The 57,671-nt window shown below is 39.4% G+C and carries 46 protein-coding genes (2 of these 46 only partly in view); 18 read left to right on the forward strand and 28 right to left on the reverse strand.

Features of this window, described 5'->3' with window-relative positions; translation table 11 throughout:
- The 6 genes from L2567_RS12185 to L2567_RS12210 form a co-directional block, all read left to right on the forward strand.
- Window positions 1–136, forward strand: the final stretch of a protein-coding gene (locus tag L2567_RS12185) for a hypothetical protein (RefSeq protein WP_235298056.1). Its footprint begins 872 nt before the window's first position; the window shows 136 of its 1,008 coding nt (coding positions 873–1,008); its start codon lies beyond the left edge, outside the window; it ends in the stop codon at window positions 134–136.
- A 206-nt stretch (window positions 137–342) separates the two neighbouring features.
- Window positions 343–3,123 carry a sensor histidine kinase gene (locus tag L2567_RS12190; RefSeq protein WP_235298057.1) on the forward strand — a complete coding sequence of 927 codons (2,781 nt, stop codon included), beginning with the start codon at window positions 343–345 and terminating at the stop codon, window positions 3,121–3,123.
- Between the two features lie 25 nt (window positions 3,124–3,148).
- A complete protein-coding gene (locus L2567_RS12195; protein WP_235298058.1) occupies window positions 3,149–3,892 on the forward strand; it encodes a LytR/AlgR family response regulator transcription factor in 744 nt (247 codons plus the stop codon).
- Between the two features lies 1 nt (window position 3,893).
- Window positions 3,894–4,232, forward strand: a complete 339-nt coding sequence (locus L2567_RS12200) for a hypothetical protein (RefSeq protein WP_235298059.1) — start codon at window positions 3,894–3,896, stop codon at window positions 4,230–4,232.
- On the forward strand, window positions 4,229–4,786 hold the full coding sequence (locus L2567_RS12205; protein WP_235298060.1) for a GNAT family N-acetyltransferase: 558 nt from the start codon (window positions 4,229–4,231) through the stop codon (window positions 4,784–4,786). The genes L2567_RS12200 and L2567_RS12205 overlap by 4 nt, the downstream gene beginning before the upstream one ends.
- A 165-nt stretch (window positions 4,787–4,951) precedes the next feature.
- A complete protein-coding gene (locus L2567_RS12210; protein WP_235298061.1) occupies window positions 4,952–6,340 on the forward strand; it encodes a Gfo/Idh/MocA family protein in 1,389 nt (462 codons plus the stop codon).
- Window positions 6,341–6,347: 7 nt separating this feature from the next.
- Here L2567_RS12210 and aspS read toward each other — a convergent pair whose 3' ends face one another.
- The 8 genes from aspS to ileS form a co-directional block, all read right to left on the reverse strand.
- Window positions 6,348–8,117: an aspartate--tRNA ligase gene (gene aspS / locus L2567_RS12215; RefSeq protein WP_235298062.1), complete on the reverse strand. Its 1,770-nt coding sequence runs from the start codon at window positions 8,115–8,117 to the stop codon at window positions 6,348–6,350.
- A 63-nt stretch (window positions 8,118–8,180) separates the two neighbouring features.
- Entirely contained in the window at window positions 8,181–8,969 is a 789-nt protein-coding gene (locus L2567_RS12220) for a hypothetical protein (RefSeq protein ID WP_235298063.1), read from the reverse strand.
- A gap of 174 nt (window positions 8,970–9,143) precedes the next feature.
- A complete protein-coding gene (locus L2567_RS12225) occupies window positions 9,144–10,694 on the reverse strand; it encodes a caspase family protein (RefSeq protein WP_235298064.1) in 1,551 nt (516 codons plus the stop codon).
- Window positions 10,695–10,908: 214 nt separating this feature from the next.
- Window positions 10,909–12,954, reverse strand: coding sequence for a M12 family metallo-peptidase (locus tag L2567_RS12230; protein WP_235298065.1), 2,046 nt, complete (start codon window positions 12,952–12,954; stop codon window positions 10,909–10,911).
- A gap of 256 nt (window positions 12,955–13,210) precedes the next feature.
- Complete coding sequence (locus L2567_RS12235) at window positions 13,211–16,159, reverse strand: tetratricopeptide repeat protein (RefSeq protein WP_235298066.1); 2,949 nt, start codon at window positions 16,157–16,159, stop codon at window positions 13,211–13,213.
- A gap of 223 nt (window positions 16,160–16,382) precedes the next feature.
- Complete coding sequence (locus L2567_RS12240) at window positions 16,383–17,480, reverse strand: AAA family ATPase (RefSeq protein WP_235298067.1); 1,098 nt, start codon at window positions 17,478–17,480, stop codon at window positions 16,383–16,385.
- Between the two features lie 44 nt (window positions 17,481–17,524).
- A complete protein-coding gene (locus tag L2567_RS12245; RefSeq protein WP_235298068.1) occupies window positions 17,525–18,991 on the reverse strand; it encodes a carboxylesterase family protein in 1,467 nt (488 codons plus the stop codon).
- A gap of 337 nt (window positions 18,992–19,328) precedes the next feature.
- The gene (gene ileS / locus L2567_RS12250; protein ID WP_235298069.1) at window positions 19,329–22,601 is read right to left on the reverse strand and encodes an isoleucine--tRNA ligase; all 3,273 of its coding nucleotides are present in this window, start codon (window positions 22,599–22,601) and stop codon (window positions 19,329–19,331) included.
- 160 nt (window positions 22,602–22,761) lie between these two features.
- On the opposite strand from ileS, the gene L2567_RS12255 reads away from it, so the two are divergent.
- From L2567_RS12255 to L2567_RS12265, 3 genes are read left to right on the forward strand one after another with little or no spacing between them, the layout of a single operon-like run.
- Window positions 22,762–23,664 (forward strand): ROK family protein, encoded by a 903-nt coding sequence (locus L2567_RS12255; RefSeq protein ID WP_235298070.1) that lies wholly within the window; start codon window positions 22,762–22,764, stop codon window positions 23,662–23,664.
- Window positions 23,665–23,674: 10 nt separating this feature from the next.
- Window positions 23,675–24,304 (forward strand): ABC transporter ATP-binding protein, encoded by a 630-nt coding sequence (locus L2567_RS12260; protein ID WP_235298071.1) that lies wholly within the window; start codon window positions 23,675–23,677, stop codon window positions 24,302–24,304.
- Window positions 24,301–25,536: an ABC transporter permease gene (locus L2567_RS12265; RefSeq protein ID WP_235298072.1), complete on the forward strand. Its 1,236-nt coding sequence runs from the start codon at window positions 24,301–24,303 to the stop codon at window positions 25,534–25,536. Before L2567_RS12260 ends, L2567_RS12265 begins: the two co-directional genes overlap by 4 nt.
- Before the next feature lie 71 nt (window positions 25,537–25,607).
- Here L2567_RS12265 and kbl read toward each other — a convergent pair whose 3' ends face one another.
- Together kbl and L2567_RS12275 are read right to left on the reverse strand one after the other, a co-directional pair.
- On the reverse strand, window positions 25,608–26,792 hold the full coding sequence (gene kbl, locus L2567_RS12270) for a glycine C-acetyltransferase (protein ID WP_235298073.1): 1,185 nt from the start codon (window positions 26,790–26,792) through the stop codon (window positions 25,608–25,610).
- Window positions 26,793–26,866: 74 nt separating this feature from the next.
- Entirely contained in the window at window positions 26,867–27,799 is a 933-nt protein-coding gene (locus tag L2567_RS12275; RefSeq protein WP_235298074.1) for an NAD-dependent epimerase/dehydratase family protein, read from the reverse strand.
- Window positions 27,800–27,858: 59 nt separating this feature from the next.
- Between L2567_RS12275 and L2567_RS12280 the strand changes: the two genes are divergently transcribed.
- The 3 genes from L2567_RS12280 to L2567_RS12290 all read left to right on the forward strand — a co-directional run bounded on the left by L2567_RS12280 (window position 27,859) and on the right by L2567_RS12290 (window position 30,980).
- A complete protein-coding gene (locus tag L2567_RS12280; protein WP_235298075.1) occupies window positions 27,859–28,236 on the forward strand; it encodes a VOC family protein in 378 nt (125 codons plus the stop codon).
- Window positions 28,237–29,158: 922 nt separating this feature from the next.
- Window positions 29,159–29,839 (forward strand): ATP-binding cassette domain-containing protein, encoded by a 681-nt coding sequence (locus L2567_RS12285; RefSeq protein WP_235298076.1) that lies wholly within the window; start codon window positions 29,159–29,161, stop codon window positions 29,837–29,839.
- 37 nt (window positions 29,840–29,876) lie between these two features.
- Complete coding sequence (locus tag L2567_RS12290; RefSeq protein WP_235298077.1) at window positions 29,877–30,980, forward strand: Gfo/Idh/MocA family protein; 1,104 nt, start codon at window positions 29,877–29,879, stop codon at window positions 30,978–30,980.
- 98 nt (window positions 30,981–31,078) lie between these two features.
- Here L2567_RS12290 and L2567_RS12295 read toward each other — a convergent pair whose 3' ends face one another.
- The 9 genes from L2567_RS12295 to L2567_RS12335 form a co-directional block, all read right to left on the reverse strand.
- Window positions 31,079–31,831, reverse strand: coding sequence for a zinc ribbon domain-containing protein (locus L2567_RS12295; RefSeq protein WP_235298078.1), 753 nt, complete (start codon window positions 31,829–31,831; stop codon window positions 31,079–31,081).
- Window positions 31,832–31,840: 9 nt separating this feature from the next.
- Window positions 31,841–32,635 carry a Nif3-like dinuclear metal center hexameric protein gene (locus L2567_RS12300; RefSeq protein ID WP_235298079.1) on the reverse strand — a complete coding sequence of 265 codons (795 nt, stop codon included), beginning with the start codon at window positions 32,633–32,635 and terminating at the stop codon, window positions 31,841–31,843.
- Window positions 32,632–33,126 (reverse strand): D-glycero-beta-D-manno-heptose 1-phosphate adenylyltransferase, encoded by a 495-nt coding sequence (gene rfaE2 / locus L2567_RS12305; protein ID WP_235298080.1) that lies wholly within the window; start codon window positions 33,124–33,126, stop codon window positions 32,632–32,634. The genes L2567_RS12300 and rfaE2 overlap by 4 nt, the downstream gene beginning before the upstream one ends.
- Window positions 33,098–34,168: a lysylphosphatidylglycerol synthase transmembrane domain-containing protein gene (locus L2567_RS12310; protein ID WP_235298081.1), complete on the reverse strand. Its 1,071-nt coding sequence runs from the start codon at window positions 34,166–34,168 to the stop codon at window positions 33,098–33,100. Before L2567_RS12310 ends, rfaE2 begins: the two co-directional genes overlap by 29 nt.
- 7 nt (window positions 34,169–34,175) lie before the next feature.
- Window positions 34,176–34,523, reverse strand: a complete 348-nt coding sequence (panD, locus tag L2567_RS12315; RefSeq protein WP_235298082.1) for an aspartate 1-decarboxylase — start codon at window positions 34,521–34,523, stop codon at window positions 34,176–34,178.
- A gap of 110 nt (window positions 34,524–34,633) precedes the next feature.
- The gene (panC, locus tag L2567_RS12320; protein ID WP_235298083.1) at window positions 34,634–35,488 is read right to left on the reverse strand and encodes a pantoate--beta-alanine ligase; all 855 of its coding nucleotides are present in this window, start codon (window positions 35,486–35,488) and stop codon (window positions 34,634–34,636) included.
- Between the two features lie 3 nt (window positions 35,489–35,491).
- The gene (locus tag L2567_RS12325; protein WP_235298084.1) at window positions 35,492–36,517 is read right to left on the reverse strand and encodes a glycoside hydrolase family 113; all 1,026 of its coding nucleotides are present in this window, start codon (window positions 36,515–36,517) and stop codon (window positions 35,492–35,494) included.
- Between the two features lie 939 nt (window positions 36,518–37,456).
- Window positions 37,457–37,885, reverse strand: coding sequence for a hypothetical protein (locus L2567_RS12330; protein WP_235298085.1), 429 nt, complete (start codon window positions 37,883–37,885; stop codon window positions 37,457–37,459).
- A 133-nt stretch (window positions 37,886–38,018) separates the two neighbouring features.
- Complete coding sequence (locus tag L2567_RS12335; RefSeq protein WP_235298086.1) at window positions 38,019–38,501, reverse strand: YybH family protein; 483 nt, start codon at window positions 38,499–38,501, stop codon at window positions 38,019–38,021.
- 141 nt (window positions 38,502–38,642) lie between these two features.
- Here L2567_RS12335 and L2567_RS12340 point away from each other — a divergent pair, with 141 nt between their 5' ends.
- From L2567_RS12340 to L2567_RS12350, 3 genes are all read left to right on the forward strand, one after another.
- A complete protein-coding gene (locus L2567_RS12340; protein ID WP_235298087.1) occupies window positions 38,643–39,176 on the forward strand; it encodes a DUF2911 domain-containing protein in 534 nt (177 codons plus the stop codon).
- A 93-nt stretch (window positions 39,177–39,269) separates the two neighbouring features.
- Entirely contained in the window at window positions 39,270–39,695 is a 426-nt protein-coding gene (gene arfB, locus L2567_RS12345) for an alternative ribosome rescue aminoacyl-tRNA hydrolase ArfB (protein ID WP_235298088.1), read from the forward strand.
- A gap of 699 nt (window positions 39,696–40,394) precedes the next feature.
- Window positions 40,395–41,054 carry an alpha/beta hydrolase gene (locus tag L2567_RS12350; RefSeq protein ID WP_235298089.1) on the forward strand — a complete coding sequence of 220 codons (660 nt, stop codon included), beginning with the start codon at window positions 40,395–40,397 and terminating at the stop codon, window positions 41,052–41,054.
- A 16-nt stretch (window positions 41,055–41,070) separates the two neighbouring features.
- On the opposite strand, the gene L2567_RS12355 is transcribed toward L2567_RS12350, so the two are convergent.
- From L2567_RS12355 to L2567_RS12370, 4 genes are all read right to left on the reverse strand, one after another.
- Window positions 41,071–42,072, reverse strand: a complete 1,002-nt coding sequence (locus L2567_RS12355; RefSeq protein ID WP_235298090.1) for an alpha/beta fold hydrolase — start codon at window positions 42,070–42,072, stop codon at window positions 41,071–41,073.
- A complete protein-coding gene (locus L2567_RS12360; RefSeq protein ID WP_235298091.1) occupies window positions 42,069–42,557 on the reverse strand; it encodes a hypothetical protein in 489 nt (162 codons plus the stop codon). The genes L2567_RS12355 and L2567_RS12360 overlap by 4 nt, the downstream gene beginning before the upstream one ends.
- Before the next feature lie 288 nt (window positions 42,558–42,845).
- On the reverse strand, window positions 42,846–44,441 hold the full coding sequence (locus L2567_RS12365; RefSeq protein WP_235298092.1) for a T9SS type A sorting domain-containing protein: 1,596 nt from the start codon (window positions 44,439–44,441) through the stop codon (window positions 42,846–42,848).
- A 14-nt stretch (window positions 44,442–44,455) separates the two neighbouring features.
- A complete protein-coding gene (locus L2567_RS12370) occupies window positions 44,456–46,822 on the reverse strand; it encodes a zinc-dependent metalloprotease (RefSeq protein WP_235298093.1) in 2,367 nt (788 codons plus the stop codon).
- Window positions 46,823–46,945: 123 nt separating this feature from the next.
- Here L2567_RS12370 and L2567_RS12375 point away from each other — a divergent pair, with 123 nt between their 5' ends.
- Window positions 46,946–48,145 carry a GAF domain-containing sensor histidine kinase gene (locus L2567_RS12375; RefSeq protein ID WP_235298094.1) on the forward strand — a complete coding sequence of 400 codons (1,200 nt, stop codon included), beginning with the start codon at window positions 46,946–46,948 and terminating at the stop codon, window positions 48,143–48,145.
- 8 nt (window positions 48,146–48,153) lie between these two features.
- Here L2567_RS12375 and L2567_RS12380 read toward each other — a convergent pair whose 3' ends face one another.
- A complete protein-coding gene (locus L2567_RS12380; RefSeq protein WP_235298095.1) occupies window positions 48,154–51,297 on the reverse strand; it encodes an ATP-dependent helicase in 3,144 nt (1,047 codons plus the stop codon).
- Window positions 51,298–51,351: 54 nt separating this feature from the next.
- Window positions 51,352–51,777: a sulfatase/phosphatase domain-containing protein gene (locus tag L2567_RS12385; RefSeq protein ID WP_235298096.1), complete on the reverse strand. Its 426-nt coding sequence runs from the start codon at window positions 51,775–51,777 to the stop codon at window positions 51,352–51,354.
- Window positions 51,778–52,077: 300 nt separating this feature from the next.
- Between L2567_RS12385 and L2567_RS12390 the strand changes: the two genes are divergently transcribed.
- Together L2567_RS12390 and L2567_RS12395 are read left to right on the forward strand one after the other, a co-directional pair.
- Window positions 52,078–52,797: a hypothetical protein gene (locus tag L2567_RS12390; protein WP_235298097.1), complete on the forward strand. Its 720-nt coding sequence runs from the start codon at window positions 52,078–52,080 to the stop codon at window positions 52,795–52,797.
- A 127-nt stretch (window positions 52,798–52,924) separates the two neighbouring features.
- Window positions 52,925–55,450 (forward strand): CHAT domain-containing protein, encoded by a 2,526-nt coding sequence (locus tag L2567_RS12395; protein ID WP_235298098.1) that lies wholly within the window; start codon window positions 52,925–52,927, stop codon window positions 55,448–55,450.
- On the opposite strand, the gene L2567_RS12400 is transcribed toward L2567_RS12395, so the two are convergent.
- The 3 genes from L2567_RS12400 to L2567_RS12410 all read right to left on the reverse strand — a co-directional run.
- On the reverse strand, window positions 55,400–55,987 hold the full coding sequence (locus L2567_RS12400) for a hypothetical protein (protein ID WP_235298099.1): 588 nt from the start codon (window positions 55,985–55,987) through the stop codon (window positions 55,400–55,402). The two genes, L2567_RS12395 and L2567_RS12400, sit on opposite strands and share 51 nt — an antisense overlap.
- Window positions 55,980–56,579, reverse strand: a complete 600-nt coding sequence (locus L2567_RS12405) for a sigma-70 RNA polymerase sigma factor region 4 domain-containing protein (RefSeq protein ID WP_235298100.1) — start codon at window positions 56,577–56,579, stop codon at window positions 55,980–55,982. The genes L2567_RS12400 and L2567_RS12405 overlap by 8 nt, the downstream gene beginning before the upstream one ends.
- Window positions 56,580–56,718: 139 nt before the next feature.
- Window positions 56,719–57,671, reverse strand: partial view of a serine hydrolase gene (locus tag L2567_RS12410; RefSeq protein ID WP_235298101.1) — the 3' portion only. 259 nt of this gene lie beyond the right edge of the window; only the last 953 of its 1,212 coding nucleotides appear in the window; its start codon lies beyond the right edge, outside the window; the stop codon is at window positions 56,719–56,721.

Below are 57,671 nucleotides of genomic sequence, written 5' to 3' on the forward strand. Positions count from 1 at the left end.
TGAGTTATTAGACCTCATCGATAAAATCGGAATACCTTTTGACTATTTTAGATGGATTATAAAACCTAAGCAAGATGCTGTAAAGGTGTTTGGAAAGGTGACCGTTTTTTGTGTAATGGAAGAAATAAAGGTTTGAGTGGTTTTAGGTCAATGGCATCTTGGTACATGAATAGCATATGAAAATACGATGATATGAAGTTATTATATGATCAGATAGTGAATTAGATGTCTGAAGCAAAATCATTTGAACTGAAAAGATTTTATTGTCATATTATATTATCGACGCTGATTTTATGGGTCTGTGGGCTTCATGCACAAAACTATAATTTCAAGACTTACGACATGGAAAGTCAGCTGTATCTTACTTCTTTCCAGTCTATGCTTCCAAGTAGCAAAGGTTATCTATACATAGCGGGAGGCGAGCGCGTATATTTATTTGACGGTAAGAATGCTGATCCGCTCATTCAAGACTTTACACTGCCTTTTACTACATTAAATAATCTTTCAGAGTGGAATAACAGCCTATATTTGATCAGCAATGAAAAGCTATTGGAATATGGGGAAACGCAAGCTATGATAGACGATCAAATTAACACGTTCCAATTCACAGATCAAGAAATTTATTACGGCACCGATCAAGGCATCAAGGTTTACCGAAAAAACTCCAATCTAATAGATCGTCCTGATGCCTTGTCCGTACTACAAGGGCTAAAGATTAACGATTTGATGGCATTCAGCGAAAGTTTATTGATAGCCACAGATCAAGGTTTGTTTCAGTATGACCTCCGTAGAGATCGTCTACACAATATCGGTTCCACCAAATCTGCTATCATTCTGGAAATAGCTGCCCATAAAGAGCATGGCATATGGTGTTTTGATGATGGCGGAACCATTTATCACATTGACCTGAAAACAAAAGAAGCGAAAAGCTATCTAAATAAGGATTACGAATTCACCTCTGTTAGTTTAGACTCTACCGGAAATGTATGGTTTGGAAGTTCTAATCGAGGCATACTGCAATTTAATCATGAAAAAAAGACTTGGAAAACGATCAATAGCCGTTCAGGTCTACCGGATGATCGAGTCTTAAAAATCATTACGGATTCATGGGGTGCAGTCTGGATTGCTACGGCAGACATGACTCTTTCAAAGTTCATAGACAGAGACTACGATTTGATCAATGTCTATGATGGTTTGCCCAGCGATGATGTAACGGCGATTTATGCTGCTGATGATCTTCTATTAGCTACGGGTACGAGTGGAGTTTATGCTTACGGCGATCAAAAATTTACCAACATTCAAAAACTACAGGTCCGATGTGAAGCCATATATGCCGATTCCAGTGAAATCTGGATCGCCACGAACGGCAATGGATTAATACATTATAAAGACAATGAGTCTACGGTCTTTAGTATAAATGCTGGTTTGCCCAGCAACTGGATTCAAAATATCAGTAAAGATCAGGATGGCTCCATTTGGCTGGCAACACCCTCTAATGGATTGGCACGGTTGAATAAAAGAGACAGTTTGGGCTACACAGTTACTGTGTACGATGCTAAAAATGAAGTGCAGGATCCTTATATTTCAGCAATGCTTAGCATTGGTGCCGGCCAATTATTGTACGGTACAATTACAGGCAAGCTGGGAATAATCGAAAATGGTAAACACCGTTATTTAAATGAGTTGCAGGATATAAATTCTGAAATCACAGACCTTGCACAAGATCCCGAAGGAAATATCATCGTGTCGACCTTTGCCAATGGTCTGATCAGAATCAGCGCAGCTTTTACTACCATTCAGAAGCTTGAAGATTTTCCAATGAGTATTAAAGCCATAACTTTCAGAAACGGGCAATTGTATGCAGCGAACGATCGGGGAGTTTATACCACTGAAGCTTCATTTACTGTTGTAGATGGTTTCCCTTCAAACCATATCGTTAAGTCGGGAATGACGGTATATGAAAATCGAATTTATGTGGCTTCCAATGATGGATTAATCAGCATTGGCACCCTTAAGAAGGACCAAATCAAATACGTGCCTAAAGTGTTTTTTCAAGATGTTCAGGTCAATTTTACTTCGGTAGTAACCGACGAGGGCTCAATAAATCCAACTTTAAAGATAAATTATAATGAGAGTCCTGTCAGTTTTGACTTTGAAGGGGTGAACATTCATTCCGGCAAAGACATCACTTACAGTTATTATTTGGAAGGAAGAGATAAATCCTGGTCGCCCTGGACAAGAAATGACAATCCCAGTTTTGTCGACCTGAAAGCAGGAAATTACAGTTTTAAGGTCAAAGCAAGGTCAGAAATAAATGCGGAAAGTGATCCAATCAGCATAGATTTTAAGATCGAAGGACCCTTCTGGAACAAGTGGTGGTTCATTCCTGTAATAGTTATACTATTATTCTTGATAGTTTGGCTATTATTCAAATATCGAATCAGGCAAATCAATCAAAAGAATCGGAAAGAAAAAGAACAGCTAAAATTGCGAAACAGACTGCTGGAATTAGAGCAGAAAGCCAACCAGTTGCAGATGAATCCCCATTTCATTTTCAATGCTTTAAATAGCATACAAGCAACCGTCGCGAAAGAAAACTACGAAGATGCTCGCAAGGAAATTACAGATTTTGCATCGCTAATGAGATCTATACTGTCTAACTCTAAAGCCAAAACTATCAGTCTGGAAGATGAACTTAAACTGTTGACCAAATACATCTACGTAGAAAAAAAGTGCAGAGATATGGATTTCAAGGTTCAGATTGATATCTCAGAAAAAATCGATTCAGAAGAGGTCATGGTGCCACCTATGATGATACAGCCATTCGTGGAAAATGCCATCGTGCACGGTTTGAGGGATATCACCTCAGGTCAACTCAAACTCTCCTTCCTTCTCCTGAACGATGAGGTCATGGAAGTGCAAGTCGTAGATAATGGAATTGGATATGATAAAGCAAGGCAGCTCACTGAATCCAAACATCAGTCGGTAGCCATTGAAGTCACCAAAGAAAGATTGGAGGCCTTACTTGGAAAAGAGTATCAACCAGTATTGCACATCGAGCAAATCAATGACGATGGAGGAACCCGAGTCCGCTTAAAGATACCGGTTGATTATCATTACTAATTGAAAAATCATGCAAACCAAAAATATGAAAGCGATCATAATAGAAGATATGCCGGCAGCGATGGAATTATTGAAGAAAGACCTTAAGGATCATTGTCCTGAAGTCAAAATCATCGGCACTGCAGCTAGTGTGGTAGAAGGCGCAAAATTATTGAGAGAAATCCAACCAGATCTTGTTTTTCTAGACATCATGTTGGGTGATGGTACGGGATTTGATTTGCTGCAGATTCTTCCTAAAGTCAATTTCAAATTGATTTTTATCACTGCCTCAGACGAATTTGCCATAAGAGCATTTAAATATGCAGCCATTGATTACTTACTAAAGCCTGTTGACCAAGAAGAATTAAAAAAAGCGGTGGCGAGAGCGCAGGACCAATTGAACTTTCAATCTGCTGAGAGTTTGAAGCTACTGAATGAAACCATATCAAAACCTGAAGAACTTCCTAAGAGAATTTCACTGCATACCTTAGAAAAAATCATGGTAGTGGAGATTAAAAATATCATCCATTGCAAAGCTGAGGCGAATAATACGATTTTCTATATCAAAGACAGGCCGAAGGTGTTTGTCACGAAAACGCTAAAAAACTATGATAAGATGTTGAGTCCGCATGGATTTGTCAGAGTTCATCAATCACATTTAATCAACACAGCATACATTCACGCATATATTAAGAAAGATGGTGGTTACCTTAAAATGAAAAATGGTGATGAAGTAGCCGTTTCAGTGCGAAAGAAGGCCGAAGTAATGGAAATGTTAAGTAACTTGTAGGATGATGAACTACGACGGGAAAAAATTCAGATCTTTCAGTAGCTCTGAGAATGCTGAAGTTTCAGATGAAGTGATTTTTGAATACCATCAAAATGGAAATGTTTTAACTTGTCAATACCAGGGCGGGGCGATCAAAAAGGGACAACTTTTGGGAATTGTCAGTAAAAATGGGGCAATAGATATGAGATATCATCAGATTTTAAAAAATGGTTCTCTTCAAACAGGAGTTTGTCAATCAACACCGGAATTCCGTGATGATGGACGAATCAGATTACATGAAAAATGGAAGTGGACCAGTGGAGACTTTTCCGAGGGAAACTCTATCTTAGAGGAACTATGAATACAGATATTGATATCATCCTGGAAAATGAGAGGGTTAAATTGGAACCCCTGGATCTCAGTAAATTAGATGTGCTCAACCCCATTTCGACCAGCCATCCAGATTTATTGAAGTATTCTCCTTCCGCATTTGGTACAGAAGAAAAGTTGAAAGAGTACGTTAAGAAGGCATTGCGTGACCGGTGGAAAAGTGAACGATACCCTTTCGTTATCTATGACAAGCAATCTCAACGATATGTAGGGAGTACCAGCTTTGGGAACATATCACCTTCGAATAAAAGAATTGAAATCGGTTGGACCTGGTTAGATCCGGAAGTTCAAGGGACTGGTATCAATCAGGCTTGCAAGAAACTATTACTGGATTATGCATTTGATGAATTAGAGTGTGAGCGGGTAGAATTTAAGACAGATGCGTTAAATGCTCAATCGCGAAAAGCCCTGGAAAAAATTGGAGCAAAGTTTGAAGGATTGCTTAGAAGCCATACTGTGCTTGCCAATGGAAGGAGAAGAGATACGGTCTATTATAGTATCCTGAGAGAAGAATGGGTAAAGTAAATGGATTACTATTTAAGGTCTTAGAATGGGAAACAAATAGAAACCACAGCGTTTTGCCATTCATTTTTTCGAGGCGCTTGAGTGATATATAACAACTTTAGTGATTACTTAGCCGAGGTAGCATTCGATGGTAAATTGTCAAACTTTTTTTTTAAGTTTGATTCTATGAAGAATATATCACGCAGAAAGTTTTTGATCAACACATCTTTAGCAGGAACAGCTATTTCTATCGCCCCATCAGTAAAAGGAAGCTCGCTTTTTACAGCATCTCCGGGTACTTACATGGGAGGCTTTGCTGCTCCTAAACTGGAAAACATTAGGGCCGCTTTTATTGGAGTTGGAGCCAGAGGTCCAGGGCATGTCAAGTTCTTTTCCAGCTTGCCGGGAACTGAAGTTGTTGCCATCAGCGACTTGTATGAAGATTTAGCTGAGCGATCTGCCGATATAGCTCGCAAAGAAGGTGGAGAAGGTCGACATACGAACATCAAATTATACCATGGAAGTGAAGACAGATGGAAGGTGATGCTCAAAGAGGTTAAGCCGGATGTGGTTTTTATTTGTACCAATTGGAAAAATCATGCTCCTATGGCGATAGAAAGCATGAATAGTGGCGCTCATGCATTTGTGGAGGTACCCATTGCACTCACCTTAGAGGAAATGTGGAATATTGTCGATACTTCAGAAAGTACTCAAAAGCACTGTATGATGATGGAAAATGTCAATTATAGTCGTGATGAATTGATGTTTTTGAATATGGTTCGACAGGGATTAATCGGTGAAATTCTTCACGGTGAAGCGGCTTATATTCATGAATTACGTTTCCAGATGGAAGAGCAAGATAGAGGAACAGGTTCATGGAGAACACCACACTATGCACATCGAAACGGAAATCTATACCCAACGCATGGCTTAGGTCCTGTGGCTCAATACATGAATCTTGCCAGAGGTGACGATAATTTTAAGAAATTGGTTTCCTATTCTTCACCTGCGAAAGGTCGCACGCTTTATGCTGAAAATAATTATCCATCGGATCATAAATGGAATGAATTAGATTACAAAGGAGGAGACATTAATACTTCGATCATTAAAACCAATTTAGGCCGAACGGTTATGGTTCAATGGGACGAGACCAGCCCAAGACCATACTCAAGACATAACTTAATACAAGGTACTAAGGGAACATTGGCCGGCTTTCCAACCAGAATTGCACTAGAAGGAGGTGTGGAAGGGGTGACCAAAAATCACCATTCATGGGCTCAGGGTGAGGACCTGAAATCATTATATGAAAAATATGATCATCCATTGTATACCCGATTAAATGAAAAAACTAAGAATACCGGTCATGGTGGTATGGATGGTATTATGATGTACCGCATTGTAGAATGCTTGCAAAAAGGATTGCCTCTCGATCAGAACGTTTACGAAGGTTGTTTCTGGAGTGCGGTTGCACCTTTAAGTGAAGCATCCGTTAAATTGGATGGCATGCCACAGGAATTCCCGGATTTTACACGAGGTCAATGGAAGAAAACAGAGCCCTTAGCAATTGTAGGCTAAGGACACGCTACTTATTCTCCAGATCAAGATCTAAATGTAATTCTTTCAACTGTTCCTGGTCAACCGGTGCCGGGGCATCAATCATGATGTCCCTACCCTGATTGTTTTTAGGGAAAGCGATAAAATCCCGAATGGAGTTCTGTCCATTTAAGACTGCACACAATCGATCAAATCCAAATGCAATGCCTCCATGAGGAGGAGCACCATATTCAAAAGCACCTAAAAGAAAACCAAATTGAGCCTCAGCTTCCTCCTTGGTGAATCCCAGTAAGTCAAAATTCTTGGATTGGAGGTCACGATCATGTATCCTAATCGATCCTCCTCCTATTTCAACACCATTGATGACTAAATCGTAAGCATCTGCTCGAAGAGACTTCATGGTTTCATGGTCACCTGTCAACATTCGCTGTTCGTCCTCTTTCTTTGGTGCGGTAAAGGGATGATGCATGGCGTGAAAACGCTCAGATTCCTCATCCCACTCTAGCAATGGAAAATCAACGACCCACAGTGGATTAAACACTTTAGGATCCATCAGTCCCAGTCGACGGCCCATTTCCAATCGTAATTCATTGAGCTGCTTTCTGGTCTTCTCAGCCTCACCTGAGAGTGCAAAAATAATGTCACCTGGAGTGGCACCCATTCTATTTCCCCAATTGACCAGAGCTTCATCATCGAAGAATTTTCCCACTGTTGATTTGATAGATCCATCTTCATTAAATTTAACATATACCAAACCTTTCGCTCCGATTTGAGGACGCTGCATCCACTCGGTCAATTCCTTCAAGTTCTTGTTCGAGTACTCTGAAGCAATACCCTTGGCCACGATGCCTACTACCAATTCTGAATTATCAAATACTCCGAACCCCTGGCCTTTTGCAAAGTCATTCATTTCTACGAATTCCATTCCAAATCTGGTATCCGGTTTATCAGATCCGTATCTGGTCATCGCTTCATCATAGGAGATTTTAGGAAAATCAGGCAATTCGATTCCCAACGTTTCCTTAAAAAGATGCTTTGTCAGACCTTCGAAGGTATCGAGGACTTCATCACGAGTCACGAATGCCATTTCGCAATCTATCTGTGTAAATTCTGGCTGTCTGTCAGCTCTTAAATCCTCATCTCTGAAGCACTTGACAATCTGAAAATAGCGGTCCATGCCAGCCACCATTAGTAGTTGCTTAAAGGTCTGAGGTGATTGAGGTAAGGCGTAAAATTGACCTGGATTCATTCTAGACGGCACGACAAAATCACGCGCGCCCTCAGGAGTGCTTTTGATGAGATTCGGAGTCTCCACCTCTACAAAATCGTTATCAGAAAGATATTTGCGCGTCTCAATAGCAAGCTTAGACCTGAAAATTAAATTTTCACGAACCGGAGCTCGGCGAATATCGAGGTATCGGTATTTCATTCTGAGGTCATCTCCACCATCCGTTTCATCTTCGATCGTAAATGGAGGAGTTTTCGATCCATTTAAGATGTCCATTGACCTCACTTCTATTTCAATGTCCCCTGTCGGTCTATTGGGATTTTTATTCGAACGTTCACGCACAACACCTTCGACCCTCAAGACATATTCCCGGCCTAATTTCTGCGCCTTTTCAGCCAACTCCTTGTTGTCATCGATGTTAAATACCAATTGAGTGATTCCGTACCGATCTCTAAGGTCTACAAAGGTCATTCCTCCGAAATCTCTACTCGCTTGATTCCATCCGCTTAAAACTACTTCTTGACCAACATCAGAAATTCTGAGTGCTCCACAATTATGGGTTCTGTACATGTCTTTACTTTTACAAAAATGCAAAGATAGCAGTTTTGTCAAGCTAGAGAAAAAAACGTCATATCAATAGTTTCTGGCTACCATAATACCTCCATTAGCCTGTTTTCGGGTGGACTCCATCATAAAGCCAGTGTTCATAGAATAAGCATCGAATGCATCAACCTGTGAGGAAGTCCAGGTTTTATCTCCAGTAATTGCACCAAATTGTAATACAACTGCAATTCTATTTAATTCATCTCTGGATGGAAGAAACCAATCATTATATCCATCATTCACAAAATTTCCTGCTAGTCTGGCCGCAATATTCATTTCGTTACAAGCTCCAATAATTGCTGCAGTATTCTGTGGTCCGGTACCGATTGCCGTTCCAGTGGCACCTGGTATATTTTGTCCCTGACAACCCCAACTGATTGTATTATTATTCTGACTGTATGCAAATTGTGCCACCATTCCACTGCCATCTTGATTTTGTATTACAATGGTTCCTCCACCATATTGCTTACCTGGAAAGGAAGTCGGGCTCACACCTCGCTCAATAAGATCGATCGGGTCATAACCAATTTTTAAGAGATTTTGTATGCCATCATCACCCATCTGAATTCCAAATCCTATCAATAGATCATCCATGTATGCCTTAGTAACGACATGCTGATCCTGAGTCGGTAATTCAAGTTGCGTAACTCTGCCAGTCACCTGTAAATCTCCCTGCACCTCTGCTTTAGGATTGACCTGACCGTAGAGTTGAAATTGAAAACTTAAAGAAACAAGTAAAATTGTTACAATTATCAATTGCTTAAGGAGAAGAAACTTTCTTGCAAACGCCTTCTCCTTTATGCATTTCGAATCCTTCATAATTAGACTGATTAGATTTGAAATCAATCTACTAAGGATGGCTTAAATAGATTAGCACAAATCTCACAAATACTCCAACATATGTAACATTCCACGTTAACATATACCGTTTTTCGATAGTAAATGAGTAGTACCCCTAAAATATTTTGGGGGCACTGCCTATTCAACTGTTTTTTAGCGGACGATGGATACTGGCATGTCCTGATCATAAGTACCGGCGATGACTGGTGTTTGTCTATTCGAAGTATAGCGACGAACATTTTTATTGACAAACTCAAACAACTCAGAAATAGTAACAATTTTATTGCCATTCTTGTCTGCTTCACCTCTAAGTCCTCGTATCAGGTAGTGACTATAGATTCCTTGTCGTAAACCCGAAGTTTCCATCGAGATTTCCTCGCTCTTAGACGATGTAAACAAAGCCGTTCCAGCTGCAGCATTCTCATACCCATTCAACAAAGATTGCATTCTGGTAGCATCAAATGGAGCTTTCATGGCCAACATTGAACCTGAATGGCATGCATCCGCAAATACAATTTTATGCTTCGCCTGACTTTTATCCAGAATCGACTTGATCTCATGATGTTGCAAAACATTGTTGTAACCGTCAAAGTCAATGGGCAAAAATGATCCTGGTAAACCGTGCCCCGAGTAATAAAGCATGATGACATCATTTTCATCAGCTTTGGAAAAGGTGGCTTCCATTTCCGATAAGATTCTATTTCGCGATGCAGACTCATCGATCAATAATGCAATCCTCTCGTCCGGTATCGCACCACCTTCCGGGCTTTTAAGAAAGGCATAGACCTGGTAAGCATCATCATCCGTATACTTCAAAGTTGGCATGTGATTATAGCTTGCTATTCCAACAATCACTGCCCAAATCTTTACTTCTTTTGACTTTTCAATTTGTGCTACTTCGGTTTGCTTTTTTGCAGAAGGCTTCGCACTGGCATGAATTTTTTTCACAGGGTAACCGGCATTCCATATCGCACCATAAACTGTTCCACTTGCAAAATGCATGACCCCTTCTCCTTCGGGTGCATTATTTTTCCAACCACCCTCATATCGATCTCCATTAGAATAATAGCATATGCCCTGACCTTGTGGAAGTCCATTCACAAATTGGCCTTCGTAGTAAGAACCGTCTCGATAGGTGTATCTTCCAGTACCATTTCCACAATTGTATTTATTACAGTTTTGAACGGCTGTGCTGTTGTTATTTACAGGCTTCTTATTGGGTTTAGGAGCAGGATTAGCTGCAATGGTGGTATGCTCTGCTGGTTCACCACCTTGAATCACACCATTGACCCAGCGAACCATTCTTTTACTGCCGTCAGCATACTCAATGAAACCTTGCCCTTCAAGCGCATCATTGACCCATTGTCCGTCATAGACATCTCCATTGGCCAACTTTAATTTGCCTCTTCCATGTCTCACGTTCATATTAAAGTCTCCTGAGTAAATACTTCCATCCAGAAACTTTAGTACTCCTTTTCCGTGTCGCCTTTGATTGGACCATTGACCTTTATAGATTTTCCCATCACTGAAGAAAAGTGTGCCATAGTGGTGAATCTTTCCATTTTTGAACTCACCACTATATTTTGAACCACTTTTAAAGATGTAGGTACCTTTACCGTTGTTACAATTTCCTTTAACACACTGACCTGAAAGAAGAGAAGCACATAGCAAGACTAATGCTGAAATTAAATACACTCTGTTCATTGATAAGATTTAAACTGTTAATTAGAGTGTATAATAAAACTATGCGGTCTAAGATTTGATTAGTTACTGAACTTGAAAAGCTTTGGAATTATTGTCAATAGCTAGGTAATAAGATTAATATGTTTATGGTGTGGAACATAGCCGTCTTAACCAAAAAACAAATGAGCTTCAGTCTCACTGAAGCTCATTCCTAATTTAATTGATAACTTAATAGTTACTTGATGACAACTTTCACAAGATGCTTAGATGACTCGGATCTAACCGAGATAAAATATAATCCGGCATCGAAACTTCCTACATTAAGCTGCACAGCACTGTTTTTAGCATTAATCACATCACTGTAAATCCTTTGTCCAAAAGTATTGATAACGTCTAAATTATATATGTCTGAAGCAGCGTTATTTAGTTGTATCTGTAACCTGTCAGTCGCAGGATTAGGACTCACTAAAATTGATTCTTCATCATTTAAAGAAAGTGAGGCGCTTTCAGAACCTACACCACATGTGACATCGGCTCCTCTGACTACAAATGTAAAAGTACATCCTACATAATTACTTACTGCTCCATTACAATTGGATCTAACTTCCCAGTCATAAGTGACGTCTGAACCATAACCAACCAGATCGATAAATGATTCTGTAGCGTTAAAAGTTGACCAAGATGTGGTTCCTGCCACTCTGATTCTCACATCATAGGTATTAGCATCAGCAACATCTGACCAATCTAACCGCGCTGAATTGTCTCCACGATTTTTAACCATATTCAATACTGCAAGGTTAGCAGGATCTTCGCAATTAACTTCAGGACAAACATCAGGGCAGCTGCCCCCGCAATCTACTCCTGTCTCATCACCATTCATGATACCATCATCACAAGTAGGGCAAGCGACACAACTTCCACCACAATCTACACCTGTCTCATCACCATTCATGATACCATCAAAGCATGAATTACTTCCAGTTCCTCCTCCCAGACAGCTGGCTTGAGCTACTTTATTCTGCATGACTGCAGCAGGTTGAGGGTGAAAGCCCTCATTAAAATCAAGACCATAATTATTATAGCAATAACTCATAATGGTTCCAGTTCCATTCGTAGCTGGAGGTGGAAGTGGACAAGTCCCTTCAGTAGAACCCGAACATCCATCAATCGCTGTATTATTACCGTTCCAAACACATGCATGAGTATGTCGCGATCCGAATAAGTGCCCTAATTCATGTGCGAAGATTTGCAAATTGAAAAAGTAATCATTCACAAATCCGCTCATACACATACTGTTTGAGGGATCTGAGTTGCAGAGACCAGAAAATCCAGCTGCCACCCCACCAACGTTGTTGTAAACAACGAGTTGAGCCAAATCACCATTGAAAGATGATGCCTTTGCTGATTGGAACAGATTTAAATATGAGCTCGAACTTGAAGGCTTGATTTGCCTTTTACCTCTAGTTGTAAAGTAAGTCAGGCTGGTATTGACTTGCAATTCTGAAATGACTTTATTTACACCATCTCCAGCATAAATTGCAGCAGATTCATTAAATAGATCTGTAATGTACGTAATCGTCTGACTTACCCCTCCCTGCCAATCAACAACATCACTTTCTACTTCAATATATATTTTTACCTCGTCACCGGGACCTCTTAAACTAGATTTAGGAGCTTTTAACATTTCTTTTGAATAGCCTTGGCCATCATCTTTTGTATCACAGGTCAAGTCTTGATGGTTGAGTGAGTTGAGATCAACCAGCACATTTTGTCCTACTTCATTTTTTTCTAATCCCAGATCATGGCTTTCAGAGCTTATAAACCCATGGACTAGTCCATCTCGTAAACTAAGGGCTACCAAAGAATGAGGTTCACCTTCAACGATTCCGCGATAAAACACCATTTCATCCCTATTGAGAGGAAAAACACTTTGAGTCATTCCATCATTTAATGTAATCTGAAATCCAGGTGCAAAAATATTGGATTTAACGAGTGACAAATTAATTTCTTCACCATTAAGACCGATTACTGTTGTCTCCAGATAATTTTTCTTCTCAACAATTACCTTTCTTAATAATTCTTGATCAAATTTTAAAACTGCCTGATCGGATTCGCGATGATTAAATGAAGATTTGTCAGCATTGAGAAAAAGTTTTACGTTTTCAGTCAAACCCCTATCAGCTTTTGCCTTTAAAACATCCTGATAAATAATGTTCTGCTGAGCATTTATTATGCTCGTAGCGAAAAAGAAACAAAAGAAAATGGTAGATAATAATTTCATATACTATTTTTTAAAATTAAAAATATTGTTCTGCGACATGAAATAAGAAGGGTGTAAACTGATTTCGATGGGAAAATAGTAAAAGAAATGCATGTTATAAGTCAATAGGGCCAGAATATTATTTTTTTAACTTTTTCTGGCCGTAACTATGCATAGATTACCGAGGACTTTCACAACTTCCATGAATTCAGCATTAGGATCAGCATTTACGCTTCTTTGTATCCTCATAAAGAATGCATCCAAACATTTATTTCTCTTAATCAACAAAATTTAAGTATTGAGAAGGCGGTTGTCCATACTTTTCTTTAAAACATTTTCCGAAGTATGAGATATTATTGAAACCACATTGATAGGCCACTTCCGATACTTGATAATTTCCACTTGCTAACAGATCTGCCGCCCGTTTCAATCGAAAATTTCTGATGAACTCACTTGCAGATTGATTGGTAAGCGCCTTCAATTTTCGATGTAATTGCATTCTGCTCATTGCAGCATCCTTGGTAAATTTTTCCACAGAGTATTCCGGCTCATCAATGTGCGCCTCAATGATGGATACGATTTTTTCTAAGAACAGCTTGTCCGGATCGGTAATTACAACTTGAGTCGGTTCAATTAGAAAAGTTTCACTATACTTCTCTTTGAGTGCCTGACGCTGATTGATCAGATTCCTTGCCCGCAGCAGAAGTTCTTGATTATCAAATGGCTTGTTTAAATAGTTGTCAGCTCCTTGCGTCAACCCTTCTAGTTTACTATCTTGGTCCGCTCTGGCCGTCAGAATAATGATAGGTATGTGGCTGGTCAATTGATCCTTTTTTAGCCTTCCGCACATTTTCTCTCCACTCATCTCTGGCATCATCCAGTCGGAAATGATAAGGTCAGGAATATATTCTTTAGCTTTTTCCAGTCCTTCTTTACCATCCTTAGCCAGAATGACCTGGTAATCATTGATCAGTAGGTTGCTCAGAAAGATTCTTAATTCAGCGTTATCTTCTACAATTAGGACAATAGGTCGCTCGTCGTTCTCAATTTGACCATGCTCTTCATGTCCATTCTGTAAATGTAGAGGCGTAAGCAAAGTATTTTCTGTTTCTTCATTAGCCATTTCATCATTGCTGAAGTGTTTTTGATCAATAGGAATCCAAAAATTAAAGTTTGAGCCGTGATCTTTTTCGCTGCTAAAGCTGATCTTCCCCCTATGCAATTCAACCAGCTCTTTCGTTAAGGTCAAACCTATTCCAGTGCCATTTCCAGCGTGTACCTTGTCGCTTTGGAAATATCTATCAAAAATTCTGGACAGCTCTTGTTCCGAAATACCCTTTCCGGAATCAATAATTTCGACATATAGCTTTTTATCTTCAAGATTAGCATTAAAGATCACCTTTCCCCTTGCCGGAGTATACTTTAATGCGTTGCTTATAAGATTCGTCAAAATTTTACTGAGCTTATCGGCATCAAAAAACACCAATTGATCTACATTAAAAAAGTTGGTTTGAAAATCAATATCAAGTGTCTGTGCATATGATCTGAAAGAATCTGAAATAATTTTTAAAAAACTGGCCAGATGCTGTTGACTTACTTCCAAATTCAACTTTCCGGCTTCCAACTTACTTAGATCGAGCATTTGGTTGGTGAGTTCCAACAGTCGGGAAGCATTTCTATGAGCCAATTCCACTTCCTGGTGCACCTCTCTTCCATTTTCTGATTCCAGAATTTGAGATAAGGGGTTTAAAATTAAGGTCAACGGCGTTCTAAATTCATGTGAAATATCAGTGTAAAATCTATTCTTAATATCATCTAACTCTTGCAAATGCTTATTGGCTTCCACCTTATTACGATATTGCGCAATTACGATCCCCGTTATGATGATCAAGGAAAGGGCTAGGATGGTAAGCAGCAGATTAAAACTTTTTTGTTTAGAAATTCTCAGATTGGCCACTTCGTTTTGTGCGTTCAGAAGTTCAATCTCTTGCTCCTTTCTTTCTGTTTGAAATCTGGTTTCTAATTCTGCAATCTTTTCCTCACTCCCCATGTTTTGTAGGCTATCGCTCAGCATCTTATGGAGTGTAAGATATTGATAGGCTTCATCGAAATTACCTCGCTGTGCATAAATTTTACTCTTCAGATTTGCTGCATCTGATTTTGTGGGTAGAAGCCCAAGTGAGTCGGAGCATATTTCTACCTGGTCTAAGTAGCTTATAGCCTCGTTATACTTGGTCTGTTTTTCCAAAGCATTCGCTAAAAACATCAAATTGTAGCAAGCACCTGAAGAATAACCGATCCTCCTTTGTATTTCCAGGCTACTTTGATATTTTTCAATGGCCTCGGCGTAGTCCTTTAGTTCGAAATATACATTTCCAAGATTCTGAATGATTTCACTGGCGAGATAATCATCAGATATACTTACGTAGTGTTCTAAAGCTTCTTCATAATATTGAATAGCCAGATCGTAGTTTCCTGACTTTTTCTCCAGCAACCCCAGATTTTTATGGATAAAGGCGACATGACCTTTTTTATCTAATGCTTCAGCGATTTGAATACTTTCTTTAAAGTACTTTCTTGCCCTTTCCGTATGACCCATTTGATTATGGACCACTGCCATATTGATCATTGCAATCTCACGAATATATTGATCGCCTAATTCAACACCTTTTTGGTATGCGGTCAAAGCTTGCTCAAACTTTGACTGGCTCAAATACGCATTGCCAATATTGTTATTTGCGCTCGCTATCTGGATCGAGTCACCTTCTTCACGCGCCAAAGTAATTACCTTATTGAAAATCTCTATGGATTCGGTCCATTTACTTTGTTGATTGTAAACATTACCCAAACCGATGTAGGCATCTGTCAGACCTTTGTAGTAATCACCTGTACCAGCAAGATCAATCGCTAAATTGTAATGATACAGTGCCGAATCTGGTTCACTCTTCGTTCTGAAAATATAACCAAGGTTGTTACGGCCCTGGATTTCTTTTTCTATATCACTAATTTTCCTGCTCAGGTCAATGGCTCTGTAGGTGTAATCGATCACCGCTGCAGGATCACTATAAAATAAATCTGTCTGAAAAAAAGCCAGGTAAGCGTTAATAGTGATCGAATCGTGCTGAGATAGTTTGATAACCCTTTTCAAAGAATCGATCTGGGATTGACCACAGATGACTCCAGGAAGGCATGAAATGTAGATTAGAATGATGATCAATCGGTTCATTACTTTAATTTACATAATAATTGATTTTCTATAAGTTCCTATCTTAAAATTAAGCAAGTATTTGTCTGATACAGATCTTCACAAATTTGAATTAAAAAAATTTAAGGAAATTTTAAGACTTTGGGCAGCACATTTATGTAACCGGCGTTTATTAAGGGCGAGACACATCTAAAAGGCAGCTCCTTCGGAACTCTCACTATTAATTTTTACGAAGAGCTGCCTTTTAATTTTTCAACAAGTTATCCAGGTCAACATTCTCTTCTATCAATTCAATTGCTCTTTTGACTTTCCACGGTGTATTTCGATTGATCTTGACCTCTATCCGGCTTATTTTTAATACCGATCCGTAGGTGTCCAACATGGTCTTAACCAAAGGGATCTTGTATTTATCGACATATTCAAATGCTTCTTCGTTGATTTCCTCTTTTCCTGTGGCAACGATTCCTGCCAGTGGAGATTCATGTTCACCTTCTATATCCTGGGTCAATAACTTTATTTTTCTAATGGCGTTATGCAAATTCTCTGCACCCACCACCAATAGTAAATTCTTAGAATCCTTGAGCTCCTCATATCTTACGAGGGATCCGGCAATGATGTCTTCAACTTCATTATTCAGATTTTCCGCATGCGATAAAACAGTTCCATTAATAGCTATACAAACGGTTTTCATAATGGGATGAGCCAGATGTTTATCATAAGGTATGATGCCTAGCAATTCTAATTCATTACTTTCAAACCATTTCCCGAGATAGTGCTTGATCTTAGGAATCTTATCCGGCAGGACCTTATTAACGATGACACCCAGCACGGGTACATTTTCTTCTCTGAATAGTGAGAGACACATATTTAATTTATCAATCGTTGAACCTATTCCGCCTGGGATTACCATAATAACGTGAGCATCAACCAGTTTAGCGACTTTAGCATTGGATACTCCAGCAATAGAACCTACACCAGTATGCCCGGTCCCTTCATAAACAACCAATTCATGATTTTTCTCCAACTCTTTTTTGGCATCTTTTAACTCCTGAATAATCTGATCTTTAAGCTCTGGATTATCTATGATCGTTTCCGTTGCACCCTTCCCCAAAATAATCGGGCTGTGAATTTCAGGAATCATATTAAAGTTGATCAGATCCGCAAACAACAAGGTGTCTTTGTCAACCCTCAGCTTCTCTATATCAAGAAATTTTTGACCTACTGGCTTACAATATCCCACATTTAATCCCTTCTTCAAAAAGTTGGCGATCAGTCCCAGCGTAGTTGTGGTTTTACCGACATGTTGTCCACTGGCTGCGACATATATACTTTTGTATTTCATATCCTCAGGTTATGCAAAGTGGAATGTAGTAAGAAAAATCGGAATTAATTGCCAGAAATTCTAAGTTCTGAACTTCCCGGAATTTGAACCCTGGTATTTGGGTTTAAGGTCAATGTCTTAATGTTGATGATTTCGTTTTGAGGAACTGTAATGTTTACATCTACCGGAAATATGACTTCCTGGCAACTTAAAGGTGGATGATGATTACTCCATTGCCCTGGATCCATCCAATCTCCATCACCACCTATCCATTCATTTATTTCACCATCTGCTAGTTCAATAGCAATAGTTTGAGTGGCGCCCTGAGTTCCATTAGACAAATAAGGAGTTACTGTCAATTTGTTTTCAGGAGCGTCCGGATTCCAAGTAACTTCCACTTCATGACTGCTATTATCTCCAATCAATTCGCCACCTTCTAACTGCCAATCAAAGAAAACAAAATTATCTGCATTCAAACTGTATCCTACGCTGGGGTTTTCACTACAATACTTCGTTTGCCCCTGCAATGTAGCGGTTACGGGCTCCAGGTATTGACCAAAAAACCAAGACGTAATTTCAGGTATGATATCCTCGTGGAGGACTATGGTTCCATTTTCATGCACACCATGTCCTCGATTGGCATATGAATTAAACATGACAGGAAGACCAAGATCCTGACATCGTTGTGAAATAGGCAAACTGCCATAAACGATCGGGAGATCTGATCCAACAATCAAACCACTGATGTCAGAAAAAGGCTCTCCAATATTATAGGGCACTGTTCCATCATCCTGACTATGAAAAAGAATGGGTGGTGGTTCTTGATTACTTTCTATGAATTGGAGGTCACCCACTGCTCCAGCCAGACTAAACAGTCCATTGGCTTTGCCATCATATCCTAAGTTATCGCCAACACAATCGAGACATCCCTGATCAGGACAATCATTCATTGCATTCTGAGTCCAAATTCTAGTTGATAAGGGTCTTTCCGTATCTTTGTCCATGTACACATTATGAAGTGCTATAAAAGCACCCGCACTATGTCCCCCGATAAATATCTTATCGGTATCAATCTTATATTGCGCTGCATTAGCCCTAAAAAATCGAATGGCTGATCTGCTATCCTGAATGCCTCGGTAAACAGCCCTTGCCCCGAGATCCTTGTCGAAAAGATTCATGCCCAGGCGATAATCTATGGTTGCAGTAACATATCCTCTTCTGGCAAGCCCTTCAGCTAAAAGCCTGATGCTCCAGTAATCTCTTGAGCCCTGAACAAATCCTCCTCCGAAACAAATAATAATCAATGGTCTTTCTGTAATCTGATCATCGGTAGGTTCGAAAATATCCATCCTAAGGGTCACATTTTGAAGATCGTACTCTTTCACCGCGACGGGCAATCCGGTGATAATTGAATATAAGTTGAGATTGTTGTTCCTGGGCTGTGGGACATTCGTACTGAAAACAACGTCATTGGTCTCAGTAATTTCAGTAAAGACTTCATCGATATATCGGCCAGGAATCTGAGTTTTCACCATTAAGGGAAACGCGAGGCATAAAATAATTAGAAGTGAAAAGGATGATTTCAAGGGTTTGGGTGATTATTTGTGTGAAAGATACTTAAAATCCCAATTACATTGTGCTTATCCTGATCTTTGTTAGCTGCTGAGAATTTCTGTGAATCTTAATGATTGCTTTATTCTATCTTGCGCCAGCTTTGACCAGTGAAAGGCATTATCTGACAGCACAGAAGAAGTTACATGGCTATGGTTAAGACCAAGATTCGGGATCAATACAAATAATTTCCTATGGAGTCCGGACAGTGTTTCAATGCGGCAAAAATACTATGAGCATTTGCATAGAGAACGCTCGCTATACTTTTTCCACCTGAATTTTCGTACTCACACCATCATTTAGTTCTTCCGTTTCTGCAGTCAATGTACCATGTTGATCAATGGTGTTTGCCAAAGTTTCCGTCTTGATGTACGCTCCATGCGCTTCGATGACCTGGCCGATGATCGGTTCATCTCCCACGCTGATTGCAATTTTATCTGTAACATTGAAATCTGCAGACTTTCTTAAGTTCTGTACCCTATTGACAATTTCCCGCGCCAGCCCTTCCAACTGGAGCGCTTCTGTCACTGTGACATCCAGTGCCACGGTTAGATCTTTATCATTTGCCACTTGCCAGCCGGGGATATCTTCGCTCACTATTTCAAAATCCTCGAGGGTCAGATCATATTGATCATCTCCCACAACCAGTTGATATGAATTGGTCGCTTCTATGTCAGCAATATCTTTTTGACCTAAAGCAGTGATGATGGCACTTCCTGCTTTCATATTCTTACCCAGCAAACGACCAAGCGTCTTGAAATTGGGTTTAATTTTTTTCTTAATGACACCATCTGTATCTGTAATGTATTCGATCTCTTTCACATTGACCTCAGCAAGGATAAGATCTTTTACCGCATCCACTTGATGCTGAAAATTATCATCCAGCACTGGAAGAAGGATCTTATGAAGCGGTTGCCTCACTCTAATTCGCTCTTTCTTGCGCAATGACAGAACAAGAGAAGATATACGCTGCGCATAATCCATGCGCTGTTCAAGTGCTTTGTCAATCAACTCTTCCTTTACTTCTGGAAAGTCAGCCAAATGAACGGAAGGATGGTCCTCTAATGATGTTACTTCATTCAGATTTCGATACAGCCAATCGGCAAAAAACGGAGAAATCGGTGCCATCAACTTGGCAACTGTAAGCAAACACTCGTATAAGGTCTGATAAGCTGAAATTTTATCTTGCCCGTACTCTCCTTTCCAATACCTCCTTCTGCACAGTCTTACATACCAATTGCTCAGGTGGTTTTCTACAAAATCCTGTACCGCTCTACCTGCTTTGGTCGGCTCATAATCGGCGTAAGATTCGTCAACAAATTTGATCGTAGAATTTAATTTCGAAATAACCCATCGATCGATTTCTGTCCTTTCATCCATGGGAACAGCATCTTCAGCAAATTTAAATCCATCAATATTGGCATAAAGCGTGAAGAAACTGTAAGTGTTATAAAGTGTACCAAAAAATTTACGCTTGACCTCCTCGATACCTGCTATGTCAAACTTTAGATTATCCCATGGATTAGCATTCGTCATCATATACCATCTGGGCGCATCTGCTCCGTGCTGCTCCAGAGTCTCGAAAGGATCCACAGAATTCCCCAGTCGCTTAGACATTTTCTGCCCATTTTTGTCCAATACCAATCCTGTTGAGACCACATTTTTAAAGGCATAACTGTCCATGATCATGGTGCCAATAGCATGTAGAGAATAAAACCATCCTCTCGTCTGATCTACCCCTTCAGAGATAAAATCAGCAGGGAAATTAGCCTTAAATGTTTCTTCATTTTCAAATGGATAGTGCCATTGAGCATACGGCATCGAACCACTGTCAAACCATACATCTATCAGGTCCAGCTCTCGAACCATCTTCTGGCCATCTTCTGACACCAATACTACGTCATCGATGTACGGTCGGTGAAGATCTGTAGGTGCTGTTTGATTCAAGCCAAGAGTAGCATTGGCCTTCTTAATCTCCTGCTCCAACTGCTCTATTGAGCCCACCATTTTTTCTTGTTCTCCGTCTTCTGTCCTCCATATAGGAAGCGGAATGCCCCAAAACCTGGATCTGGATAAGTTCCAATCCTGTAAATTCTCGAGCCATGATTGGAAACGTCCTGTTCCGGTATGCTCAGGTTTCCAGTTGATCTGTTTATTCAATTCTGCCATCCTGTCTTTAGCAGCAGTAGCTTTGACAAACCAGGAGTCCAGTGGGTAATATAGTATGGGCTTATCTGTTCTCCAACAATGGGGGTAGTTGTGCTCGTACTTATTGACATTGAACGCCTTATTCTCCTTTTTTAGAAGAATGGAGATATCCACATCCACATTTTCATAATCCGGATCGTCTTTGTAGTTTTTGACATACCTTCCTGAGAAAGGACCTACTGAATCAATGAATTTTCCCTGCTTGTCCACCAGTGTCAATGTACCCAATCCATTTTTGATACCGACCTGTCTATCATCTGCCCCAAAAGATGGAGCAGTATGTACGATACCCGTACCATCTTCAGTAGTTACGAAATTTCCAAGAATGACCTTAAAGGCATCTGTCTGATCGTACAATGGTTCAATTTCGTTACCAAAATCCAATAATTGCTCGTAACGAATGCCCTCTAATTCTGAACCTTTAAAGGAAGTGGATTGCTCAATGATGGCAGGTTGATTGTTTCCACCAAACCATTTACCTACAAGATCTTTAGCAAGAATGACACTCACAGGCAAATCGGTATAAGGGCTTAGCGTCTTGACCTTGACATAATCTATTTTTGGTCCCACGGTCAGGCCTGTGTTAGAAGGTAATGTCCAAGGTGTAGTGGTCCAGGCAATGATTCTGACATCTTCATCCTCTGTTTCGAAAAGAGACTGAGAAGTTTCATTTTTAATGACCTTAAACATTGCAACTGCTGAAGTGTCTTTTACATTCTTGTAGCAGCCAGGCAAATTCAATTCATGTGTGCTCAGGCCTGTTCCCGCGGCTGGAGAATAAGGTTGGATAGTATATCCCTTGTAAAGCAAGTCTTTATTGTAAAGCTGCTGAAGCAAATTCCAAACGGATTCGATATAGTCATTTTCAAATGTGATATAAGGCTTGTCCAGATCTACCCAGTAGCCCATTTTTACGGTTAGATCATCCCAAAGATCCTTGAACTGCATGACGGTCTCCCGGCAAAGCCTGTTGTATTCTTCTACACTAATTTTAGTGCCAATGTCTTCCTTGGTAATTCCTAAATTACTCTCCACTTTTAACTCTACAGGAAGTCCATGAGTATCCCAGCCGCCTTTTCGGTCAACCCTTTTACCCTTCATGGTATGGAATCGACAGAATAAATCCTTTACAGCTCTGGCCATGACATGGTGAATGCCCGGTTTCCCATTAGCCGAAGGAGGACCCTCGTAAAATACGAAGGTATTGTTTTCATCTTTCTCTTCGATACTTCTTCTAAAAATTTCCTCTTCTTCCCAAAACTTGAGTATATCCTGGTCTATTTGCGGTAAATCGAGCCCCTTAAATTCTCTATATAATCCCATGTCCAAATCAATTTGAGGCGCAAAGATAACAAAATGGGTAGTAGCATAGGCAATCACATTGATGCATTATTTATGCACTTCAAATTTATTTTGTAAAATTAGATCGATGACTTAAAGGTTAAATTGATTTTCAGTATTCTTGTAAGCTAAAGATTGGATTATGGCTTATTTGCTAGGAATAGATCTTGGAGGCACCAAGATTGAAGGGGTAGTCATCAATGAAGGAAATGTGCTGGATGTCATTGCGAGAAAAAGAGTTCCCACTGAAAAAGAGAAAGGATACGAACATATTAAAAATAATATCGCAGGTTTGGTGTCTGATCTTGAGGAGGAAGTGGACTATACCTTTAATAAAATCGGGATAGGAACACCCGGTTCGATAGATGCTAAAACCGGCTTACTTAAAAATTCTAATACCACCTGCATCAATGGCCAACCCTTTCAAAAGGATTTGTCAAAACTTTTAGATAAAGAAGTCAATATGGCCAACGATGCCAATTGTTTTGCGGTGGCTGAAGCCAAGCTGGGAGCTGTCCTTGAACATGCTCCGGATGCCAATGTCATATTCGGTGTTATTATGGGCACCGGTGTCGGAGGCGGTATCGTGATCGATGGAAAGATTTTGAATGGATTGCATGGAATTGGAGGAGAGTGGGGCCATATGCACTTGGACGACTCAGGTGGTCAATGTTATTGTGGTAATATTGGATGTACTGAAACTGTGATTAGCGGTCCATTTACGGAGAAATATTACACCGCCTTATCTGGAGAGAAGAGAAGTTTAAAAGACATTGTAAAGCGGTACAGAAGCGGAGATGATGTGCATGCCAAAATGACCATGGAACGCTTATTTGACAGATTTGGTCGGGGGATTGCCGATATTTTAAACATACTTGATCCTGATGTGGTTGTTATCGGAGGAGGTGTAGGTAACATCGATGAATTATATACTTTGGGTGTGGATAAAGTCAAGGAATATGTTTTCAATGATTATTTGAACACCGTATTTCTCAAACCTAAATTAGGCGATAGTGCCGGTGTTTACGGAGCAGCGTTGTTATGACAGAATAAAAATGATAAAAGCCAGCAATATATCTTTCGCATACAATGAATCTACTCGTTTCGATTTTCCTGACATCGAATGTCCTCCCAAAGCATCTTGTCTGATTATCGGTAAGTCCGGAGTTGGCAAAACCACCTTACTTCATATTCTGGGAGGAGTTTTGAAGCCAGACCAGGGAAGTGTTCTGATAGGAGATGCAGACCTCAGTAAACTTGATGGGACTAAATTAGACAAATATAGGGGTAAGAATATCGGTATCGTATTTCAAAAACCTCACTTTATTTCTTCACTTAACATATTGGAAAATTTACTTTTGACACAAAATCTGGCTGGTGTAAGGATGAGTAAATCCGATATATTGATGGTTTTGAAAAGTTTAGAAATCGAGGACAGAGCCTATTCTAAACCTTCAAAATTGAGTCAGGGAGAGCTGCAAAGGGCATCAGTGGCACGTGCAGTCATGAATCAACCCAAGCTTATACTCGCTGATGAACCAACATCAGCTTTAGACGATGAGTCATGTGAACAGGTTTTGCATTTGCTCCAGAATACAGCCAGGGAAATGGGAGCTGCATTGGTGATCGTCACTCATGACGGTAGGCTAAAGGAATTAATTGACCATCAAATTGTGCTTTCATGAACAATTTGATACTAACTTGGAAAAATCTGATTCACCGACCCTTGAGCCTTTTGCTGAATGTGCTCTTATTTGCCTTAGGCGTCGGTCTGATCTCTCTTTTAATTCAGGTAAATACTCAACTGAAGGAACAATTTGATCGAAATCAGGCGGACATCAATATGGTTGTAGGGGCTAAAGGTAGTCCACTTCAAATGATCTTGAGTTCCATGTATCATATCGATAATCCAACGGGCAATATCAATATTGGCGAAGCCAAGCCCTTTTTAAACCCCCAACATCCCTATCTCAAGACCAGCATTCCTTTATCCCTGGGTGACAGTTATCAAAAATATAGAATCATCGGAACCACTCCGGAGTTTGTGGAACTGTATTCAGCAGAGATAAGCGAAGGAAGATTGTGGGAACAGGCATTCGATGTAGTAATTGGAATGGCTGTAGCTGAATCTTCAGACCTGAAAATCGGTTCAGAATTTAACAGCTCGCATGGTTTTAATGACGATGAGGGTATGGAACATGAACATCACACCCAATTCAAAGTGGTAGGCATCCTGGAGCCAAGCGGGTCGGTGATAGATCAACTCATATTGACCAGCCCCAATACAATCTGGGCGGTTCATGAACACGATCATGCCACAGACACCATATCTAATATTTTAGATAATCAAGAATTGATGAAGTATGAGGATAAGGATATAACCACTATACTCATTCAGTTTAAAAATGCTAAGAGTGTTCCTGCTCTTAATATGCCTCGCGCGATCAATGAAAATACAGATTTGCTCGCAGCCAATCCGGTGTATGAAATTAATCGATTGTATGCCATGGTAGGAGTAGGCGCTGAAACTTTACGATATTTGGCTTTTATTCTCATCGCAGTCTCCGCTTTCAGTGTATTTATCTCCCTTTATAACTCCTTGAAAGACCGTAAATACGAACTGGCGGTCATGCGAGTTCTAGGAGGAGGTAGAGGTAGACTTTTCAGCATGATCATTCTTGAAGGATTACTGATTGCCTTACTAGGAACATTACTGGGCCTTGTTCTTGCTCACGTGGGAATGTTTTTCGTAGCCAAGGGTATGGAGGGGGCCTATCGGTACAGTTTTACAGGTAGTAGATTCTTTATTGAAGAAGCTTATCTGGTATTGGGAGCAATGATCATCGGTATATTAGCTGCACTCATTCCGGCGATTATGGCAGCTAGAACGGAGATTCATAGTACGCTAAATCATTGATCACACTTGCATATGAATGAAACTTCCTTACTTAAGCTAGGGTTGTGGCTTAACTGGAGCACCATTTTAAATTATATCACTCCTAATTCTTTTCCAACCTTAGTAAATGCGTTTATCGCCTTATCAATGTCTTCTTTTTCGTGACCTGCGGAAATCTGAACACGGATACGCGCCTTTCCTTTCGGTACCACAGGATAAAAGAATCCAATCACATAAATTCCCTCTTCCAGTAACCTTGCCGCGAAATCCTGGGATAGCTTAGCATCATATAGCATCACTGGCACAATGGGATGAACACCTGCAATAATATCAAAGCCTGCTTCTGTCATTCCTTCTCTGAAATGCGCGGCATTAGTTTCTAACTTGTCTCTAAGCGCTGTCGAGCTGCTCAATACATCCAAAACTTTAATCGAAGCACCGACGATGGAAGGAGCCAGTGTATTACTAAATAAGTAAGGCCTTGATTTTTGCCTCAACATTTGAACGATCTCCTTTGAAGCCGCTGTAAAACCGCCTGATGCTCCTCCTAATGCCTTACCAAATGTTCCCGTAATGATATCGACTCTTCCCATTGCACCACAATATTCATGTGATCCGCGACCTGTTTTTCCTGTAAACCCGGTTGCATGGCAATCATCGACCATAACCAATGCACCGTATTTATCCGCTAAATCACAAATCTTGTCAATCTGCGCAATGACACCGTCCATTGAAAAAACACCATCTGTAGCAATCATGATTCTTCTGGCACCTTGAGCCTCTTTCAACTTCGCCTCCAGATCTTGCATGTTATTACTGTCATATCTAAAGCGCTGCGCCTTGCACAATCTAATTCCATCTATGATGGAAGCATGATTTAGTGAATCAGATATAATAGCATCTTCTTTACCCAATAATGGTTCGAAAAGACCTCCATTGGCATCAAAAGCAGCTGCGTATAAAATGGCATCTTCCAATCCCACAAAGTCTGCGATTTTTCGCTCAAGCTCCTTGTGAATGTCCTGAGTGCCACAAATAAATCGTACAGAAGACATTCCGAATCCGTGGCTGTCGATGGCTTCCTTTGCCGCTTTAATAACATCTGGATGAGAACTCAGACCCAAATAGTTATTGGCGCAAAAATTCAACACCTCTCCAGCTTGATCTGTCTCTATCTCCGCTGCCTGAGGAGTGGTGATGATTCTTTCTTCCTTGTAAAGCCCAGCTTCACGAATTTCTTCCAATTCTGATTGTAAAGCTTCATTTATTTTATTCATTGCTTCTTTTTTATTGTAAAGTTAAAAACACTTGACATACCACAACAATCCTTTGCAGCATCGACACATGGCCATTAAGTCAGATTGTTAATCATATCTTCTGTCATCTTACTGATATCGTATTCGGGATCCCAATCCCAATCCGCTCTGGCACTGGAATCGTCGATACTTTCTGACCAACTGGAAGCAATTTCCTGCCGGTGATCTGGCTTGTAAGTCAATTCAAACCTGGGATAATGTTTCCTGATTTCATCTACGAGTTCAGAAGGGCTGAATGACATCGCAGATAAATTGTAACTCGTCCTTACCCGAATGTTATCTTTCTCAGCTTCCATCAACTCTGTAGTAGCTCGGATGGCATCCGGCATGTACATCATGGGCAGCTTGGTATCTGCTTTTAAGAAACATTCATACTTTTCGCCATTGATCGCTGCGTGAAACATCTCTACAGCATAATCGGTTGTTCCTCCCTGAGGAATGCTTTGCCAACCAATAATGCCCGGATAGCGAACAGACCTGGAATCAAGACCGTACTTTTTAAAATAGTAGTTACACCAAAGTTCACCTGCAACTTTACTAATGCCGTATACTGTCCCCGGCTCCAGAGAAACATGCTGAGGCGTATTCAATCGCAATGTGGTGGGACCATATACTGCGATTGTACTTGGAAAGAAAATCTTATCCAGTTTCAGTTCGACTGCGATATCCAAAATACTAAGAAACCCCGTCATGTTGACCTCCCAAGTCTTCTGTGGATTAAGTTCACCACTTGCTGACAATATCGCTGCCAGATGATATATCTGGGTAATTTTATAATCTCCAATATATTCTTTCAGTCTTACTTTATTGAGAATATCAATAAAATCAAAAGGCTCATTTTTATGCTTGGGCTCTGTAATATCTGTCGCTATCACATTTTCTGTCCCGTGAATCTCCCGCAATGCCTTGGTAAGAGCTGTACCAATTTGTCCATTGGCGCCCGTCAACAGTATTTTCTTCTCCTTCATGCACCCAAAACTAATTGGAAATAAATAATCTTCAATAATAATTACATTATTTTTGATTCATGGATCTAAATCAAGTTACTGTCCCCTCGAAGGACGTCGAAAAATCGATAAAGTTTTACCAAAAAATGGGCTTGAAACTTATCGTTTCAGCACTACCGCACTACGCAAGATTTTCCTGTCCGACAGGTTCGTCGACATTTTCTGTTCATTTAGTAGAAAATTTACCTCATGGTGATAGAATTTATGTTTATTTCGAATGCGAAAACTTAGATGACCGTGTCCATGACCTAGAGGGAAAAGGTATAGCTTTTGACGAGAAGCCGAATGATAAGTCATGGTTGTGGCGCGAATCAAGGCTCAAGGATCCCGATCAAAATCAAATAATCCTTTATCATGCAGGTAAAAATCGACTTAACCCTCCATGGAGAATAAATTAAGATCAGTTAATATATATTACCTAAAATTGCAATTCAAAAGGTTTGAACGTTTTTGCAGTGAACTAGGAATGCCCTCATTGCTTGCACTCTTTATATCTCTACTTATTTTCGCGGCAGCTTCATTTTTACTTTTCGAGCGCATGGAGTCTGCAACAATCATTTATTTTGCATGCTCGATATTTGCCTTAATGTTTGTTGTAAATCGTTCTCCTCTAGATTTATTGAAATCAATCTTTACCAAGCGTCAGCTGATAATAATTAGGCTATTAGAGCACCTTTTGATCGCTGTACCATTCATGATCATTTTAATTATAAAATCTGGTTGGATGTGGATGGTTGCTCTGCTTATGACTGCTATAACTCTTGCTTTCACTCCGATACACTCCTTTAATACCCCGCGCATACCTACTCCATTTAAAAAACTCCCATTCGAGGCAATTGTGGGATTTCGCAGATGGTTAGTATTAATCCTCATCAGTTATTTCCTTTTAGCGAAGGCAATACAAGTGGACAACAGCAACTTGGGAATAGCAATGCCAGTTTTCTTAATCTTACTATGTGTCACATTTTACCTTCGAATAGAGCCAATGATATATGTTTGGATATACCGTTTTTCTCCAAGAAAATTTTTATGGTTAAAATTAAAGAGTGCGTATAAGTGTACCATGATTTTAATATTTCCCATGATCATACTAATAGGGATCTTCTTTCCAGAAAGTATGCTAGGTCTTCTTATAGCACTGATTTATGGGTTGATGATCCTAACACTTCTAATTTTAGCTAAATGGGCTTCGTACCCTGAAGAGATCAATATTCCTCAAGCTGTACTAATGGGTATAGCTTTTCTTCTTCCACCTGTGCTGGTTTTCATAATGTTTATGTTCTATAAAAAGGCAGTAGGCAAACTAACACCAATTTTAGTATGCTAGAGATACAAGATATTAAAAAGTCATTCGGGAATAAAGATGTATTGAAGGGTATTTCACTTCAGTTCTTACCAGGATATATTTATGGGATCGCTGGTGAAAATGGTGCAGGAAAGACCACTTTATTCAGGTGTATTTCAGGATTGGAAATCTCAGAAGGAGCTATTTACTCTCCATATGATATTTTAAAAAACCATATAGGACTACTACCCACAAATCCTAAGATCATTAGTCGAATTACTGGCTGGGAATACTTAAAATTACTTGCACTTGCAAGAAGCGTCAAGGAAGATGATTTCGAAGATCAAAATATTTTCGATCTACCATTGAACGAGTTTGCTGAACATTATTCCACAGGAATGAAGAAAAAATTGGCACTTATGGCTATTCTTTTGCAAAAAAATGACATCTATATCTTGGACGAACCCTTTAATGGTGTGGATATTCAGAGCAATATGGTGATCCAATCCATATTACAAAAATTAAAGGCACTAGGTAAAACCGTTCTCATTTCATCACATATATTTTCCACTTTAAGAGAATCATGTGACTTTATACATTTGCTAAGAGAAGGAGAAATAAAAATGTCGTCAGACAAGAGCAATTTTACAACCATAGAGCGTGAAATGATCAAGGGATCTACAACCAATAAGTTAAACTTGCTTCGTTTGACTTAATATCTTTTCCTAACTTTCTTTTTTCCAATTTTTTGATATGAAATATACTTATACTTTAGCACTACTTCTGCTACACGTTTCATGGACATTGGCTCAAAATCAACCCTTAAAACTTGGAATCGCAGGTTTATCCCACACGCATGTACACTGGATATTAGGATATAATAAAAATGATGTGACACTGGTAGGAATAGTAGAGTCAGATTCTATCTTGGTTCAGAAATACGCTGATCAATATGGATTTTCTAGGGAAATTGTTTACGGTAGCTTGGAAGATTTGTATGCCAATGTGGAAGTGGAAGCAATTGCAGCATTTGGAACCATATTTGATCATTTAGAGGTCGTAGAAAAAAGTGCACCTAGAGGCATTGATGTGATGGTTGAAAAACCACTGGCTGTTAGCAATGAGCACGCGAATCGAATGGCAGAATTAGCGGAAAAGTATAATATCCCCCTCATCACCAATTATGAAACCACATGGTATCCGACTAATCATAAAGCCAAAGAACTATTGGATGCCGAGGCAATAGGAGATTTGCAAAAAATAATTGTAAGTGACGGGCATCGTGGACCTAAAAAAATAGGAGTGAATAAAGAATTTTTAGATTGGCTGACAGATCCAGTGTTGAATGGTGGTGGAGCACTCTTTGACTTTGGTTGCTACGGGGCAAACCTTGCGACTTGGCTTCAAAAAGGAAAACGCCCTATATCTGTCACCGCTATAACGCAGCAATTACAACCCGGAAACAACCCAAAGGTAGACGACGAATGCATCATTATTTTAGAGTATGAAAACAGCAACGCAGTTCTTCAACCTTCATGGAACTGGCCTATGGGCAGGAAGGATATGGAGATTTATGGATTAACGGGAGCACTTTATGTTGATAATAAGAGGGACCTTCGAATTAGAATGGCTGAAGGTTATGATGGGTTCACGGAGGAAAAAATGACTTTATCAGATCTACAGACACCCTATGATAACCCATTTTCTTACTTCGCTTATCTTATTAGGGGTGATCTAGAAATGCAACCATACGATTTGTCAAGTATCGAGAATAATCTTATCGTAGTAGAAATTCTGGAAGCGGCACGAAAAAGTGCAATCGAGAAAAAAACCATTTATCTTACTAAAGATAGATGATTTTACGCTGTTACATACAAATAAATAGTCTATTTTTCTATAAAAGTTTTGTATTCATTTACTGCAATCGCTATTCGAGAGCCTAGATTATAAGTACTTTACTCCACTTCCACTCCTACTAACTCCGGACCTACCAGGACCCTACCACAATGCTCGCAAGCTATGATTTTCTTGGCATTTCCAATTTCGATGATCACCTGAGGTGGAATTCTGTTGAAACAACCACCACAAGCCTCTCTCGCTACAACTGCAACCGCAATACCATTCTTATAGGTATCTCTTATTTTATCGTAAGATTTTAGTAATCTTGGCTCAATATTTTTTCTGATTTTTTCGGCCTCTTTTTGAAGTTTCGCTTCTTCCTTCTCCGTCTTAGCTATGATTTTCTCAAGCTCCACTTTTTTGGCTTCTAAATCCTTGTTCTTACCTTCTAATCTAAGCTTAGATGCATCCACCGTTTCCTGCTTAGCCTCCAACTTAACCGCAATTTCCTTGATCTTCTTTTGAGAAAGTAAAATCTCAAGTCGCTGAAGCTCAATTTCTTTGTTTAATGCATCGTACTCCCTATTGTTTTTTACATCCTCTAACTGCTTCTCGTATTTCTCGATCAATGCCTCACTATCCTTGATATTTCCATTATGCCTGGAAATTTCATTCTCATACTCTTCTATCGCCTCCTCATTTCTCGAAATCCTTTTCTCTAAACCAGCAATATCGTCTTCAAGGTCACCAACTTCCATAGGTAGAGCGCCCTTTAATATTCCGATTTCATCCACCTTGGAGTCGATGGTTTGCAATTTATATAGGTCTTGCAATTTATCTGCAACCGTTTGTTCTTTAGTACTTGCCATTTCTTATTTTTAATAAAATTTAACCGGATTCGTGTTCACTTTTGTGCAACGGGGTGCAAATTTACGAAATTTTTCATTAAGTAGGTCATGCAAAAGATTGATTGTGAAGCGCTCACTTTCATAGTGCCCAATATCCATGATCACGATTTTTCTATCTGCATCAAAATATTCATGATACTTAAAGTCAGCGGTGATAAAAACGTCTGCATCCGCACCGATCGCTGCATTTAATAAGAACGATCCGGAACCTCCACAAATTGCCACGCGTTTTACTTCGCCGTCCAGGAGTTCAGTATGTTTGATCACTTGTAACTCCATGGATTTTTTCAGATGATCCATAAAGCTATGGTAGGCCAATGGCTTTGCTAAACGTCCCAAAACACCGGAACCTACTCGACCATCATCACTCAAATTCAAATTGGCATTCAAAACCTCCAAATCCTCCAGTCCTATTTTCTCAGCAATCTTCCCATTGACCCCATTATCCAGAACATTATCCAGATTGGTATGGATCGCATAGATGGCAATATCATTCTTAATGGCTTTGGCGACCACCCTATCCACATAGTATCCAGTGAACTTTTTAATTCCACGAAAAATAATGGGATGGTGACTGATGACGAGATTACAATTAATTTCGATGGCTTCCTCCAGTACCTCTTCCGTTAAATCCAAACTGATTAAAACCCCAGTCACTTCTGCGTTCTGATCTCCAAAGATCAGACCGGCATTGTCATAACTTTCCTGGTAATGCAAGGGAGCAATTTCTTCCAGAAAATCAGTAATCTCTTTAATTTTTGTCATTTGAATCGATTGATAATCCTGTCAATAATTTGTGAAGTAGATATTCCATCTCTAAAACTCAATACCCTAACGTCACCGCCATTTTTGAGCACAAATTCGGCACCTACGATGTTTTCCAACTGATAATCACCGCCCTTTACCAGAATATCAGGTTTCACTTGCCTGATCAGTGTTTCAGGCGTTTCTTCTTCAAATGGAATCACCAGGTCCACCATCTGTAAAGCCGCTAACATAATCATTCTTTCACGTAATGGCAGAATTGGTCTGTGGCTACCCTTCAACATCTGTACCGATGCATCATCATTCACTCCGATCACTAGAGAGTCACCCAATTCCCGGGCTTCCTGGAGGTATTGCACATGTCCTGAGTGTAAAATATCGAAACAACCATTGGTAAAAACAATCTTTGCCTTTTCAGTCTTCCATTGACCTAAAACAGGCTCTGCCTCCCTAAAATGATCTTTAACTTTCTGTAGATAATGCTCCTTCATAATTCTTATTAACCAAAGGTAGCAATACATAGGCAAGCAGCCCAAAGAATACATTACAGAAAAGCTGGATCGTGAAGAAAATAATATTGGCAAATGAAAAACCATCGGCTTGCCCGACCCCATAAATTGCAAGGCCTGCCATCAATAAAGCATGGTAACTACCCATTCCCCCCGGAGAAGGAAAAACAATGCCCAATGTACCAAAAACAAATACCATCAAACCCGCAGTCAAGCTCAATGCCGACGTAGGTTCAAAAGCGTAAAAACAAACCCTCGTCATCATGAAATACATGATCCAGATAAATATGGTGTGTCCAATGAATGCTAGTGGATGTCGCAAATTAAAAATGGACTTGATGCCTTCTAAAAATCCATTCACCAGATTGTAAATCTTCACTCCAAACTTACTTTTTCTAAACCAACCAGATCGAAGAAAGTATATTGCGGCAACGAGGGATCCTATCATTAGAACGTAAAAATAAGGACTGCTTAAAATGGGCATCACCTTATCCATGATGACCTGATTTTCCTGGATGAAGCTCCAGAGTGTGTCATATTCCAGTATAAGAGCTAAGCCGATAAATAATAAGAGCATCAATACATCTAAAGCTCTTTCCGCTACGATGGTTCCCACGACTTTCTCCACTCCTATTTTCTCATACCTGGATAGCGCAACAGGCCTTAGCACTTCTCCTAATCGTGGCAATCCGAGATTGGCAAAGTAGCCAATCATCAGTGTGGAGACTGCATTAATGAATTTTATTGAATATCCCAGTGGTCGAAACATCATCATCCACCTAGCGGCACGGCTTACGTTTGATGCCATATACATGACCACTACTAAAAGGACCCAACCGAGTTTAACACTCCTGAAGTCGCTAAAAATTTTACTCAGGTAATTGCATTCTTTTTCGGGCACGCCATCAAGCGCACATTGTTCTGCGAATGCCTGAGCCTGGCTACGATATAGTAGGTACAGTATAATTCCACCAGCGGCGAAAAAGAAGAAGAACTTGACAAGATTCTTGAACTTATCGCCCAAAGCTTTTTTAGTTTACGGAATTGTTCTCATCGGGGAATACGGTAATTGGGCTGTAGTTTTTAGCTTCTTCCGGCGTCATCAAGGCGTATGATATAATTATCACTATATCTCCGACCTCCGCTTTCCTCGCTGCTGCACCATTTAAGCACAAGACTCCTGAACCCCGCTCACCTTTGATGACATAGGTCTCCAGACGCTCGCCATTATTGTTGTTTACTATTTGCACCTTTTCACCTTCGACAAGGTTCGCTGCTTCCATCAATGACTCATCAATAGTGATACTACCCACATAATTGAGGTTAGCCTCCGTTATTCTGGCCCTGTGAATTTTAGATTTGTGTATGGTCAATAGCATAATGCGCGCAAAATTATAAAATTAGAATCAATTTAATGAATAAAATTTGGCAATGAAAAGTTCAATGCACATTGACACTAAGTCATCCAATCGCTCACCATTGCATTGGATTACTGTTCTTTTTTCAAAATAATATTATCGATAAGCCTTATGTCACCCGCCCATACTGCTGCACAGGCAACTATGTAATCAGAGTCCTCATAGTCATTTACACTTTGCAAAGTCCTGCCATCTACTATTTCGAAATACTCCGGCTTAAAGTTTTCAATAGACAACTTATCCATAGCATATTCCTTTAATTGCTCGAAATCTTTGTCTTTAGCCTTTCGCTTTACAGCTTTCAATGTTTTATAAATGATGGCTGCCTTTTCCCTGTTTTCTTTCGTTAATCGCTCATTCCGGGAGCTCATCGCCAATCCGTTTGGCTCTCTTTTGATCTTGCAAACAATTAACTGAGTCGGGATCTCTAATTCATCAATCATATGTTGAATCAATGAGAATTGTTGAAAGTCTTTCTGACCCATATATAGATGATCGGGACATACGATATCGAGGAGTCTTTTGACCACTTTGACCACACCATCAAAATGTCCGGGACGATGCTCACCTTCCATCACTGTAAATAGTGAACCGAAATCTACGTCGATTTCCAGTTGCAAGTCTGCAGGGTAAATTTCATCTTTAGATGGAATGAAAAGAATGTCTGTTTTAAGTTCTTCTAATAGATTTTTGTCCTCTTTAAGTGTTCTGGGATATTTTATCAGATCTTTTGGATCATTAAATTGAGCAGGGTTTACAAAAATAGAACAAACGGTTATATCTGATAACCTTTTGGATCTCTCGACTAAAGAGGCGTGTCCTTCGTGTAGTGCACCCAAGGTAGGAACAAAACCTATGGTTTTTCCTTTGATCTTATACTTAAGTAAACTGGCCTGTAAATTCTTGTTGGTTTTAAAAACTTGCACTTTTTAACTTTTTCCGTACCATTCTGTAATGGTTTTTTCTGCTAATTTACCTTGCGGTGAGTAATCCTTTTGGTAGAAATTCTCTCGATTAGGTCTCATTTCGGGATACCACTTCCAGAAAAATCCCCCGGCCCACCAATCTTCATTCCAGAAAGTTTTAAATAGGCATTGATAGGCATCTGCCTGTGCCTGCTGATTCATATCGTGTTGCTCACGCTCTTTCTCTAATATCCAAGTTTTACCTGCACAACCGTCCACACTCAAGTATCCAAACTCTGTAAAAATGATTCGCTTCCCCTGTTTTTTACTGAAATTTCGAAGATCTTTCACGATAGGTTGCCATTCTTTCTGCAATTCCTTGTGAGTAGGGTGCTTTTTTTCTGTCAATGGAAAGTAGGCACTTATTCCTATATAATCTAATTTATCCCAAATCGGCACATCCTTGTATTCATCCCAATTGCTAGAATAGGTCAGAGGGCCACTATAAACAGCTCTTACTTGTTCAATTAGATCGTACCAATAGTCCGTATTGGACTGCATAGCTTTCTTGAATTCTGTGCCAATGCATAACATACTTACACCCGTTTCTTCTGCAATTCTTGCATATTGCAAAACATATTCAGAGTAAGTAGATTCCCATTCGTCCCATTTATGCTCCTGCTCCAAATCGAAGTCGCCTATCCAGGAACCATGCATCCATATTTGTGGCTTGAGCATCACCTTAAGGTTGCTATTCTGTGCCAATGCTATGGTTTCTTTAACACCCTCTTCCCTTTCTCCCCACCATTGTCGGTCACTTCCATGATACACTTTATGATCATCCCCGGGTATAAATCCATAAGGTATAACCGCAATCCATTCTGCATTAATTGACTTGATATAAGGCATGGGATCACTGCTAAATGGTCTGGGAGGAGCAACAAAACTCAAACCTTTTATTCTTAAAGAATCCTGGGGGATGGAATATTTGTTTTGTTGCAAATCTTGTATGCTATCCGACTGTGAATCAATACCTTGGTTTGGTAGCATAAAGTTGGCAGCAATAGCCATAGATAAAATCGCTGCAAATAAGACGATATAAAAGACTTTTTTTCTCAGTGATTGAATGTTTTGAAGTGAATATAATGAATGATGTTTGATGTTCACGTTGAAAGTGAATGAAAAGCATTTAAAAAATAACAAACAGTTGGGAAAAATTTCCGTTTGTATTACAATAATTGCAATACTTTGCTATACTTTTTACATTATTAGTATTTATTTAATCTTTTTATTAAAAACATTTGTGCAATAGGTAGCATTTGTTGTACATTTGATATATCGAAAGCGATGAGGGGTGGCGGGATCTTCACCCTTAAACATGCAATTTGATCCAATGAAATACTGTGAGGTGATGAAACAGGCAGAACAGACGCAGCCGCTTTCGCGGTCCATTCCTTTAAAGCGCTGTCGCACTTTACTTCTCCTGATGTCGAAGATCAGTCTTGGATGTCTCGGGGGTAAGACTGAAAGTTCTGACCACAGGGAAGAAAAATGACGAAGGTCATTTTAGTGAAGGAACCAAGCGCAGAACCGCTCGGGTGGGTGGCGGGATCTCCACCCTTAAACATACAATTTGATCCAATGAAATACTGTGAGGTGATGAAACAGGCAGAACAGACGCAGCCGCTTTCGCGGCCCATTCCCTTAAAGCGTTGTCGCACTTTACTTCTCCTGACGTCGAAGATCAGTCTTGGATGTCTCGGGGGTAAGACTGAACGTTCTGACCACAGGGAAGAAAAATGACGAAGGTCATTTTAGTGAAGGAACCGAGCGCATAACCGCTCGGGTGGGTGGCGGGATCTCCACCCTTAAACATACAATTTGATCCAATGAAATACTGTGAGGTGATGAAACAGGCAGACATGCCCTCCTGTCTCGGGGGTGGAGATCCCACAATAAACTGGTTTTAAAGTTTAGTTCTACTAAACTTTAAAGCTTAGCTAAGTGCTCCGTGGAGGTTCGAATCCTTCTCTCACAGCCAAAACAAAAAGCGATGTTCATTTTCATGGGCATCGCTTTTTTTATTCTTCTCATTTTAAACTTTAAGTGGCTGTGAGAGCCAGCCGCAGCCACGCGGTTTGCGCGTGGTTCTCTCTCTACAATGCCTCCGGCATCGTTGCTACGCACCATTCGTTCCCAGCCAAAACAAAAAGCGATGTTCATTTTCATGGGCATCGCTTTTTTTATTCTTCTCATTTTAAACTTTAAGTGGCTGTGAGAGCCCGCCGCAGCCACGCGGTTTGCGCGTGGTTCTCTCTCTACAATGCCTCCGGCATCGTTGCTACGCACCATTCGTTCCCAGCCAAAACAAAAAGCGATGTTCATTTTCATGGGCATCGCTTTTTTTATTCTTCTCATTTTAAACTTTAAGTGGCTGTGAGAGCCCGCCGCAGCCACGCGGTTTGCGCGTGGTTCTCTCTCTACAATGCCTCCGGCATCGTTGCTACGCACCATTCGTTCCCAGCCAAAACAAATAGCGATGTTCAAGGACCTACCTCAAATACCCTGTGTTTTTTGACACATACATCAACCTACTAATTTTCCACTGATCTCCATCCATTTTCAACAATGTTGTAAAATCAGATATCGAAGTCATGGTATCTCTTCCCACACCATTTTCTACAGTACACCATGTTAGTCTTGAGATCCCCTGATAATATGCATGCTGATCACCTCCACCAATTTCGGTCTCTAAAGCTTCGTAATTCAGTATCGGATAAGATAAGTCGGTCTTGGGAAACCAAAATTCTCTTACAGCTTCCTTTCCTTGAATCGGCTTACCTTCCCTGTCAGGCATGAACAAGATGATGTCATCACTTATCATTCCCAGAACTCTGGATGAATCACCATCCATCCATGCTTGCCTATAATCTCTCATCGTTTGTTCTATATCTTCTGCTTCAAATTTTTTGCTTTTCGTTGGATAACAGGAAAAAACAATGAGAATCAGTAGGAATGGAGCTATACTTTTCATCTATCTTATTTTACTTCAAAATAGCAAGTAAACAAGATAGTTATGTTAAAAATATCTTAAAATTTCAGCTATGTCTCTGGACATCATTCACATCAAGCAAAAAGAAGTAATTTAGCGGGCTAACAAAATCAAATTTAAAGTATGAAAAAATTATTAACCGCGGTGCTTGCATTCGCTTTTTTTGCATTCTCTTTGACCCTAAATGCACAAGATGAAAAAGCTGCTCCTTCTCCTTTTTCAAAAGTAGAACAAAAAGTAGGAACTACTGACTTTACAGTTGAATACTCAAGACCTGGAGTAAAGGATCGGAAGGTATTTGGAGAGTTAGTACCATATGATAAGAGATGGAGAACAGGAGCTAACGCAGTAACGAAATTGACTATTAACAAAGACATTAAAGTAGAAGGCAAAGAATTGCCTGCAGGTACCTACGCTTTATTCACAACACCGGGTACATCTAAGTGGGATGTGCACTTTTTCGAATATGGTGAAGGCTCACCTAATGCATACAATGAAGCGAAACCCAAATTGACCGTTTCAGTTATGCCTATGAATCTAGGTGATGTTTCTGTAGAAACTTTCTTAATCTTTTTTGATCAATTGAGAGATGAAAGTGGAACTATGATGTTAGCATGGGACAATGTAGCAGTTCCAGTTAACCTGATGGTTAAGTAATTCAACAGGAATAAAGATTTTAGAAGGCCACCATATGGTGGCCTTTTTAGTTGATGAAACTATTTTATTTTAAATTTCATTCATCTTTTCAGAATGGAAAAAGAAGCGAATTATATAATAGAATCCTGTCAGGATGAACTTAGATTTAAGACATCTCGATCTAGTGGTGCTGGAGGTCAGCATGTCAATAAAGTAGAAACTAAAGTTACCCTTAGGTGGGATATAAAAGCTTCTGCTCAAGTCACAACCGATCAGAAGGCCCAACTCGTTGATAAAATAGGAAATTACATCAATAAGGAAGGGGTATTAACCATCTCTGATGAATCTACCAGATCACAATTAAAAAATAAAGAAAAGGTCGTTGCTAAGTGGAGAAATTTAATCAATAAGGCATTTCAGAAAAAGAAGAAAAGAAAAAAGACCAATATCCCAAAATCTGTAAAGAAAGCCAGGTTAAAAGCGAAAAGAAATAGATCTGAAGTAAAGAAATTGAGACAAAAGCCAGGTTTTGATGGCTGAATGTGATTAGAAATCTTTCAAAACCTCCTTTATTTCATAAATCACTTTTATAAATTTATCATCAAATCATCTTATTTATTGAAGTATTTGTATATTTTAATCTCTTTTATTGAAATTACTTGCATGTATTGTTAATTTGATTGTATATTTGTCATATCGAAAGCGATCAATCATTAATACTGTGAGGTGATGAAACAGGCAGACATGCCCTCCTGTCTCGGGGGTGAGGAACAAGCCATAAACTTGGTATAGTTTTCAGTTTATTCTGAAATGGGATTGACCACCGAAAGTTGTACCGTAGCTAAGCGCCTCGTGGAGGTTCGAATCCTTCTCTCACAGCAAAAAAGCGATGTCCATGAATTTGGACATCGCTTTTTACATATATAATAGTCAACGGACTCCATACTTTGGAAGGGAATCACAAAACAAAATTATAAAGCATGGCTCTCATTTCTATGCTTTTGGTAGTATTCATACCCTACCCCAAATCAGCCGCAGACGCTTTCGCGGTCCATTCCTCTAAAGTACTGTCGTACTTCACTTCTCCTGCCCAAAAATTGGTTCCAAATCCAAGGGGCCGTCAATAATCAATGATACTTAATAGTCATTTCAATCTATAAAAACCTGTAGATAATCAAAAAATGCAGTATCGTAAAGTATCACAAAGTTTCGTATAATAGCATATAACATCTTCTATCAGTGATCCATAAAATCTTTTCTACCAAAAAATCAGCCAGATATGCAACCTGGGGTAACCTAAGTGAGAAAACAACCTATTTCTGGTTTGTACTTCACGGCTCCAAAATGACTTGCGAACAAATGCTTTACAAGTTTTCAGATTTTGATCCTGAAACTCACTTTGTAGTTGCTCCAGAGGCCTTAAACAGGTTTTATGCCAATGGGTTTTCCGGAGAAGTCGTTGCATCTTGGATGACCAAAAGAGACAGACTTCATGAAATTACAGATTTTTCCTACTATCTCTCTAAACTTTACCATGTCTACTCCAATCAATTGCCTAATGGTACTCGTAAAGTATTATTAGGCTTTTCGCAAGGAGGCACCACTATGTACAGGTGGCTTCATGCCCGCAAAATATCCGCAGATATGCTTATTCCTTATTCTTGCTGGATTCCAGAAGACATTGACCTGAAAGTTTCTAAAACCAAGCTAAATGAAATGACCACCATATATACATATGGGGCAAAAGATCAATTCTTTAAGGAAGACACGCACGATAAAATCATAGAGGTTATCAAGAAAAATGAGCTAGACATAACCTTTGAAGAGTATGATGGCAACCACAGAGTAGATCGTACTCAACTCCATAAAATTTTCAAGAAATATATTGAAATAAAATAACCTCGGATTATCGCTTTCACTTATACTTCTCTACAAACTCCATCATTTCTTCCCCAAATTTTATTGGCTCGGAATCAAATGGATGATGCAACGATCTTTCAAAAATTACAAAGTTTTTCTCATGATGAGGAATGGAAGAAAATGATTCCAAACCATTGGAAAGTGGAGCACTTCCATCGTATTTGCCATAAATGAATAAGACTGGTATTTGAATCTCATCCGCTCTCTGCTCAATGGATAAACCTCGTTCTATCGCCTCCTCGACTGGTCGGAAAAAGTGATTATTAGTCCACCAATGTAATGGATTGTTGTGGACCAATGTATTCATGATTTTCGCTGATGAACTTACATTGGAAACCAGTTCATCCTTTCGCACCAGTTCAAAAAATGAGCTCAGCAATCCTAAGATTTCATCATATGTTTCAGAGACTTCCGTTTTCTCCAGCAACAATTGCCATTCATCCTGAAAGAAACTGATATCCAATTGTTGTTCAGCAATGTCTAAAATCAATTTTTTACGGTCAGCTGCAATGGAAGTCAGGTTCAGAACACCATCTATATTGATCCAACCTTTCAAGTCGATATTGTCGCGAAGAACCACAAGCCCACTTTGCAAACCTCCCCAGCTATGGCCTGCCAGAAAAACTTTCAAATCACTACCATATTTATGCTTAAGCACACTATATACAGCTTCGATGTCCTCCAACATAACTTTGATGATTTCTTCCGGCTTTTGGGAATTCTGTTGAGCCATACCAGCGCCGCGCTGATCGAAATAGGCTACGGCATATCTGGACTCCAGTTCACTTACAAATGATTTATCGCGAAACGACAATCCAAAACTACCTGCTCCATGAAGCATCAATATTAAAACATTTGCTCCTGCATTACCTCTTACATGAACAGGCAAATCAGCCCCTGCATGTTGAACATGAAAATCATCATTTATATACTCGTCCGATGATTTTTCACAAGCCAAAGCCAAGATGACGGACATTATAAATATACAGTACCTCATCGTTCCCAAATTTTATATCCAATTGTAACGTTTACATGGGGCATAACCCCAAAATTATAAGGCGATAGAACAAGGAGTTGGAGTTTCGTTTTTAATCTTCCGGCGGAAAGCCATGTTCTTCCTATCGACAATCCCGGACTGTAATACCAATGACCTTGCAAAACAGAGGCTTCTTTCACCGACCCATTAGCATTTACCGTATAAGTCCGATTAAGTATGGTTCTAAAAACTCCTAAAGGTAGAACTGATGCCTGCCATTTGCCTTTTTGTAGTCCTACTCCTATTTCAACAAAACTTGCAGAATGGGTGTTTGGATCAATGTAAAATCCAATCTCAGACACCTGGTGATATGATCCCAGCGCTAATTCTAAATCTAAATACGCTCCCGGATTCAAGAGATTATTTCCGAGATATCCTGCACTGATCGATTGAGCCTGACAGCCAACATTGGCATAAAAAAGTAAAACTAGTACGGTTCGAATCATAGCTCACGTTTAAAACACATAGCATTTCTCTTCGAAAAGTTACCTGAAGAACCCCAATTTTTAACCTTTTCTCTTCTCAACATTGTAAAATTTATGATGATTAGATTTAACACGATCTGACTACTTCCACTCTAAACTACTGTCAACGTCAGCTTAGAGATTAACAGGATCATTTTAAAATTTGGATTGAAGATCAAAGGTATCAAAGAAGTGATTGGCCAAATACCAGGATTGTTGGTGGGTTTCCGGTTTCGAAGGAGTTGCAGGAAACTCTAGCCTTGAGCGATTTTATACTTTAATAAACTTTAGGGTAGTGGGAGGTCTTTGGTTCCCGTTGATTCCTAGAAGATATATTCCGGGATTTAAGTTTTGTATGTCAATAGTCTTTCCATTCATCTTTCCATCGAGCAAAAATCTACCATTGATGGAAAATATTTGATAATCATCAAAATCATGAATGTCTCCTTCTAAAATCAATATATCTTCAACAGGATTTTGAAGCAAATTGATTTTAGGAATGGTGAGGCTACCTGGTGAAGTCGAAGACACCAAATCAAAACAATTGGCATCATCAGGATTGCTTGGAATTGAAGAGTCTAAGCTGCCCTCATAACTGCAAAAATCCCCTTGTCCTTCACAGTCGCAAAAAAAACAAGACATATCCATCTCAGGGATCAAGAATTGACCTGGTAACCAACTATCATTGACTTTATGGCGTCTACGAACGATTCCAATTGACTCGTAGATTTCAACAAACTGGAAAGATCCCCAAAATTCACTTACTATTCGTCCCATCTGGACTTGAATCGGAGGATAATGTTTTCTATCTATTCTAACACTATCCAAAACAAAATAACTTCGGCAATTCTCCGGGTCTGGAAATTCATCAAGGACCAAGGGATGATATTCTAATGTATCTCCAATCCTCATGTCGAAATCATACACAAGATGTGAAGTATCTCCTGTCCAATAATATAATTTCCGACCCTTCTGTCGTAAAAGGTAAGGCTGTTTTTTGGCATAAACCAATTCACTTTCACCTTTTAAAGATACCACGGTATTAGACAGCTTATAAAATGGTGTCTCATTGATGATCGTATCGCTAGGATATATCCATTCTAGCACTCTTGCATGGGTAGTAGGACTGAGACCGCCTCCAAATGTGTATACCCATTTTCCGCCTGACGAAATCCATTGATGATTAGAAGCTGAAATTTCATAGCATAGATCAGCCTCTTTTAAATTGATGCTATCCCTTACAAAGTTGCACAGATAAGGAGGTGAGTAATCCAGTAAACAGGTGATGCCTTGACTTGGTAATAGAAAACCAAAGACATTCCATGAAGCACCTTCATAATTAAACTTTGACTGAACAACTCCTATTCCTTTGTATATTCTCAAACCTCTTGGTGCATAGGCATATTCTTTTCTCACGACACCTTGTTGCACCATGACCTCAATGCCATCAACCATTGTAGTGAAAATTGAATCTATCTTAAATATCGCTGGACAATTGGGGTCTATTTCATCACCAAACCATTTGATAGAGTCTCCTACTTCCATGGTAAAATCATAGATCAAATGTTCTTTACCTTTATAAAAGTGAAAAACACTGTCTTTACTTTCTCTCAAAAAGTATTTCGGCGATTTTTCAAATAAAGTATCACCTGCAATGACATACAGAGCTTTGACCCCTTCTAAAATTTTATAATTCTCTCCGCTTAAGACGGTGTCGCCATTGACTGTAATGGATTCAAATCCACTTACACCACCGAAATAGCCATACGGAATTTGATGTATCCATTGATCTCCTTCCTCAAACCATTCCTGGCTCAACAATAAGACCGGAAATGAAAGTAGGCAAAGTACAATTAGCTTTTTCATGGTTGTTTGTTTGTTTAGTCACACCCTATCGGTGATCCCGGAGGCATGTCTGGCATGCTAGGTAATTTCAATTCTTTAGATAAATCAAGTCCATCATCAATCATTTTCCTGATCAACTTCCCATTTGCCGAATTGACATCAAGATTCCTGGTATTAACTTTTTCGAGTGCTACCAATGCCTCAGCAGTCACCTGACCAAACCCACCGGTATTCCTGGCATGCTGCAATAAATGCATCACATACAATCGCTGAACAGTGTTGGCAATCTGCTCTTGTACTCCATTCGCAGCACTCATATTGAAAATACTATTGGACAAACTTTCCAAATAACCACTGAGGGAAATTTGATCAGCATTTCTTGCATGATGATGCACAATTCTCGTCAGTCTGTCCTCATTGAGCATAAATGCCAGCGTGTGATTCGCACTTCCTTCAGCAGCCGCAATAGGATCAAATGTCGTAGATGTATATCGATCAAAGGTCTCGCGATTTCGGCGATATCCAAATGCTGGCGGAGGTAATTTTTCTAATATACGCTCGGGTATCTCCAAAAACGATGGCTCCAGCGTCGATAACAACGTTTCCATAGCCTCTTTTTGGATAGCAGGATCTACCATTTCGTTGATAATTGACTGAGCATCTCCTTTTACAGCGTAGGTATAATTAACACCACCGATCAACTTGGCAACTGCTTCCACTTGATATCGATGTGCTAAATACAACGGTACCAAAACATTTTCTAAATAAGAATACGGTGTTCCTGTAGTGATAGAAGCTTGGCCAAAGTTTTGCATCGCTTTGCTTCTCAACATCGACAATCTGGAAAGTTCGTCAATAGGAGAATCTCCATTGTCCCAAAGATGTCCATATGGATGTGCTCCTCCAGCTGGTCTGGCATCGGAATCTGAAATAAAGAGAAAGCCTTCATCGATGCTTTCTTTAATGATCTCATTCAATGCGTTTTCTTCATTGATTTCCTCAGAAAAATCCTGGTAACCATATAGAATGGTTCTTTTATCCCAATCTCCGATTCCAACCGCATACGAGTCGCTGAGATCCATCTCTCCATTTTCGCCGATAGAAACCACCGGATGTGGATAGTCCATGACTGACGCGCGATCATTATAAGATGCTGCAAAGTTATGTGCAAGTCCGATGGTATGTCCCACTTCATGTGCAGATAATTGACGTAGTCTTGCCAATGCCAATTCCATCATCGGTGAGTGATTACCGTCATCACTCCCATAAGGCGATAGCAATCCTTGTGCGATTAAAAAATCCTGCCTGACCCGCAAGGATCCAAGCGACACATGTCCTTTAATGATTTCACCTGTGCGAGGATCTGACACAGAAGCTCCATAAGACCAACCCCGTGTGGAGCGATGAACCCATTGGATAACATTATAACGAACATCGAGGGGATCTGCATCGTCAGGTAACATCTTTACTTGAAAAGCGTCAATATAACCAGCTTCCTCGAAGGCCTGGTTCCACCATCTGGCGCCATCCAGCAAAGCAGATCTTATGGGTTCCGGTGTTCCTGGGTCTAGATAGTATACAATAGGTTCGACGGCCTCGCTTTTATCCGCTCCGGGATTCTTTTTCTCTAATCGATGTCGATAGATATATTTCTTTTCCTTGCTTTCGTAGATAGGTACTGCATAATCAGCGTAGGTCAGAACATTAAAGCCTGAAAAAGGATGAAATTTTCTAGGTTCATAATTGTCGTCCGGCAATTCGATGAATGAATGATGCATTCGAACGGTGACTGCTTCAGATGATGGTGTAACTGATCGAATATAACCACCTTCAGCCTTCCCCGTAAAAGTAATCATCGCTTCAAATTCTGAATTCTTCGGGAAGGACTTGGTCCTTGGTAAATAAACGGCAGAACGCGAGGCATCTATTTTATAACTTCCTTGCTTACTGGATTTCAAACGATCAGCTACATTGTGAGCGTCACTTAGTAACATAGGAGTTAAATCAATCATTAATTTCCCCTCTTTCTGAGACTCCACCTTAAATCCCCACAATACAGATTGTGCAAAGGCTTCTTCTATTGCTCTCCTTTCGGATGGATTGTCACTTTCTGCTCGGTAAGAATAGTTGGGCTGAACCAGCAAAACTTTATTTCCGGATTTAATAAATTTGACTATTCGCTCATTGCCTAATTGACCTCTGTCTAAACCAATGTCATTGGAACCAACGCCCGCAGCCAAGGCATTGACATACAAAAATTCCTGATCCAATTTATCTACCTCAAGTAGTATTTTACCCGTGGAATCTTTCCACTCAAAGTTAAAAAATCCGGAGTAGGACTGATCTTGTGCTTGCAGGAGACCCACACTGAACAATAGTGTTAAAAGTAGCGTTTTCTTCATCATAAATTTTTAGAGACAATAAATATATGCAGCTTTGCGCTAATTCGAACATGGAAAACCAAGTATTGAATGAAATTGAAAAATTAAATTAGTTTTGTGTTTAAATTTCACAATCGAGAGTAGATGAAACCACCGATACCGGAAAACGAGAACGATAGAAATGCTGAACTGAGGACATTCCATATACTGGACAGTTTACCGGAACAGGATTATGACGACATTACCAAACTCGCATCAAAGATATGTGAAACACCAATTTCACTTATTACCCTTATAGATAAAGATCGTCAATGGGTCAAATCAAAGTATGGAGCAGATGTAAATGAAACCCCCAGGCAGGATGCATTCTGCTCTTATACCATTCTTGAGCCCAATCAGCCTCTGATCGTCTCTAATATGCGTGAAGATGCCCGATTTAAAGATAATCCGTTTGTTAAAGGCGAACCCAACATTGATTTTTATGCCGGTGTGCCTCTAGTGACAGACAATGGATATCCCCTGGGCTCGCTCTGTGTGATGGATGTAAAACCACATTCATTATCGTCCGAAAAAGTGGAAGCGCTGAAGATACTTGGACGTCAGGTCATGAACCTTTTAAAATTACATAAAAAGGTTAAGGAGCTTAGCATTTCTAAAATGAGAATGGAAAGAACAGTGGATAATCTTCGAGAGTTCTCAAAAATTGTTGCACATGACATCAAGGCTCCAGTTAGAAACATGCGAATGTTTGCCCAGATCATATTGGAAGATTTCGGTGACGATCTGAATGATGAAATAAAAGAACATGTTAATCATATTATCAAAAGTGCTTATAAGTCACACCAATATATAGATGGCGTATTAAGCTATAGTAAAACGGTGCATTTTCTAAAACATGATGTCGGAAGAGTAGATCTTAATCAACTCATGGAAGATATCGCTTTCCAATTAACTCCTCCTGAAGGAATTAAAATAAATTTCCCTAAGAATCTGCCAGTCATCAATGCTTCCAAGACTGCCCTACAGATAGTGCTCAGCAACTTAATCGGGAATGCTGTGAAATACAATGATAAGGAAGAAGGTAAAATTGATATTGATCTTGAAGTAAAAGATGATTTTGCGACCTTCACAGTGAAGGATAACGGAAGAGGTATTCCTCAATCTGAGTTGGAAAAGATTTTTTCCTTGTTTTACACCGTCACTCCTGACAAAGAAGCTGATTATAGTAGTACAGGTGTAGGACTTTCTATAGTGCAAAAGATTGTGACAGATCTGGGTGGACACATTTCAGTTGAATCCAAAGAAAATGAAGGTTCGACATTTACTTTTACCATTACTTTATAAAAGATCTACTAACGGTCTTCATCTTCGAAGTCTTCTAGTGTACTTCCTAACTTAAAGTTATCTTTCACAAAATTACACCATTTACAATCCTCCTTTTCACAACCGGGTGTAAATTCCTTATTCAAGATTTTGATATAAGAGGATTTTAATTGTTCGCCTACCATTTCTATTTCCCAATCACTTACGTCAAAACGTACTTTTTTAAATTGGTGGTTATACTCTTCCAAGTAATCCATGGTGCCAGATTTCATTGGCTTGGGAAGCTTCGCATCCGCATTTAAAAGTATCTTATAAAACACTATTTGCCTCCAGTAATCTCCTCCCAGGTCTTCGTCACCCACAGGAGGCTTCAACTTATCCCTGGAATTGCCATAACTCCCCGTTTTGTAATCGGTGACTTCCAGATGGTTTTGAAAAATATCCACTCTGTCTAAAACCCCTTTGATAGGTACTCCTTCGTGCGTAGTCAAGTCAATGTTGTATTCAACTTTATAGTGGAGCGGTTTGGTCCACTCAACTTGATACTCCTTGTAATAACCCTCTAAAGTACTTCGTCCGTGAATCAATAGATCCTCATATTCTTTCTTTGTATAGTGTGATCGTGTTCTTTCCAGTCCCTTCTCGAAGAACTTTAATAATTCTTCTATTGCTGGAATTTTTCGATCCGGATCCTCATCAATTTTTATAAAAAATTGCTCCAGTGCATAATGCATGGCTTTACCAAATCCCATATTGGCATTTCTAGCTTGCGGAACTCTAAGAATCCCTTCAAAGTAAAATTCGAGCGGACATCTCAAGTATTTATTCAGATTCGTCACACTAAGACTAAAGCTCTCCAGGATTCTATCTACCAGATCTATAACGATCAGGTCTATTTCATTTTCATGGTATCTCATCAGGTCAGCCTTATACTGTAGCACTTTTTCATTGTCAATGGTCACTTTTTCAAACTCATCCACATGTTGAATTTCAGTCAAAAATTTAGAGGGCTCCAATGCTTTCCCTTCGTCATCAGCCTCCGCAAAACTAATGGATAAATAATCTTTTGCCCTTGTCATTGCCACAAAGAAAAGTCTCCTGTCATCCTGCTCATCGTTCTCTTCCGAGTCGGGTATCCAGTCTTTAGGAAACTTGAACTTAGTCGTGCTCGGACGTTTAGCCTCCCAATTCTTACTCTCAGATTTTATGATATAGACTCTCTCAAATTCTAGTCCCTTAGAACCATGAGCGGTCATAAAATTGACCCCATTTTCATTAGACACAATTTTTTCGAAAGGTAGCCGAATATCATTATCGTGCATGATGTTGATGAACTCCAGAAACTCCGATAAAGTCAAATCTGGTTTTTTAGCACTTTCAAGCTTGAGAAAATCAAAAAAAGTATTGATCAATTGCAGTCGCCATGTTCGATCAGGAGAATTCATTACGGTATCTAAAATATTACCAGATGTCAGTACTTTCTCGAGCAAAACCTGGAGTGTCATGTTTTTAGACATGCCTATCCAAGACTGGAGTAACGCATAGGTTTGTTGTAACTTCTCCTGTTCTTTCAGATGAAGACTTTCTAAAATTTTAGGAGAAGATAACACCGTATCCCAGGACCGATCATCTTCGTCATCGTCGGATCTGCATGAACAATATACCGCCACTTTTCCAATATCTCTGGGCACAAGTCCGAAGTATTCGTAGTGCAATATTTCGAAAAGTAGATGGTTCGCCGTATCCAGAAATTGGCCTTCTTGCTCAACATAACGTAGAATATTCAGAATCCTATGAATTTCAGGCGTATCCAAAACATTCAATTTCCGCTTGATATTCATCGGTACGTTCTTGAGTTCAAGATACTTCGCAATATTCTCAGCGTGTTTATGTCGGGTATAAATGATGGCTATCTCAGATAGATCATAATCATCTTCGCGAAGCTTTAAAATCTCATCAGCGATAAATATTTCTTCTTGAGTATGGTTCTGAAAAACCTGGATGTGTGGTTTAACTTGAATCTCCTGATCGCCCCTACTTTCTGTCAATGTTTTAGAGATCTTTCCATCAAACTCATGAACCAATCGCTTTTCATTTCTGGAGATCAGACGAGTTGCACTATCCAGTATAGCCTGTGATGATCGGTAATTGTTTTCCAGAACAATGATATCCGGATTATACTTCTGCGCAAATTGAGTAATGTTTTCCATGTTAGCTCCTTGAAAGCGGTAAATGGATTGATCATCGTCTCCCACCACAAATAAGTTGGGGTCTTCCCAGTAAGAAGCCAGGAGATCTACCAATTGATTTTGAGCACCATTGGTATCCTGGTATTCATCTACCAAAATGAATTGATAACGTTCCTGGTACTCCAGTAGCAGTTCAGGTTTTTCCTGGAACTTCTCAATCACCCATAGAATCATATCGTTGTAGTCAAATCTTTCTCGAGCTGCGAGTAATTTTTGGTATTTAGGAAATTCCTGAAGACCGGCTATCAGTTTTTGCAAAGGGGCCGTATCTTTACGAATGGCATTTAATTTAGGCTCACCCTTCTTGTAACCCCTACCTGATTTTTTGTAGATATAATCTTCATTCGTTGGATCCTCTATGACTGCAATCTTCTCTTCACAATGACTGATTAATTGATTGATATCCCAACCTTCCTGCTTGATAACTGAAAATAAATCCATCAATGGCTTTCGTTCATAATATTTATTACCCTTGAATCTTTTCAGAGTGTGATCCGGTGGAAATTCATCGATGATCTTTTTGATAATCTCTGTTTGTTCCAATTCTGAGACTGCTTGCAGGTCGTAGTATCCTCCAAAATGCTCAATATTTTCCTGTATGATTTTAGAACAAAAAGCATGAAAGGTGTAAATGGAAACATTGTAAGCTTCAGGACCAATAAACTTAAGCAACCTTTTCCTCATGGCAACAGCTCCGGCATCGGTGAATGTCAATGCCAGAATATTAGATGCCTGCGCATCGGTTTGTTGAAGAATGTGTCCTATTCTTGCTGCCAGTAGTTGTGTCTTTCCAGTTCCAGGTCCGGCAACAACCAGCACAGCGCCATCGGTTTTTTCTACAGCAACCCTTTGCATGGGATTAAGCGAGGCCATGGCTTTCTCAAATTCTTGCTGATAAGCTTGAATATCTTCATCTTTTCTCATGATGCAATGTATAAATAGGGCGTGGATAAACAAAATTACCCGATGTGCCTTATGTTAATTTTTAATCACTGATCTAAGTTCCCGCAACTTTTCTGGTAATACTAGCGAAAGTTCGTTTTCCTCAAAAGGATCTTCGATAACATTATACAATTGAATTTCTTCTCCAGACTTATTGATTGAATCTGGTAAGATTAATTTATAAGGTTGCGCATAAACGATCTGGTAGTTTAAGCTTTCATTGATTTCATTAAAATCGTGCTGATAGATTTCGCCCGTGAAATGCATTCGTTTTTGCCTGATCTCTTCGTCCAGAATATTAATGCCATCTATGGAGTCAGGTACTGGTATGCCGACCAATTCCAGTAATGTCGGAATGATATCAAGACTGCTTGTAAATGTTTCTTCATCCATTTTTGGATCAATCTTTCCTTCCCACTTATACATGATGGGAGTACGCATTCCATCTTCCTTCAGAATCACATTGAATGATTAGCAGGGCAAAAAATAAATAAGGATCGCTCTAAGCATAATAACAAGTTAAAACATACTGAAATACTCTCTCTATTTAACCAATTGAGGATGTTTAATTTAAGTTAATGACTTTATATTGCCAAACTGTTCTGGGCGGTTATGATGACCATATTTTACATTCTCAATATAGATGTTTAGATCAATGGGGTCACTTTTATATGTTTACCATCCTCCTTATGACGGGAAATCATTATTTTAGGTGCGGCATCATCCCTAAGCTGCACTGTTAACCTTTTAAAACAAAACGAAATGACCATCATTGCATTTATCATTGGACTCATCATTGGAATTATTGCTGGATATTTCATAGGAAATAGAAACACAGTGGATGGCACAGAAACATCCACTGATCCAGATTTTGACTACAGCGATCCTGAAATTGAAAACATCAATGAGAATTTATTAGATGAAAAAGGCGAATACCGATTTATTAATAAAATGAACGGAGAGAACTTGAGATACATCAGTTTTATGGATTCTTTGCTTATGGATCTGAATGACGCCAATAAAGACCTTATCAACAACTATTGTAGAAATCAGGAAACAGCACTATCATTGCTCCAGGCCAAACAGATTGCCGAGACAAATACAGGATTTACTTATGCTCAAAGACAACAGTATTTAAGTGAATTCGAAGAAGGGATTAGCCGTAAACATGAAGAATTCTACAAAACTTGCCCACCTTCCAAGGATGAGGATCAACCACGAGATTGGTGGAGTGGTGAAGCAGCATTCATTGTTATGAACCTCGTTCCCTCATTGAAAGTTTCTGTCACCCTTATTGGTCCAAATGGTAATGTTTCACGTGAAGTCAAGTCAAAAGGACCATTGTTTGACATGAATCCAGCACTAGAGGAAATAAATACTCCAGGAATTTATACGATCCATTATAAAATTGATGATCTTGAGTTAAATACAACATTTAACTTTAAGCAAAAATTTTGGGGTAACCAGGCAACTTCTAACTAGCTTCTATCTTTTATTCTTTATCTCAAGTAGTACTGTTCTACTTGCTGGTCAAGACTGCAATACAATAAGACAACGAGCAGAACAGTATATTTATTCAAAGGGTGAGGACCGCAATATTCAAGTTTATTTGCGCAACAGCGGCTGTCTTGAATATCTTGATACTCTGTACGCTCATTGGTCCAGAAGATATGACTTAGCAGTCAAGGAATTTGACTTTCGTGAACAAGAGCAGACTTTGAAAGTCTTAGAAAAGCTACTCGACTTTTCATATACCAATCCTGATGATTCTACCTATCAACAATTAGACTATAAATTAAAACAAGGTGTCTTCAGAAAAAATATTGGCGACCTCACACTGGCTAAAAAAACGCTAGAAGAATTACTGGTTGAAATTGAAAGTCCAGTGGATCGACCTCTAAAAATATTCCAAATCTATTTCTATGCATTGTATATCCTTTCTGACATAGAGAAACTAAAATCTAATTACAACAAAGCTATAGAATACTTAGATCAGGCCATAAGACTAGAAATTCAAAGAGCATTGCAACAAAAATTGCCTCCTCATATCGCAACTCCTCTTGCAAGAAAAGCCGAATTATGGGAATATTTAGAAAATAAAGAAGACGCGCTTAGACTTTACCGAAATTCAAGCGATAATTTTATAGAAACACTAAGAAATCAAACACCAGATTGGGTAGCAAAATACAACTATCACAACATCTCTTATTTACGAAAAGAATTAGACTTTGCCATTCAGCACGGGCTCATGGAAAGATCTGAATATTTAATTGATGTTATACGTCAGCTGCAAGAAGCAGATCATATTCAAAACAACAAAACTTATTTACTGCTTGCTGAATATTTCTTAAAGTCAGAGCAATTGGACTCTTCTGATTATTATTATCAGAAAGCCAAGGAAGGCATATTCTCTATTTCTGCCAACTATGATGAAAAATTAAGGTATCATCTTTCCATAGCGAGTAATCGTTTTTCTCAAGACACATCTGTGATTTTACATGCTATCCAACAGGCAGAGACTTATTCTGACTCCATACGAAATACAAGTCCGATTTGGTCAAGAGATATGATTTTAGTTACAAAGATAAAAGTGGCCTATCTGAAAAGCATCGGCAAGGACAATGAGGTTCTAAATACAGTAGCCAAATTGGTTAGCGAGCTGAAAGGTAGACTTTCAGACGCTATCATTCTTAAAGACCACATCAATTTTGTCCAAGAATTCTATCCAATCCTTGAGCTGGGCCTTGAAGTAGTTAAAGACAACAAGTACCAAAATGATGACTTAACCTTCCAGATCTTAGAATGTACCAAAGCATTAAGCCTTTATAAAGCTTCCGCCTTTTCACGTCAAAATCTAGCCCAAAATAATGAAGAGGAAGTTCAACGATACAAATATCTTACCGCACTAAGAAGCCAGTATAGATTAGAGATCGCAGAAGGAAAAGAGACGATCATCAATCAAAATCGTTTGTTTGAACTAAACAATCAGATTGAAAAACTGCACCAGAACATTACTTCCTTGCGAAACGATATCAATCTCGATGTCTTTGAATACCAAAGCATTCTTGAAGCACATGAACATATACAATGTTTCGCAGGATCCAGAAATTATTATTTCAACCTTATCAATAAGCACAGAACAAAGTTGATCTCTCTTCCCACATCTGAAGTTGAGAAAAAAGCCAAAACATTGATCAATGACATTGACAATTATAATAGCACTAAGTATAAATCATCCTCGCAGCAACTTTTGATATTATTGAACCCGGTTTTACAAGAGCTTAGGAGGAAGAACATACTAATTTCTTCGGATGGCATTTTAAATCTGGTGCCACTTGATGCTTTACAAAACAATGATGAAATTCCTTTACTGGAAACCTTTGCTTTCTCCAGAGTTCCTTCTGCAAAAATCTACCATTATCTAAAAAGCCATACCACGCCAAAAGAAATCAGACCTGTCATTTTTCGACCTTCTGAAGATCCTAGCGAGCTACCACTCGATTATGCAGAACAAGAGTGTGAAGCAGTCAGCGACCTTCTGGAAAGCCTTTATTTCGCAAATGGCGATGCTACAAAAGATCAATTCATTGCCAATAGTAGTCATTACAATCTGTTGCATTTAGCAACACATGCCCGTGGCATCAATGAAGATCCAAGCTTATCTTATATCCGATTCACGAATGGCAAACTTAGTTTTGACGAAATTGAATCGCTGATATTAGACGCAGAGCTGGTATACCTTTCTGCTTGCGAAACCAATACAGGACAAAACTACACCGGAGAAGGTATCCTCAGTCTTTCCCGAAACTTCCTTGCTTCCGGAGCAAATGCTGTCGTATCCAGTCTTTGGTCCATACCAGATCAATCAACCTCGGAAATCACTGTTAACTTTTATCGTTATCTAAAAAAAGGTGAAAGCAAGTCAGAGTCGCTCAGAAAAGCAAAATTGGATTTTATTGATGCTCATCCCATTGAAGGAAAGCATCCTTATTATTGGGCTGGATTGATCATTACAGGTAACGATAGACCTTTATATATGGACCATAATTGGCTGTATTGGATAGCCGGCATTGCGGTCTTACTTTTAATTCTTTTGCTGCTCAAGAAAGTCTTCAATCCATCGCACCCGGTCTGACTTGATATGATCTGAAGGAAACTCCGGCAGATATAGCGATACACTATCATAAACTCCTCTCTTTAGAAACATTTCCGCGATCCAAAGGTCTTTCTCATTCTCTGGCAGATCAGCAATGTTTTCAATATCCAGCTTATGGTCCTGAATATCACCTCCCTTCCTGAATTCTGATAATATGCTTGCCAATTCATTAGCACCACCTCTCGTTCCCGGCCACATCGGCTCCCGATATTCCATCGCATAGATCGAAGGCGTCTCGTCTATCATTGACCAAACAAGAATAGTACCTAAAAAAATTAAAAGAAACGCCGCAATACCCAACCAAATCCACTGCCGACTCATCCCCCCTTTTTGCTGCTCCAATACTTCTCTCATCTCCATTTCTAGTAATCCTTTCGAGATTTTTTGTGCCAACAGCGCCTTTTGATATTGATCTTTTAAAATGGCATCTTTCTTCATATCGTTCTGAAACTTTACCTTATCTGATTCAGATAGTTCATCATCCAGATAGGCTTGTATTCTGTCGACCTTATCCATGATTCTTCAGTATTTTTTCCAGATGGGGATGTTCATTCACCAACTGCAGCAATTCTTGAAAACACTTATATTTCTTTTTTCTTGCCATCATATCACTTTTATAACCTAACAATTCAGCAATCTCTTTCATACTGTAGTTGCTCGCCCAATAGGTCAGTACCTCACGACAATTTCTACCCAAGCGAGATAAAACCAGATTGATCAACGACTGTTGTTCTTTATCTATGATCAATTCGAGTGCATGATCCTCTGATTCAGGGGTCTCCATTACATCATCTAAAGGATCATGGTTTAAGCCTTTTGAGATCTGCTTTCTATATGCCCTTTTGCCAATGACAACAATGTAGTTGAAAAGGTCAGAGTTCAATTCAAACTCTTTTCTTCGAATAACAGAATGGGCAAATGCAATGATTGAATCAGTATAAATCGCATTAAAAACAGACTTGGGCCAACCCTCATTTCTAATCATCTTTTTAAAACTATTGCGAAGCTTTGGATTTTTATAAAGCATAATAATCACCTCGTCTCGTCCTTCCTTTCCTGACCTGATTAGATCCAGTAATGCGTTGGCTTCATTGAGGCTCTTATTCATTAAGAGTGGTTTAGTGTTGCTTTTATGACCTTTAAAATAGGAAAAGTTTAAAAATGTAGTTTTTCTTGTGTTCGCTAATTGTCAGGAGGGTATAAAACCAGGACCTATGGTGTTTGACAATCGTAGTTGGAAATTTCTTTTATTGAGACACCCTACGGCTTAATTCATACTGGTAAAAAACATCTCCAAGTCTATCTAAAAATGGCAGTCCGATTTTATCATATTCATAAATCCCGTCGTTATAAATCCCATTTTCATTGACATGCAACGTAGCCGCCAGAAAAAATTCCACATCATTTTTTGCATCTACTATATAAGCACAATCCGTCAGGTAACCGTAGGCAAAACCCACTTTGTTATAAATTTTAATATGATCTGGAATATCTTCTTTGGTATTGCCGAACATAAAAAATTTCACATAACCATCATAGTAGTAAGGCTCTGACCTACCTCCTGAAACTTCAACTTGCGTATCGTATATAGGTGCCTCAGAATCTCCCGGATACATGGACATGCTTTTATATAGTAAGTCATAATCTTCTTCCCTCAGATTAAATCGTCCATCCTTAGTCATTACTGATATCAAACTTTGCTGAAGGTCCCTAAGTGACACAAAATTTTTCTCACTAAAGTCAAATGGCTGATTGATCAAGATACCTTCGCTATTGATATACCCTTTCCCTTTCAAGGTGTTATCTAAAGGCTCGAAGTCTTGTCGCTCCATATATTTGGCAGGCTGTTCATAAACCAATTCTTCATCCCTATAAAATCTAAAAGGATTGGTATGCCGGTTTTCTTCGGGAGAAAATCCCGAAACGCCTACTCTGTGGATAATTCTGGAATTGGTAAAAATGCCCTTACTTCGAAGATCCTGATTGATTTCTTGTGGTCCCACAAATTCAAAGAGTCGATTATAGGCATCATTATCGCTCACTACGAATAATTTATGTATGTAATGGCCAATACTCGCTGCATTGTCGAAAGCTGATGAGTCTGCTACTACAGGGGTCTGCGGGGGACTTCTGGGCGCATCAATTTGAAGTGCTGTATGATAGTTTACATCATAACCTTGCTGGTAGAGTTCGTTTAATT

It is taken from the genome of Portibacter marinus (assembly GCF_021533195.1).
GTDB classification, from domain to species: Bacteria; Bacteroidota; Bacteroidia; order Chitinophagales; family Saprospiraceae; genus Portibacter; species Portibacter marinus.

Bases quoted from the DNA above. Each gene is read 5' to 3' on its own strand.
- L2567_RS12190 (WP_235298057.1), top strand. From the start codon at position 343: ATGGAAAGTCAGCTGTATCTTACTTCTTTCCAGTCTATGCTTCCAAGT.
- L2567_RS12195 (WP_235298058.1), top strand. From the start codon at position 3,149: ATGAAAGCGATCATAATAGAAGATATGCCGGCAGCGATGGAATTATTG.
- L2567_RS12200 (WP_235298059.1), top strand. From the start codon at position 3,894: ATGATGAACTACGACGGGAAAAAATTCAGATCTTTCAGTAGCTCTGAG.
- L2567_RS12205 (WP_235298060.1), top strand. From the start codon at position 4,229: ATGAATACAGATATTGATATCATCCTGGAAAATGAGAGGGTTAAATTG.
- L2567_RS12210 (WP_235298061.1), top strand. From the start codon at position 4,952: ATGAAGAATATATCACGCAGAAAGTTTTTGATCAACACATCTTTAGCA.
- aspS (WP_235298062.1), bottom strand. From the start codon at position 8,117: ATGTACAGAACCCATAATTGTGGAGCACTCAGAATTTCTGATGTTGGT.
- L2567_RS12220 (WP_235298063.1), bottom strand. From the start codon at position 8,969: ATGAAGGATTCGAAATGCATAAAGGAGAAGGCGTTTGCAAGAAAGTTT.
- L2567_RS12225 (WP_235298064.1), bottom strand. From the start codon at position 10,694: ATGAACAGAGTGTATTTAATTTCAGCATTAGTCTTGCTATGTGCTTCT.
- L2567_RS12230 (WP_235298065.1), bottom strand. From the start codon at position 12,954: ATGAAATTATTATCTACCATTTTCTTTTGTTTCTTTTTCGCTACGAGC.
- L2567_RS12235 (WP_235298066.1), bottom strand. From the start codon at position 16,159: ATGAACCGATTGATCATCATTCTAATCTACATTTCATGCCTTCCTGGA.
- L2567_RS12240 (WP_235298067.1), bottom strand. From the start codon at position 17,480: ATGAAATACAAAAGTATATATGTCGCAGCCAGTGGACAACATGTCGGT.
- ileS (WP_235298069.1), bottom strand. From the start codon at position 22,601: ATGGGATTATATAGAGAATTTAAGGGGCTCGATTTACCGCAAATAGAC.
- L2567_RS12255 (WP_235298070.1), top strand. From the start codon at position 22,762: ATGGCTTATTTGCTAGGAATAGATCTTGGAGGCACCAAGATTGAAGGG.
- L2567_RS12260 (WP_235298071.1), top strand. From the start codon at position 23,675: ATGATAAAAGCCAGCAATATATCTTTCGCATACAATGAATCTACTCGT.
- L2567_RS12265 (WP_235298072.1), top strand. From the start codon at position 24,301: ATGAACAATTTGATACTAACTTGGAAAAATCTGATTCACCGACCCTTG.
- kbl (WP_235298073.1), bottom strand. From the start codon at position 26,792: ATGAATAAAATAAATGAAGCTTTACAATCAGAATTGGAAGAAATTCGT.
- L2567_RS12275 (WP_235298074.1), bottom strand. From the start codon at position 27,799: ATGAAGGAGAAGAAAATACTGTTGACGGGCGCCAATGGACAAATTGGT.
- L2567_RS12280 (WP_235298075.1), top strand. From the start codon at position 27,859: ATGGATCTAAATCAAGTTACTGTCCCCTCGAAGGACGTCGAAAAATCG.
- L2567_RS12285 (WP_235298076.1), top strand. From the start codon at position 29,159: ATGCTAGAGATACAAGATATTAAAAAGTCATTCGGGAATAAAGATGTA.
- L2567_RS12290 (WP_235298077.1), top strand. From the start codon at position 29,877: ATGAAATATACTTATACTTTAGCACTACTTCTGCTACACGTTTCATGG.
- L2567_RS12295 (WP_235298078.1), bottom strand. From the start codon at position 31,831: ATGGCAAGTACTAAAGAACAAACGGTTGCAGATAAATTGCAAGACCTA.
- L2567_RS12300 (WP_235298079.1), bottom strand. From the start codon at position 32,635: ATGACAAAAATTAAAGAGATTACTGATTTTCTGGAAGAAATTGCTCCC.
- rfaE2 (WP_235298080.1), bottom strand. From the start codon at position 33,126: ATGAAGGAGCATTATCTACAGAAAGTTAAAGATCATTTTAGGGAGGCA.
- panD (WP_235298082.1), bottom strand. From the start codon at position 34,523: ATGCTATTGACCATACACAAATCTAAAATTCACAGGGCCAGAATAACG.
- L2567_RS12325 (WP_235298084.1), bottom strand. From the start codon at position 36,517: ATGCTACCAAACCAAGGTATTGATTCACAGTCGGATAGCATACAAGAT.
- L2567_RS12330 (WP_235298085.1), bottom strand. From the start codon at position 37,885: ATGAGAAGAATAAAAAAAGCGATGCCCATGAAAATGAACATCGCTTTT.
- L2567_RS12335 (WP_235298086.1), bottom strand. From the start codon at position 38,501: ATGAAAAGTATAGCTCCATTCCTACTGATTCTCATTGTTTTTTCCTGT.
- L2567_RS12340 (WP_235298087.1), top strand. From the start codon at position 38,643: ATGAAAAAATTATTAACCGCGGTGCTTGCATTCGCTTTTTTTGCATTC.
- arfB (WP_235298088.1), top strand. From the start codon at position 39,270: ATGGAAAAAGAAGCGAATTATATAATAGAATCCTGTCAGGATGAACTT.
- L2567_RS12355 (WP_235298090.1), bottom strand. From the start codon at position 42,072: ATGAGGTACTGTATATTTATAATGTCCGTCATCTTGGCTTTGGCTTGT.
- L2567_RS12360 (WP_235298091.1), bottom strand. From the start codon at position 42,557: ATGATTCGAACCGTACTAGTTTTACTTTTTTATGCCAATGTTGGCTGT.
- L2567_RS12365 (WP_235298092.1), bottom strand. From the start codon at position 44,441: ATGAAAAAGCTAATTGTACTTTGCCTACTTTCATTTCCGGTCTTATTG.
- L2567_RS12370 (WP_235298093.1), bottom strand. From the start codon at position 46,822: ATGAAGAAAACGCTACTTTTAACACTATTGTTCAGTGTGGGTCTCCTG.
- L2567_RS12375 (WP_235298094.1), top strand. From the start codon at position 46,946: ATGAAACCACCGATACCGGAAAACGAGAACGATAGAAATGCTGAACTG.
- L2567_RS12380 (WP_235298095.1), bottom strand. From the start codon at position 51,297: ATGAGAAAAGATGAAGATATTCAAGCTTATCAGCAAGAATTTGAGAAA.
- L2567_RS12390 (WP_235298097.1), top strand. From the start codon at position 52,078: ATGACCATCATTGCATTTATCATTGGACTCATCATTGGAATTATTGCT.
- L2567_RS12400 (WP_235298099.1), bottom strand. From the start codon at position 55,987: ATGGATAAGGTCGACAGAATACAAGCCTATCTGGATGATGAACTATCT.
- L2567_RS12405 (WP_235298100.1), bottom strand. From the start codon at position 56,579: ATGAATAAGAGCCTCAATGAAGCCAACGCATTACTGGATCTAATCAGG.